The sequence below is a fragment of the Paenibacillus sp. FSL H7-0714 genome (genome assembly GCF_038003765.1).
In the GTDB taxonomy this organism is placed as follows: domain Bacteria; phylum Bacillota; class Bacilli; order Paenibacillales; family Paenibacillaceae; genus Paenibacillus_AQ.
Genome location: NZ_JBBOPT010000001.1, coordinates 230,686 through 288,356, shown reverse-complemented (window position 1 = coordinate 288,356; position 57,671 = coordinate 230,686). Strand labels below are relative to the sequence as shown.

Here is a 57,671-nt window from a genome sequence, read left to right as displayed (position 1 = left end):
CCTTAAAATACCTATTAAAGGCTTCTTCACCTATAGCTTCAATTGTCGCCCTGTACATAACAATGACCATCGCTGTCGCACATTCGAAGGCATATAAATGTCCGTTCTGAAAAATGTCTTTAATCCCCACCGAAGGCGCCACACCAGCGTTCAGCTGTAGTCCTCCAATATCTGTACGCGTCCAAAACTGCGGGTTGCAGCGCGACTCATCAAATGTTGCAAAATCCGCTCCACTGTTATTTAAAGCTTCCGCCGATTCCACGATGCTGTCTCTCATTTTCCGTTCAAAGTCAAGGGCATCGGGTGAACGAACTTCCTTCACCATGCTTAGTCCCTCCAATATTATAGGTTCTAAATATAGGTTATTGTACGTGTTCGCTGCCCAGTTGGTGCTTAATTCATTTATTCCCCTGACTCAACAAACCACTGATTGAGCTGCCTGGTCTCTTCCGTCAAAATATCCAAATATATAGAAGTGCGGTATCCCGTATCCTTTAAGCTTTTTCCCGTAATCTCTGCTATGCGATTTAATCTGTACAGCAATGTGTTGGTATGAATATGTAAAAAAGCGGCGGATTCCTTCAAGTTTCCACTGAGTGATAAATAAACGGCAATCGTTTTTAGAAAATCACTTTTATGCTCGCGATCATGCTCTTTTAGCGGATACAGTAAAGGACTTTTACGGGTCCGACTACGTTTTTGCTCTATAATAGCCGGAACATACGCCCAAAATCCAATATCCTCATACAATAGTAACTCTCGGCCATGAAAAGGCAGCAGCTTCTTGATTTCCAGAATGGAACCCGCTTCCCAGTACGCAATGGCTGCCGACATATATTCAGTGTAATCCAGGCTACAGCCTGCAGCCAGCATACAGCTCTCACTCTTACGCATATCCTCGATAATTTTGTGCATGAACGAATACAGACCACCCGTCCCTTCCATGCGAAAGCTGAATGAAAACAATATAATTAACCGATTGTGCTCAGCAGTCAGAAACAATAATTTCAGCCCCGGATAGGAGGTCATAGTTTGCCGAAACCGAAGTACGAAGTGGTCATTGATGACCTTGTCACTCTCAAACACGCTAATATAATATTTGTCAGGCAAAAGAATCGACCAAACTTCCGCGTCCTGCTTGATATTCGCTTCATTGTCATAATGGGAGGTAAGCAGCTTCCAGAAAAAATCCTCCTGCGTTTTCTCCTGCTTCGTCTTCCAACCCCGTTGCTTCAATATATAACGACCAACGATGGCCGCCGCTTTCTCTACAATATTCTCTGCGTGACCTTCAACTAGATTGCCTGCATCCACTACCCATATGTACCCGAGTATTTCCTTCTGATGTTTGATGCAAATAGCGAGTCGGGGGCCAAGACCTACCTCCATGACCGCAGGAATCCGAATCGGACGTGTAGCGCTCTCAAGCTGCTGCATAATCCCCTTCTTGCGTAAGCCAATAATCACAGCGTTAGGTACACGCTTTCCAATAATGGTCGAAATTCTCGCGGAATCACTCTCAAATTGATGGGAGCTGTATCCGATCACATGATGATTGCTGTCCTCAATCGTAACTTGGGATTGAAGAGATTCACTAATCGCATCCGCCAACGATTCCATACTATCGAAGAAACGATCAAACAATGGATCCTTTTCCGTCACTAGCCCCACCCCTGCCTGAAAAAATAGCCGAACCTTGTACTCTAGAGTGATTTTATTATAGTATGCGTGCTCCCAGCTGACTATAAGATAATGGGATGGGGGCGAGATGGTGGGACCTTGAGATCGCCGGGTGGAGGAGTTACGAGGTTATAGAGTTGCGTGGGGGCGGAGTTGCTGAGTTACGGGTTACGTTGGTTACAGGGTTGCGGGTTTGCATGGGACGGAGTTGCCGGCTACGTTGATGCGGGTTACGGCGTGACGGAGTGGCGCGACAGTACATAAACCGCTACTTGATAGAGCCCCTTTAGAGTTTTTAGGGAATTCCTCCCTAAAATTCTGTATTTTAGGCTTGGTTTACTACTAATCAGGGAAAAACTCCCTAATATTCAACCGATCAGGTTATTATTGGGCATATTCTTCGTATTTTTAGGGAGAAATTCCCTAATTATAGCGTTTCAAGCTATTTTCGCGTAATTTTTAGGGAGGATTTCCCTAAAAATCTTCTTCAACAAATCTCTCACCGTAACAAAAAACCAAATACTAACTAAATTAATCAGTAACTAGCCAAATCAAGCTGCACATAGTTGAAACTAGCTAGTTTTGATCGAATTCCAACCAACTTCTACGTTGTCTATCCACCTTTAGCACAGCGCTAGTAACATCCACTGTATCTAGGCACACCACTATACAACTCAGCTACTTTTAACACCCACCAACACACATCCACCCGATCCAACCATCTTCATAACGCAGTCCTACAGCCTTTAACACCGAACTAGTAGATTTCTGCTGGATCTAGCCACACTGAAGCCGCTCCTAGCTACCTCCTAGATAAAACTAACAGACTTCTACCGGATCTCCCCACACCGAACTGAGCCGAAATTATTACTCCCACAAACAACAAACAGCAAACTCCCATAGCGGGAATTCGCTGTCTATTGTCCCTAAATATCACCACTCATTTGGAACGCATCTATTCATCTCAATTTAGCTCTATTTAGCTCATCGTGAACGTCTGCTCCATAGCTTGTTCTACCGTAAAATGTTTCTCGCCAAGTGCTTCAGCCACGGCTTGGCAGGTGATTTTACCGTTGGCGACATTTACGCCGCTTCTTAGGCCGGCATTATCCTGAATCGCCTTAATCACGCCTTTATTGGCAATTTGCAGGGCGTATGGAACGGTGACATTGGTTAAAGCGATCGTCGAAGTTTTGGCCACAGCGCCCGGCATATTAGCAACAGAATAATGCAGCACGCCGTGCTTGATAAATACAGGATTATCATGTGTTGTCACTCTGTCGATCGTCTCTACGATACCACCTTGGTCAATGGCCACATCGACAATCACTGATCCCGGCTTCATGGTCTTGACCATTTCTTCTGTAACCAGCTTCGGTGCTTTCGCACCCGGAATCAACACCGCACCCACCAGCAGATCTGCCTCAGCTACCACTTTGGCAATATTGTAAGGGTTAGAGATCAGCGTATTGATCTGTGCCCCAAAAATATCATCTAATTGACGCAATCTTTCTGCACTGAGGTCAACAATTGTAACATCAGCACCCAAACCGATAGCCATTTTTGCAGCGTTTGTACCTACTACTCCACCGCCGATGATGCTAACTTTGCCACGACTAACCCCAGGAACACCGGAGAGAAGAATCCCTTGTCCGCCATAGTTTTTTTGCAAGAACTGAGCGCCAAGCTGAACAGACATCCGGCCCGCCACTTCACTCATCGGTGTTAATAACGGCAAGGTACGTTCATGAACAACCGTCTCATACCCGATGGCAAAAACACCCTTGTCTTTGAGCGCAGCGGCCAGAGAAGGTTCAGGCGCAAGATGCAGATACGTGAACAAAATAAGGCCTGGACGGAAATAAGGGTACTCGCTTTCCAGCGGTTCTTTCACTTTCATCACCATTTCGGCAGAGCTCCAGACCGTAGCTGCGTCCTGAATCAGCTTCGCTCCGGCAGAAGCATACTCTTCGTTCAGAAATCCACTTCCCACACCAGCCCCAGCTTCCACCAGCACTTGATGTCCTTCTTTAATAAGGCTAACTACACCCGCAGGCGTTATGGCTACACGATTCTCATTATTTTTAATTTCTTTAGGCACTCCGATAATCATCATTCATCTCTCCCGTCTAATATAGATCCCTTATGTAAAGAATGATAACATACGTTTAGTATTCCCAATTTGGTAAAAAATTAAAATATTATCTATCATCATTGTGTTTTTACACAAAGGATTCGACTTAAACCGCCCAGTAACTTTATGTCATTTGGTACCCAACACAACCCTAATCATTATCTCATAAAAAAAGACACTGCTTAAAGTGTCTTTTTGACGATTTTGTATGAAATTAAAGCACTACTTCCATAATGGAATGTTATGTTTAGTGACGCGCATTACTTTGACAGTAATAACAACACCGTTTCTAGGATTACATTTACCCCTTTTTCACAGTCTTCATAGGAGGTAAACTCCTCTTCACAATGACTTTTTCCCTTCATACTAGGTACAAACACCATCGCGGATGGCAGAAAGCTGGCTACGAACTGAGCATCATGCCCTGCGCCACTTGCGATCTTCCGTTTAGAATAACCCAAGGCTTGTGCCGCTTGCTCTACTAAATCACATATCCCCCGGTCAAACCAAACAGTCTCTCTACCCCAAAGCTTGGTCTTACTTACTCCGCAGTCCAGTAGCATCTCCGGCAAGCTATGAATAATAGCTTCCACCTCACGAACAATCTCCATATCTTTATGTCTAGCCTCAATGGTGAAGATCACTTTATTGGGAATGACGGTATGAATATTAGGAAACACATTCATTCTGCCCATGGTATACACCAGTTCAGAATCGAGCGCACTAAGCTTGTTTCTAAGCTCCGTGATCAAATCCGTGGCAGCGAACAAGGCATCCTTGCGCATTGCCATAGGCGTGGTGCCCGCATGATCCGATTCCCCCGTCACCTCAATCTCATAACAGGCCATGCCAACTACACAGTCCACCAGACCAATCGACAGTTCTTCTTGTTCTAGCACGGGACCTTGCTCGATGTGAAGCTCCAAATAAGCAGTGGCTTCGGTAATACGATTGCTCGCGTCTCCCTCATATCCACTCTCCTCCAGCGCTTCGCCAAAGGTAATGCCTTCAGGATCTTTTTTATTCAACATTTCTGCCTTGTCGAACTTACCGGCCAGCACACCAGAAGCCATCATCGAAGGCTCAAAGCGAGCCCCTTCTTCATTTGTGAAATTCATAATGGTCACCGATAGCTTCGGTTTTATCCCGTGATCCACGAGTGTGCGAACTACCTCTAGTCCAGCGATTACCCCAAGGATACCATCGAATCTGCCGCCTTTTTCCACAGTATCCATATGCGAACCAATCACAATAGGAGGCCCAGACTCTACACCCGCAAGCGTAGCGTACATCGTGCCCATATCATCCACCTTCACAGACATCCCCAATTCTTCACAACAGGATCGAAAATAATCCCGAACCTTAAGATCCTCTTCCGTCAGCGATAACCGGGTCACGCCGTTGTTATCTGTACGCCCATAATCCGCAAATGCCTCAATCGTATTCTTTAATCTCTCACCGTTCACGAATATTTTTTGCAGCTGCATCGTAGGTCCCTCCGCTTCGAGCGTTCATGATTTTATAGACTTTCTATATATGTTATACCAATCGATATGATTGTCATTTTACATACTGTAATAATTATTATTCACGTGATGTTACAACGAATTAGAGGTAGCAATAAGTAAACTAAAGTAGTATATACAATCTTTTGATACGAAGGGTAAGCTTAAGATAGCTATTTATCCAGTTCTACCAAGGAAAGGAGCCAGCACATGAATCTAAGCATTGTGGTCCCTGTATACAATATTGAACATTATATAACCCCTATGTTTGATTCACTCCTTACCCAAAGCGAACCGCATTTCGAGGTCATTATCGTGGACGACGGATCTACAGATAACACCTACAACGTGATAGCAAATATTCTCGCACTTCACCCCGATCTTTCTTGCAAAGTCATTCGAACAGAGAATCAGGGAGTTAGTGCGGCTAGAAATAGAGGCTTAACAGAAGCTACAGGGAAATATGTGCTGTTTCTGGATGGTGATGATTATATCTCTACAGACTTAGTACGAACCATTCATACCTATACTCAACCATCTGACCCCGAGATTATTTGCTGGGGATATAGCCATGTCACAGAGGATGGAGTCACTACTTTGAGCTACACCTCCGCTTATAGCAACATAACAGGCAGTGAAGCGCTGACTCATATTTTTGTGAACAAAAGCTTGCGAATATGGACAGGGAGCATAGCGTATAACCGGGAATTATTGCTCCTTCATGGGCTCCAATATACGGAACGCTGTGTGAATGGAGAAGATCAGGAATTTATCTACAAAGCCTTATCCAGAGCCGCTACAGTCATCACATTGCCGGATATATTATCGTTTTATTTACAAAGAAACACGTCGATTTCCAACAGCTATAATGTGAAAAAATTTGATGTCGTTGGTGTATTCAAACGGGTAGATGCTTATTTCGAGGCCCATCCCTTTGAGAAGCTGGATATGATATCTCCTTATATAAGAAATCGCGAATTGATCGAGAATTACTTTTTCAACCTAAAAACCTGTCTAAATGGGACAGAAGGCGTAAGCATTCATAAGTTACTTCGCGACATCGATCATACCTATCCGGAACTAAACCAAGAAATGTATGAACTCATAAGACGTTATAGAGGGAATGATCGAAGATTAGCCCTTTATATCCGAGCATTCTTAATCTCCCCGCTTCTATATCACAGATTCATTTCTGTGGAGAGAAGCTTATCCAGGTTCAAGCGAAAGGAATCTAGAATATGAAGAAGATGCTGATCTATGCCTATACCGAATTTAATTTGGGCGATGATTTATTCATAAAGGTGCTATGTGAAAGGTATCCGGATACCGAATTCAGAATCTGTGCTCCACGCCTATACAAGCTATGCTTCAAAGAGATCAGGAACCTCAAAGTGTATCCTTCCGATTCCATTTTCTTAAGAGGCATTGCCTTTATTTGCAGAAGGTTAAAGATACATAATCTGGCGCAAAAATTCATGGCAAATCGTTCCGATGGTGTTGTTCATATCGGCGGCTCGATCTTTATGCAGGCAGAGCATTGGGAGGAGCATTTTAAGAACGCAGAAGCCATCCGGAATAAGAACAAGCCCTACTATTTATTAGGATCGAATTTCGGCCCTTATACAGATAAAGAATATTATGAGGAACACAGGCGGATTTTTAAGGACTATACAGACATCTGCTTTAGAGAAAAGTACTCTTATGATTTATTTGAGGATCTGAATAATGTCCGTTTAGCACCCGATATTATTTTTCAGCTTAACCCGTCAGATCTTCAAACCGAACCAGAGGATTATATCGTCTTATCCGTCATTAAGCCTTCTGTTAAAGGTCTGAACGGTTTTGACAACCTCTATTATGAAAAAATGAAAGAACTCGCAATTTATTTCATTGAAAAAGGCTACGCTGTTCATTTTATGTCATTTTGTGAACACGAAGGCGATCAGCTGGCGATTGAGGAAATCCGGAATCTTATGGGCCACTCCTATGAGGATGCCACCCAAGTGCATTTATATAAAACGAATATGGAAGAGGTCTTGGCCGTTCTAGCCCATTCCAGCTTTATCGTAGCTTCAAGATTCCATGCGATGATCCTCGGCTGGGTTTTGGGTAAACCAGTGTTTCCCGTCGCTTACAGCAAAAAAATGATCAATGTAATGGAAGATGCCCAGTTCAAAGGGCTATATACCGATTTCACTACACTGGAGCAGCTCCAGCCTGCGCAGGTTTTTGAAAGTATGACCACTCACTATATGGATGTCACGCCGCAAGCCAAACATGCCGAAAGGCATTTCGAGCATCTGGATACGTATTTATCGCTTTACGAAAGGAGGATACGTTATGAGAGCCAAGCGGAGCATTCTTAACTTATCTTTTGGACTCGGGAGTCAGCTCATTACGATCATCCTCGGTTTTTTTATCCCCCGGCTGATTATGGTCAACTATGGCTCAGAGGCCAATGGTTTAATCGCTTCTATTGTACAAATTATTAGTTATTTGGCACTGCTGGAAGCCGGCGTAGGCGCCGCTTCGATCCAAGCCCTATATAAGCCAGTAGCTTCGGATGATAAGAACCACATCAACTCTATTTTGGCCGCCACCTCTAGCTATTATAAAAAAACAGGCATTTATTATTTCTTCGCCGTTCTTCTAATCGCCACCGTGTATCCATTAGTGATCACTTCTGACATCGATCGATTATCGGTTATGCTCATTATTTTACTTACAGGGATGGGCGGAGCGATCAATTATTATTTCCAAGGGAAATTCAAAGTGCTTCTCGCTGCAGAGGGAAAAAGCTATGTAGAGACTTCTATAGTCACCGTAGCTAATATTCTGAACAATGTAATTCGGATTCTGTTATTACTTCAAGGCGTTAACATCATTGCTGTGCAAGCTTCCTATTTCATATTGACCATACTTCAAATCGTCGTCTTCTATATTTACATCAATAAGCATTACAAATGGATCAACCTAAATCTTAAACCAGACTATGAAGCCATTGGTCAAAAAAATTCTGTCTTAGTCCATGAGATCTCCTACTTAGTGTTTAGAAATACTGACGTGCTAATCCTGACTATATTTACGAACTTAAAGATCGTCAGCATTTATGTCATGTACAACATGATTTTTACGATTGTAGATAACATCGTCCAAACCATAAACGGAAGCGTGAAGGCTGCTCTCGGTCAGAGCTTTCATGAGAGTAAAGAAGCCTTTATTAAATTTTATGATGCTTACGAAGTGTATTTTATGGGGCTCATTTTCTCGATTCTAACGGTAGCTTACATTCTAATTCTACCTTTTATGAAACTGTATACCGCTGGGGTAAATGACGTGAATTATATCGATATGTGGCTGCCGATCCTGTTCGTAGTCATCAAATTATTAACCAATGCCAGAGCTTCTTCTAATAATGTGATTACGATCGCCGGACACTTTAAGAACACACAGAACCGTTCCATACTAGAATCCACTATCAATCTAGTCGCTTCTATTGTCTTCGTTATCTTTATGGGGATTTACGGTGTATTGATGGGGACGATAGCCGCTCTCTTATACCGCTCCATAGATATCGTGATCTACGCTAGCAGACATCTGCTGAATCGGAGTCCTTGGGTCACCTTTAAAAGATGGCTAACGAATGCAGTGGTTTTTGTGGGTATTATTCTGATCTCTAGCGCTATCAATATCCCCATCCATTCCTATGCGGGAATTATGTTGTGGGGTGCACTGCTAGGACTTGTGATCTTGCCTGTCTATTTCGTAATCGCCTCCTTGATGGAACGGGAAGTATTCCTGTATACGTGGGGGCATCTCAAAATATACCGAACTAAGCTCAAAAATAAGGTTATTGCTAGACCTGAGGTAAGTAGTATATCCAAATAACACATCAGGAGGACCCCAAATGGATCATAGCGAGGTTTTGCAGCAAGCCTGTTACGTCTTTCTAAATGACCTTAATGATGAAATCAACCATTCATCTGCACTTCAATTGGATGATCAAGAGATATTCCAACGATGCCGCCTGATCATAGCTAAAGAACAAAATCCGCAAGTTAAAACCTATCTAGAAATCTTATCTGAGGTGATCCGTGCTTATCTCACAGGGAGAGCTTCAGAAGATGCATTAAGGTTCTATCTGTCAGAGCAATTCAGTATTGTGAACGAAGAAATTGACGGGTTAATCCATGGGATCGTTGCAATCAAACATCAGTCCTCCCATACGGATACTTCACACTCAGCACTCCTTTCCTTTGCCGATTATCCCAAGGTTAGTGTCATTATCACTACTTACAATAGAAAGGCATTTCTATATCAAGCGATCCAAAGCATCTTAAAGCAAGACTATCCTTATATAGAGATCACAGTTATTGATGATTGCTCTACAGATGGCACGGAAGAGTTAATGCATCAAAGCTTCGGAAGCGAGTCACGGGTAATATATATGCGGAACGAAAAAAATAGCGGCCCGGGTAATAATCGCCGTAAGGCTTTTGCTGCTCATGGTGATGGGGAGTACGTTCTTTTTCTCGATGATGATGACTATCTGATTGATATGAATTATTTAAGTAAGGCTGTGGACTTTCACAATCACCATCCCGAAATATCATTCGTGGCTGCTAATGTGTTTCTTGAATTTTCAAAGGCCAAGCAACTGAAGATCAGTAGCCTACAGCTAAGCAGGATTATTAAGAAGCAGGATTATTTCATGAATTTCGAGAAAAAAGGATATCCGAAGCCCTCCTCCACCTTAACAACTGTCTTTAAGCGTGAGGCTTTAATGGCTATGGATATCCTGAATATGAACATGGTTAACGATGCTTCTATTTATCTGCGTTCTTTGTTGGTCGGTGATGCTGGCTTCATAGATACCCTTGCCGGTGTGTACAGATTACACGGGGACAACATTACTTTTAATTTGAGTCAGCGATTCTTAATTGAGAATCTGGAGGAGAAGCTGTTAATTAAGAATATGGCCGTTCAGAAATATGGCTATCACGAGCAGGAAATGACGGAATGGTTTAACCATAATGCATATGATACGATCTCATACTATTTATTAAATTCTGCGAAAGACGCCACAGACTTTAAATTCATGTATCATTGGGCCCTTAACCATTGCCCGCCGATCTACAATCAATTAAGAAATCAATTCCGTACAAAGCTTATTAAAAAACAATTATTACGGATCTCGTTACTTCGAACGCTGCTCGGAAGATGATTCACGCATTAGCTTATCGAGCAGCAGTAAGAATCCTTTTACCTCTTCTTTAGGAATGTCGGCGTACTTGTCTCCAATACTGATCTCACAATAAGAACTATGTTCTCCCGTTGGTCTTATCGCTGCGCTTAAACCGATTCCTGTTGCCTCATATGCAGAAGACAGGATCGGTTCAATGCTCTCCCTAGACATTTGAAAATGCATATGAAACATGTTGGAGACAGGCTCAGCAGGTAACGTAGTCACCGCATGACATTGATTAACTAAAGCAGCAAGCTCTTTAGCCCCTTCATAATACTGCTGCATCTTTTCTACTCTTTGCTGGTAGTAATAATCAGAGGAAATAATGTATGGATACAGACTGATTAGGTCGCCACCATGCCGCCGTTTCCATATCTTCGATTGCTTCGTAAACTCCTCACCGCCTGCAAGAATCGCGCCAGCAATTCCTCCGATTCCTTTATACAGTGAGATATAGACACTATCAAAGAGGGCGCAGATCTCAGCAGCTGTCTTTCCATAATAGGGAAGCGTCTCAAGCAGTCTTGCCCCATCCAAATGCAGCTTAATTCCCCGAGCACGGCAATGTTTAGAAATCGCTTCAAGCTCCTGATACTTTGGTAACTGTCCGCCAATCTCACGCTGCGGCAATTCAAGCAGCAGACAAGCAATATCATCTTTCATTTGTAATACATCATCCAAGGTAATTAGTCGATTCTTATCCGCAAGTAGGACAGGCTCGATATGATGCAATTCCTTCAACCCATCCTGCTCATGGATCTCTAAATGACATAAAGGGTGATAGGCGACGCTCTTGAGTCCTTTTTCATCACACCATATTCTTAAAGCGATTTGCTGTGCCATCGTTCCACTCGGAAAGAAGACTGCTGTTTCTTTTCCCAAAAGCTTCGCCATTTCCGACTGGAAATCCTCAATCACCTTTCCCGATCCATAAATATCAGATGGTGTACTATTCTCTACAGCTTCAAAGGCTTCCTTCAAGACTTGAACATCTCGATCCCCATGTCCTACGATTCGATAAGTCGTTTCATTAAACGCCTCTTGCACTGATTTTTTTCCGTTCATTGGTAGAATTGCCCCTTCCGTGTTTGCCTTGTCCCTAATATAGACGAATTTCAAAAAATCCCATCTTAATTTTACCCGATCTAAGGTGAAAAAACATGAGCGCTGTGCTACAATATTGGAATTGCAACGGCAATCTTAGGGAGGGTTATTGAATCACATGCTCATCATTGGTATCGCCGGCGGTACCGGCTCGGGAAAAACAACCGTAGCCCGCTCCGTCATTGACCGTCTTGGAACGGGAAAGGTAACTTTCATATCTCAAGATAACTACTATAAAGATCATTCACACCTCAGCTTCGCTGAACGTGAATCCATCAATTACGATCATCCTTTCGCTTTCGATAACGAGCTGCTTATTGAGCATCTTAAATGTCTGCGAGAAGATAGGGCCGCATATGCACCGGTGTATGACTTCACAGTTCATGCCCGCTCCACTACGGAGACTGTAGAACTGAAACCAAACAATATTGTAATCATCGAGGGACTCCATGTTCTATCCGACGAGAACCTCCGCGATATGCTTGATATCAAAGTCTTTGTTGATGCTGATCCTGATGTACGCATCCTCCGCCGGGTACTCCGCGATATCGAGGAACGCGGTCGGAGCATTCAATCGATCCATCACCAATATTTGAGCACGGTTAAACCAATGCACGAAGCTTTTATTGAGCCATCCAAAAAATACGCCGATTTGATCATCCCTGAAGGTGGCCATAATGAGGTCGGTATCCAGTTGTTGTCCATCCTAACTGAGAAACATTTATATAACGACTGGACGTCCTAAAGTTCTTAAATACCTAGTTCTAGCCCTAGCTGTCGAGATTCTCTCGACGGCTTTTTTTTTGCATGCTCATCCCCAAATCTGCAGTTGATTATTCAAAGAATAATCCCACCGCATTTTGGTAATAGCTAATTTCACAGCAGCTTGCGGAAGAGGGATAACAACTATGGGATTTCTAAACAGAACCATAACAAAAATATTCAAAAACCCTACATTAGGGCACCCCAACCCCACTAGAGAATTACCTAAAGAACCTCTCAAAGAAAACCTTCAAGATAATATTGAACATATAAAAAAGGCGCTCGGCAATAGCACAGACCTTGTGATCAGAGATTTCTTCATTGGCTCCAAGCAACAAATGAAAGCCGCTATTTTCTATACAGATGGACTTGCTGACAGTAAAGCTATTCAAGATTTCATTCTGGAGTCCCTTGTCTTAGAAATTCCAGATTTGAGCTTAGAACCTGAGAAAGACAACTATTCCTTATTAAAAAATCACATGCTTACCGTAGGTGATATCAAAGATGCGACGGAGTTCCATTCTTTGTTAACCTCCTTATTGTCCGGAGATGTGATCCTCTTACTAGATGGATACGCTAAGGGTTTCACGATTGGCATGCGTGGTTGGAAAGACCGTGGTGTCACGGAAAGTGCTACAGAAACGGTGATCCGTGGACCTAAGGAAGCCTTCACAGAAAGCTTGCGTACCAACACTGCATTAATCCGGCGGAAAATAAAAGATCCAAATCTGTGGTTAGAAACACAACAAATCGGACGTATGACCCAAACCGATGTATCCATTATGTATATCAAAGGAATTGTAGATGATGGGATTGTACAAGAAGTACATACACGTTTAGATCGAATCGACATCGATGGCATCTTGGAGAGCGGTTATATCGAGGAATTAATCGAGGATGAAACCTATACTCCATTTCCAACGATCCATCATACCGAACGACCTGATGTTATTGCAGCTGCGCTAATGGAAGGAAAAGTAGCTATTTTAGTAGATGGAACGCCTATAGTCATGACGGTTCCTACTACATTCGTTTCCTTCATGCAGACCGCTGAGGATTACTACCAACGTGCAGATGTTGGTACCTTAGTTCGGATGCTCCGTTATTTCTGTATATTCATTTCATTATTAGCCCCATCTTTATATGTAGCTATTACTACCTTCCATCAAGAGATGTTGCCCACAACGCTACTCATTAGTTTAGCTGCTCAACGGGAAGGCGTGCCGCTTCCAGCGTTTATTGAAGCCCTCTTAATGGAGCTTGCTTTTGAGATTCTAAGAGAAGCCAGTGTGCGTATGCCTCAAACCATAGCCCAATCTGTCTCTATAGTAGGAACGCTAGTCATTGGAACGGCTGCAGTAGATGCTGGCATTGTTTCTGCCGCCATGCTCATTGTCGTAGCTGTCACGGCAATCTCCAGCTTTGTACTACCAGCCTTTGATCTCGCCTTGACGGTCAGAATGCTTCGTTTCCCAATGATGTTTCTAGCCGCTTCCTTCGGATTGTTCGGGATCATTATCGGAATTATTGCGATTGTTTTGCACATGTGCAGTTTACGCTCCTTTGGAGTTCCTTATATGAGCCCGCTAGCTCCGTTTAATCTTGTTGATCAAAAGGACACCTTTTTCCGAATGCCTCGTTGGGCTATGTTTACCCGTCCTAAGCTAATTAATCAAAAAAATCTCGTTCGGGAAAAGAGTACACCACCGGAAAAACCAGGAGATCTGACGGAGGAATAAATCTTGAAACGAAAATCTTTGTAAAATTCGCTTGTTGGGGAAAGTAACTAACTCTTTCTTGGAAGAAATGAAGTAATCATTAGGAGTGAACGAAACCATGTTAGAAAAGGGAAAAATAAGTGCCCGTCAGCTAACCATTCTTGTCATGCTCCTTACTATTGGCGATTCTATCCTTATAATTCCCTCTTCCACTACAGAATACGCCAGACAAAATGCCTGGATTTCCACTTTAATTGGGATGGTAGCAGGTTTATTAGCAGTCTATATGTACAGCAAGTTCGCAAAGTCATATCCCAATTTAACGCTTATTCAAGTGATTCAAAAGGCTTTTGGAAAATGGATAGGAACTATTATATCCCTTACATTTTTAATCTATTTTCTTATGGTTTCCGTTGGAAGTATGCGAGAAATCGGTGATTTTGTGACCTCGGAAATGTTACCTGGAACCCCTATTCCGGCCACTCTAATCTTGTTTATACTGATTATGATTATGGCAATACGACTCGGTATTGAGGTTATAGGGCGAGCTAGCGAGCTCTTCATTCCTATGTTCATTGTCTTATTCCTAATCCAGACGATTGCTATTATTCCCCAGATGGAAATTGTCAGAATACTGCCCGTATTGGAGGACGGAATAAAGCCTGTTCTAAGAGGGGCTATCTCCATCACTACTTACACCTTTTTAGAAACAGTTGTCTTTCTCATGATACTTCCTTATGTAAATCAACAAAAAATGATAACAAAGAGTTTCTTACTGGGTACGCTTCTAGGCGGTATTGTAATTTTTATTACGCTCACCGTCTCCATCCTGGTGTTAGGTCCGGATCTGACGACTAGAGATATCTATCCCAGTTATAACATCGCAAGGCGTATATCAGTTGGCGGATTCTTCGAACGGGTTGAAGCCATGATAGCTCTACAATGGATGTTAACTTTGTTTATAAAAGTAACTTTGTACTTCTATGCTTTCGTTCTGGGGTTGTCCCAATTATTAAAATTAAAAGATTATCGCGTGTTATCCTTACCCACAGGGATGATTTTAGTGGCACTCGCTCCAATCATTGCTCCGAATTTCACTTATTATAACGCTATTTTTGATAATTATTGGGTGTACTATGTTATAACCTTCGGTATTTTTGTACCGTTTGTGTTATTAAGTATGGGCATATTTCGTAGAGCACTCAGCAAAGACTTAACATCTCGGAACTAAAGATTGTTTGGGAGGTTGTGAACATTGGGTATAGTAGTGATCCTCATCATTGTAGCCGTTATTATAGCCATCGAAGTGCCTCTTATGCTGAGGAAAAATTTAATCAAGGAATTTTGGGTTTTTTTATTTCTTCTGTTGCTGGGAACTTTTTTTAGTCTGATTTACGTCATGAATATCTCGATCTCAGACCCGTTAGCCTGGATGGTGTTCATCTATAAACCTGTAGCCGACATGGTAAATGCCTGGTTATCTTAAAAATAATGGGACTAAACCCGAGAGATCTAACGGAGGAGTACACCATGAAACGAAGATCACTTCTACTTTGTCTTCTTGTTCTCATACAAATTGGGTTAACTGGTTGCTGGAGTCGACAGGAAATGAATGATCTCGCGATTGCCGTAGGGATCGGCATCGATAAGATCGGAGATCAATATCAAGTTTCTGCACAAGTGGTTTTACCCAGTCAAATCGCTGGCTCAAAAGGGGGAAGTCCTCAATCACCCGTTAACCTTTACAAAGAGACAGGAAATACTGTATATGAAGCGCTTAGGAAGATCACAACCATTAGTCCACGTAAAATTTACATCTCTCATCTGCGGATCTTAGTCCTTAGCGAGGCTCTGGCTAAAGAGGGAATCAATGACGTTCTTGATTTCATGTCAAGAGATACCGAAGCGCGAAATGATTACTTTATTGTGGTGGCAAAGGATGCACGGGCAGAAGATACTTTGAAAATATTAACTAGCCTCGAAAAGATTCCTGCTGTGCGATTGTTTTCCAGCCTGGAAACATCGGAGAAAAAATGGGCACCTACATCTACTGTGACATTAGGAACACTGATTACAGAACTTGTAAGTAGGGGTAAGAATCCAGTCTTAACAGGGGTTGTCATCAATGGAAATGTAGATGCAGGAGAAACTCCGAAGAATGTAGAAACCGTAGATTCTCCAACAGAATTGAAATACTCTGGATTGGCCGTATTCAAAGAGGACAAATTGATCGGTTGGCTAAACCAAGAGGAATCAAAAGTGTATAACTATTTAACGAATAAGGTAAAGAGTACGATTTCCTTCATTAATTGTCCCCAAGATAAAGATAAAAAGATATCTCTTGATATATTTAAGGCCGAATCAAAAGTAAAAGGCAGCATGAATGGCAACAACCCAGAAATCAGTATCGAGCAACATATAGAAACAGATTTAGGAGAAGTTCAATGTAGAAATCTAGACCTCACCAATCCAAAGACCATCACCGAATTAGAACAAATCGCTAACGTGAAAGTAGAGCATTTATTCCAGACTACGATTAAAAAAGTACAACAAGAATACAAATCCGATATTTTTGGATTTGGCGAGGTCATCCATCGCTCTAACCCACAGGCGTGGAAAAAACTGAAGGATAATTGGGATCAAACCTTTGTTAACTTACCAGTAAACGTAAAGATGAACATAGAGATTCGCCAGTTAGGGAAAGTAACTAACTCTTTCTTGGAAGAGACGAAGTGATAAATTGGAGGGAACAAAGCCATGCTCGAAAAGGGTAAAATAAGTATTCGTCAACTTACCATTCTTGTTATGCTTCTTACCATTGGGGATTCCATTCTTGTAATCCCCCCTTCAACTACACACTACGCCAAACAAAATGCCTGGATTTCCTCCTTAATTGGAATGATCGTAGGTTTACTAGCCATTTTTTTGTACAGCAAATTCGCAAAGTTATACCCCAACCTAACGCTTATCCAAGTGATTCAAAAGGTTTTTGGAAAATGGATAGGGACTATTATATCTCTTTTGACCTTAATGTATTTTCTCATCGTTACCGTAGGAAGTATGCGGGAAGTCGCTGATTTCGTGACCTCGGAAATGTTACCCGGAACCCCCATTCCGGCCATTCTAATCTTATTTATACTGATTGTCATTATGGCAACACGACTCGGTATTGAGGTTATCGGACGAACGGGTGAGATCTTTACTCCCATGGTTATAATCCTATTTCTAATCCTAACGGTCGCCATTATTCCTCAGATGGAAATAGTCAGAATGCTGCCCATATTGGAGGACGGAATAAAGCCAGTGCTAAGAGGGTCCATCTCCATTTCGGCTTACACCTTCTTAGAACCCGTTGTCTTTCTAATGTTCCTCCCTTATGTAAATCAACAAAAAAAAATAACAAAAGCCTTATTACAGGGCTGTTTCCTAGGTGGGATTATCATCTTCCTGACAGTCACTGTTTCCGTATTAGTACTAGGTCCGGATTTAACGACCAGAGATATATATCCCAGTTATAACATAGCAAGACGCATATCGGTTGGTGGGATCTTTGAGCGGGTTGAAGCCATGATAGCTCTAATGTGGATGTTAACCTTGTTTATAGAAGTAACATTATACTTCTATGCTTTCGTCCTAGGGTTATCCCAATTATTAAACTTAAAAGAGTTTCGGGTGCTAACTCTGCCTACTGGGATGATCCTAATCGCACTAGCACCTCTCATTGCTCCGAATTACACCTATTACAATGCGGTGTTTGATAATTATTGGGTGTACTACATTATAACCTTCGGGTTATTTCTACCCTTGGTATTGTTAAGTGTGGGGATGTTTCGAAGTGCACTGAGCAAAGACTTGAAATTTCGGAATTAAATAGGAGCGGCCTTTTCTACCTAATAACAATCCGAATCCGAGTAGGGTCACCGAATGCGGTGAGAAACCGTGTGATGCTGCTGATATCATTAAGTTTAATCTCTTGCGGTTCTATCTCCCCACCCCGATTCGTAAATAAGCTTAAACATATGAACTTTTTGAAACTACAAAATAGACCTCGTAGATTCTCTAACGATTAATTCTGCAGGGAAAATCTGATGCGCATGATTGACCTTCTTATTAATGAGATCAAACAAAATCTTAATCGACGCTTCCGCAATTTCTACCACTGGCTGTTTGATGGTAGTGATAGAAGGATTATAATAGAAGGAAATATCCAGTCCGTCATAACCTGCCACAGAGTAATCTTCAGGAACTCGCTTGCCTGCTTCAAATATGGCTTTACAAGCGCCGATGGCCATACTATCTGATAAGGTGAAAATAGCGGTAAACTCTTCCCCTGACTCCAGCAGTTCTTTTGTAACCGCATACCCATTTTCCATACTATAGCTATCAATATCTTCTTTCATCCGCCGTACTAGCCGTTCATTATAAGCTATTCCATGATCAGAAAGAGCCTTTTTATATCCTTCATATCTTAATTTACCGATACTCACATCATCTTCAGGCGCGGTAATAACTGCGATTTTCTCATGTCCCAGATTACATAAATAGTCTACAATTTTGTAGCTCTCATTAAAGTCATCTACAGATACAGAAGAATAGTTACTTAGATCAAACTCTTCCGTCATCCCAATCGTGCTGAGGACAAATGGAACCGTCAATTGCTGTAATTTTTCTTGAGAGTGTGAGAATAATCCCCCCAGGAACACAATTCCCTTCAGGCGCTTTTCTTTCTCCAGCTCAATTGCCACTTCGATCTCATCTTGATTCTCATCGACTCGTTGTAGGATAAAGGAGTACTTCTTTCGCTGGATCTCTTTTTCAAATACTTTAATCATCGGGCTGAAAAATGGATTTGATATCCCTTTGATCAATACTGCAATCGTTTTCGAATCGGAACGTTTTAAATTTCTGGCACTGTTATTCGGTACATAATGGTTTTCTTTGATGACCTTCATAACCATCGCTTTTGTTTCTTCATTAATATCCGGATGATTATTTATAGCTCTAGATACTGTAGTCACGCCAACCCCACATAATTTGGCGATATCTATGATAGTCAATCTCTCCATTTCTACCTTTCCTTTACACGTTAAATAAGAAAGTAGGGGATTCTCGAAGAGAAGACTCAACAAGAAAAGCACCCTACTCGCTTCTACATACATATTCTATTTAACCCTTAACGGCTCCTGCAACGACACCTTCGATAATATATTTTTGGCAGGTGAGGTAGAAAATGATGATGGGTACAATAGCTAGAACTAGCATCGCCATCATCGCTCCCATATCAATCGATCCGTATCCACCTTTTAGGTACTGTATCGCAATAGGAATGGTTTTGTATTCAGTACCGATCAACAGGTCAGGCAACAGGAAGTCATTCCATACCCACATTACATTAAGAATCGCTACGGTTACAGCAATAGGCTTAAGGATGGGCAATACCACTTTAAAGAACGCCTGCGGTGGATTGCATCCATCAATCATAACCGCCTCTTCAACCTCCAGTGGGATGGACTTCACAAATCCACTAAACATAAATACCGATAGCCCTGAACCAAATCCCAGATAGATCAAGATAATCCCAATCGGATTGTCGAGATGCAGTACATTGGCTGTCTTAGTCATTGTGAACATTACCATTTGGAAGGGTACGATCATCGAGAACACAAATGCGTAATACATCAAGTTCGTGAATTTTGATTTCACCCGAGTAATATACCATGCAGTCATGGAAGTGAATAACACGATTACAGCAACCGAACACACCGTGATAAACAAGGACATTCCAAAAGCACTGAAGAAATCAATCTTCGCTATACCGCTAGTATAGTTCTTCAAACCAACAAAAGTAGTTCCATTAGGGAATAAGAAAGGTGTATCACTAATGTAGAACTTACCTTTAAAGGAGTTCATCAGAACAATAAAGATCGGAGATAAGAACGCAATGGCCAAGACCAACAAAATGGTGAATATAGAATAGTCTTTTGCTCTAGTCTGTTGCATTAGTTCTCAACCTCCTTTCTTCTAGTAATGACAAGTTGTACTAAGGCGATTAAGGCTACCAGTGCAAAAAATACGACGGCTTTCGCTTGACCGACACCTTCCCATCCTGTTTTTCCGTAGAAGGTATTGTAGATATCCAGTGCTAACATCGAGGTCTGCTTAGAAGGAGCACCAGCAGTCAACGCTAAGTTCTGGTCAAACAATTTGAATGAATTCGATAACGTTAAGAATAAACAAATGGTAATGGATGGCATTACGAGTGGAATCGTCACATTACGTAAAATCTTTGAACGTGAAGCTCCATCAATTCTTGCGGCTTCTACTATATCCTTAGGCACATTTTGAATACCTGCAACATAGATAATCATCATGTAACCTATCAATTGCCAATTCATAAGGATGATTAATCCCCAAAATCCATAAGTTGCGTCAGAGGTCAAAGTAACTCCAAACTTATACAGAATTCCATTAAAGATCAGCTGCCAGATGTACCCTAATACGATACCGCCTATCAAGTTAGGCATGAAAAAAATAGTTCTAAATACATTAGTCCCTTTTAGCTTTCTAGTTAACAACATCGCCAGTATGAAGGCGAATACATTAATCGTAAGAACAGATAGAACTGTAAACTTAACAGTAAAGCCTAGTGCATTTAGAAATTCTTGATTTGAAAATGCTTTAATGTAATTTCCAAAACCTATCCATTTTGCATCATTGACGGTAGTAAACTCTGTAAAGGATAAATATATACCTAGCAGAAAAGGTACAACAAATGCGATCCCAAAGGCTATTATGGTCGGTAATGCAAAAAGAGCAAAATATTTTCTTATCGATTTTTCCATGGAGTCTTCTCCTATCTCAGTATGGAAAATGATGAAACAGATGAATTCACTCGAATTGTTGCTTAGTGCCACTGAAATTCCAAAGGGAATCCAGTGGCACTAAGCTTTTATCTTTATAACAACTGAGAGTTATTCAATCATTTTTCCATGCATTTATTATTTTGCCTTTTCAGCCTTCCAAGTGTCCTTAAAGATGGTTACAACTTCATCCCAGGTTTTATTGCCTTGAGCGTATTGCAAGAGCGCATCACCAAAGACATTTTTGAACTCTTCACTTGGGAATGCCGCAAATGTCCAAGCTACAGAAGTCAGATCTTTTTCCATCCAAGCGGATACTTCTTTAGCAAGTGGATCTGCTGGTTTTTCGCTGTCTTCAAACGTATTGAATGGAGCGATGAAACCTAAGTCGTTCGTTACATAAGCTTTACCTTTTTCACTGGAGAACAACCATTCCAAAAATGCGATAGAAGCTTGTTGGTTCTCAGCAGAGGCTTTGCTGTTGATTGCCAAATAGTTTTCTGTACCTACAGCCAGACCTTGTTTTTCTTCGCCTTCCATACCTGTGTAGATAGGCAAGAATTTGATGTCCTCAGCTTTAACTACGTTACCATCTACATCATTGATTTGTGACCAAGCCCAGTTACCGTTTTGAACCATCGCTGCGTTACCCAGTGCGAATTCAGCCATGGAGTCCGCTACAGATTTACTACCCAGAAGGGATTCTTTAGTCACAGAGTTTTTGATATAAAGATCAAAGATGTTTTTGAATTTATCGTTATATTTGAATTCAACTTCCTTAGAAGCCAGACCGGCAAGAACTGTGTTATCAAACTCAGTGTTGTCTTTGAATTCATAGTACAGTGGCAAGTTAGCCAAATGAGTCTGCCATCTCCATTGTTCACCAGCAGCGAGGGAAGTCGAGGCGAATACACCTTTGATACCCAGTTGATCTTTTTTAGCGGTCATATCTTCTACTACTGCTTTCAAAGTCTCGAAATTATTGATTTCAGTTGTGGAAGAGATCGAAACAGCTTTGTCAGCTAAAGCAAAGTATTTCTTCATAATGGCGTCGTTGTAGATAATACCGTAGCCTTCAACTACGTAAGGGATACCATACACGCCTTCGCCTTCAGTTACAGCCAAGCTTTTGTCGGACAAGTAGCTGTATAGCTTAGTATCTTTCAAATCCAAGGTGTAATCTTTCCAAGCTTGGAAACCAACAGGTCCATTAATTTGGAAGATCGTAGGTGCATCGGACTTAGAAATTTCGGATTTCAATTTGGTTTCGTAAGTACCTGCTGCAGCTGTTACGACTTTTACTTTAACGCCTGTCTCCGCTTCGTAATCCTTAGCGATTTTTTCATATATCTCTGCAATTTCAGGCTTGAAGTTTAAAAAGTAAACCGATCCATTTTTACCAGATGAAGCGTTTCCACCATTGGTTGCTGTATTGTTCTCTTTATTCCCACACCCTGCTGCCAAGACTACAACCATAGACATTACCAACATGAGCCCTAGATATTTTTTAATATTCTTCATTTTTCTTCCCCCTCGAACTTTTTATTAAATTACCTCTCTTAAAGACGTCTCCGAGCTTGCTCACCGAGAATAATGTCAGCGTTTTCATTTCACTTAAATATTCTCCGCTTTTTTTCCGGTATCCTTATCGGTAACGTTTTCAATTGAAATATTAGCACACCGTTTGGAACATTTCAATAACCATTTTATTGCAGAAACTCGCCATTACAAATCTTCAAACGTTATAATAGACAAGTATAAACGCCTTCGACTTTCTTATATTTTTTTAAATAACTATGAATAGGTGATTGCATATCTTATCTCTGATCGAAAAGTATGAGTTACAATTCTCTAATAATAATTATTTTGGCGATATCGGGGTAGAGCCCTCTTACTCCATTGTAAAAGGTACTCTTCCTGTCCTAGTGTCTGCTCCGCATACCATTAACCACTATAGAGAACACTCTGTAAAACCTGCGGACATGTATACAGGTTCTCTTGCGCTGCTGTTACAAAAGCTCACCAATTGTCACTGTATCTATTCCAATAGCTTCTCCAAAGAAGACCCCAATTACATCCTTGGCGGAGAATATAAGACTGCACTTGGAACAATTGTCAAAGAACATCAAATTAACTTTGTTATAGACTTGCATGGTGCCTCTAAGGATAGGGAATTTGATATTGATTTAGGTACATTACACGGAACTTCCATACAAGAAAATAATATAAATGAAGTCGTACGTATTTTTTTCAATAATGGTATTACCAATGTTCATCAAAACCATACATTTTCTGCATCTCATCTGGGAACGGTCACATCGTATTCCGCCAAAGAGCTGTTAGTTCAAAGTATTCAAATTGAAATTAATCGAAATTATCGTAACCCGAAATCATTTGATTTATTCCAAAAAACCATTCATTCCCTCGAACAAATCATCAATCAATTGGGAGGTGCCTAACATAAATATCGAGCAGACCTTCACCCTATTGGACAAACAAAGCTATACTGCCCGGGAAGAACTCACGATGAACCCCGATGAGCTGGATGAATTAGGCTTAGTCCACCATATCTTTGTCGAGCTTAAAGCAGAGAATGATGCTCAGGTTAGCTGTTTGCTTTTATCTAAAAGTGATATCCCTAGAGGCAGTATTCAATTATCTAAAAGAGCAAAGGACAAGCTAGGAGATTGCCCCATAACAGGATTAACCATTACTAAACCTGAGTACAACACGATTCTTCGGGGAATTCCTAAAGTGGACGAGATTGCCAAACCTTATGTCAAAGCTTGTCCAACGCTCGTCCGCAAGTATTCGAACCATGTAGAGCTGATTAATCCTAAGAATGGCTTTCGGGTAAACTTAACGTTAAAAGAGGATGACACTGCCAAGCCGAACGCACTATATTTCAACAGATATATCATGTTGTTACTTGAGACTCATGCCACTGAGGATGATCAACTAATTATTACCCGTGCAAGAACAAGTCCTCAGTCCAAGCCAGGCATACATAAACTTATACATCTGGGAATCAAACGGACCTTAACCGCATTAGGAAATCTTTTTATTGGCAAAAGAGAGCTTACACTAAGAGTAGGGCATCCCTACCCTTTTGATGAGCACCAAAATCTATGCCGAATTCACCCCAATGTTAGAAAGCTGCTGGGTATGGAAGAGACCGACAAAATCGTCATCACCTATAACAACAAAGAAATCACCGTCCCCATCTTAGATATAGACACTGAGCATATTGCCCAGTTGATCAAGCTAAATGAGGAGGATGATCAGCTCAAATTTATCGACAGCCACTTATTTATCGGAATCACCGCTTTGTCACGAAATGAACTAGAAATCCCCAGTATCGGCACATCGGTTACCGTAAAGAGAAGCATGAACTCCCTATTCTTAAAACACTTAAATAAGCTGGTCTTGCCTGTAATTGCTCTATTATTTACAGTAGTACAGCTGTATAAGGATTTGAACTGGAGCATCGCTCTGACCGTTGCTATTTCTCTGATACTACTTCCGATAATCATCTACACGACACTATCTGAAGAACGAGCAAAAATTAACTAAATGGAGCGATGATCGTGGAATTCACTTCACAAGCCCAGGTAGAAGATATGATCTACAGCTCTTATCTAAGAGCCATTAACAACATCACAGAAACTTTGGATGGACAAGTTAGACGACCGGAATTAACCAGAGAATTGCTGGAACTAGTCGGAAATCCGGATCGAGATCAACAATACATACTAGTCACAGGCAGTAAAGGTAAGGGCTCCACCTCAAGGTTTATCTCTTCTTTGTTAAGTCACCTAGGCTATAAAGTGGGCTTGTTTACCTCCCCTCATCTGGTGGATTTCAACGAAAGAATACGGATTGACGGGCGGGCCATATCCGCAGAGGATTTTGTACGATTAGGAAATGTGGTTCGCGAGGGATTTCAAACGATTGAAGATCAGCTTGCCGCTGATGAGTATCAAGGTCCTGTTGGGGTGGGTCTGGCGATTGCGACGTTGTACTTCAAGGAGAATCATACCGATTTCAATGTAATTGAATGTGGAAGAGGCGGAAGGTTTGATGACACGAATGTCCTGAAGAATGATTGGGCTGTCATTACTCCGATTATGGAGGAACATGTAGCTAATTTGGGACCTGACCTGAACAGCATTACACTACATAAACTGGGCATCGTCAAAAACAAGGCTACTAACGTCTATATCAGCAAACAGAAATCGAGCGTACTTGCGACTATAAAAGCGAACCTCACTTCCAATACTGTCCAGTATTATGAGGAGCAGTTCTGGGCTGACTCTATTGCAATAACACCCGTTGGAACTACTTTTAATGTTCAGACAAATCAAGCGGGTTACCCGTCCTTAACGATTCCGTTATTGGGGCAATTTCAAGCTCTAAATGCAGCCACTGCAGTCGCACTATGTGAGGATATTACAAGTGGTCCTCTGAATAGGGAACTCGTTCTCAAATGCTTTGCACAATTGCAATGGCCGGGTCGCTGTGAAGTGATCTGCCATGATCCATTAACGATAATTGACGGAGCAATTCATAAAGAGTCGGCAGGCTATTTGGCTGAGCTTATTCAACTTGTGAATCCTGACCGCAGCCGAGCTGTAACTTCAATTATCGGTGTCCCTAAAGATAAAGATTACCCAGGAGTTATCGAAGTGATGAGTTCGGTCTCGGATCAATTAATCATCACAAAGCCCGATATTAGTCATCTTTCTTTTCCTACAGATGCACTCCATGTTGCCAACCGATTTATCGAACAAAGTTACGAGTTCCCCTATTTAGAGGACGCTCTAACGCATATACAAACTGGCTCGTCTTCCGAGATTATTGTAATTGTCGGCACGCAAACCTTTATCGGAAATGCCAAAAGATTATTCGGGCAATCGCTGCTCGATATCGGCTTATAGCTTCTCAAAGCGCTGGAGAATGACTTCCTGATAAAGATCAGATAGAGCTGGCACTTCACTTGGATTCTGCTTACAATACTCATCTAGCATAACCTTATGATTCACTTCGATCACCCTGAGGCCTTGATCTGTCTCCAAAATATCCACGGAGCAGAAATCAAGGCCCATCGCTTTAGAGGTCTCGGAAGCAAGCGCCGCAAGCGCCGCTCGTTTGGCCTGATCGCTAACCTCAATAGCAATAGCCCCGTTAATCAAATTGTGCTTCCAAGAGCGAACTCTTTTTTTGCCAAGGAATACACGCGCCTGGTGATTAAAAGTTACGATTCTATACTCAATCTCCGCTTCATAATAGGGACCTATTACCCCATTAAGCTGTAAAGAAAATAATAAATCCAGCTTTTCGTGCAGATCGGCTATCTCATTAATTTTGTACACATGATTTCCCTGTGCCCCGTTATCCTGCTTCATAACTACTTCTCCATTGAACGCTTGGAAATAACGTTCAGCCAATGAATAAGGATTCAAGTTGTTAAATTTGGAGTCAGGATGTGGCAAATAAATATGTTCTACCGCGGGGATATTCGCCTTATGCAAAACGTCATAAGTTAGAGATTTACTCATAGCAATGATCGTAGAAGCACTGTTGTTTAGTCCGATCTCAGCGTCTACCATCACAAATGATTTCAATCCATCCGTAGCTCTATATACGAAATTCGGTGTAACTTCCTCAAAGGTAATCCCTGAGGTTGTAACAGAATGCTGGATCATTTTTAAGTAAGGTCTAGTCGTCATTCAGTTTCCTCATTTCTAACAAAATATGACCAAACCTAATCATAGCATGAGAAATATCAATCGAAAATAACATTCATACGTTATAATTACTATCATCAAAACCTTAGAAATCTTTTTCGAGGGACTTTCCAAAAAAAATAACAAGGTTAATGTTATGTTTAATGACTGATAGCGCTCTTATAGTTAAAAATAAGTATTGATTATTTAGTGATCATCCTCTATGATAAGCTTATCAAGCGAACCAAAAAGTTAAAGCGGTTAAACTTTAATACCAAGGTATCTATTATTATTGCTACTTAATAGTATTAGCACGACCAAAAGTTAAAGCGCTTATACTTTAAAATGAGAGGTTGGTGTGTCATGATCAATCGCGAGAACAGGCGGCAGACTTTCTACATGTATCTGTTCATTTCTCCTTGGATTATCGGCTTCCTAGTATTCGCCCTTTATCCTATCTTATCATCGCTTTACTTCAGCTTTACTGATTATGACATCATACACCCGCCTAAGTTTATCGGGCTCGCTAACTACACAGAGATGTTTCACAATGACCTATTCTGGAAATCGGTGGTTGTCACACTGAGATATACCTTCATCGGTGTACCTATCCAGCTTGTTCTCGGTCTTGGATTTGCGCTATTGCTTCACCAGACCATTCCCCTGCGCGGCTTTTTCCGAACGGCCATGTATTTTCCAAGCATGGTATCCGGCGTGGCCATGTCCCTCCTATGGTACTGGATCTTCAACCCGCAGATCGGGCTCTTCAATTACATCCTTTCCTGGTTCGGTATTCATGGACCGGCTTGGCTGATGAACCCGGACACTGCACTATATGCCTTGATCATCATGACGTTCTGGACAGCAGGCTCAGGAATGATTTTATTCCTCGCAGGTCTGCAAGGCGTACCGGCTAGCTTGATCGAAGCCGCTAACCTTGACGGTGCCGGACGCTTCAGAATTTTCTTGAACATTACCTTACCGATGATCTCTCCCGTGCTGCTTTTTCAACTAATTATGGGACTGATCGATTCCTTCCAAGTCTTTACCCAAGCTTTTGTCATGACTCAAGGAGGTCCGAATTACTCTACCTGGTTCTATGTCTATAATCTCTACACCAGTGCTTTCAAAGAATATCGTGCCGGTTATTCCTCAGCCTTGGCATGGGTGCTCCTCATTGTAGTTATGCTGTGCACCGCACTAATTATGAAATTGTCTAACCGTTATGTTCACTACGAAGGAGGCGGACGCAAATGAGTACAGTCAGAGCGCTAAGCCCCCAGACTAAAGGAACCAAACGCCGCCGGAAAGTGGAGCCTGTTAAGATTTTTAGCTTTATTACTTTAGTAGTTACAACATTTCTGATGCTGCTTCCTTTGTTCTTCATGGTCTCCACTTCACTTAAGTCCAAACGTGAGATGCTGAAGTTCCCACCCACCTTTCTTCCAGAGAGCTGGCAGTGGAGCAATTACACAGAAATATTTGATACCCTGCAGTTCGGTACGCTTTACAAAAATAGTTTAATTATTGCCGGCATCAGCGTTGTAGGCACCTTGATTTCTTCAGCACTGGTCGCCTATGGATTCGCCAGATTCAGAGGTAGAGGGAATCAGATATGGTTCATCCTATTGTTGAGCACAATGATGTTGCCTTATCCAGCCATTATGATTCCGCAATTCGTACTCTTTTCACAAATGAACTGGATCGACACCTTCCTACCCTTGATTGTGCCTGCTTTTTTCGGCTCAGCTTATAACATTTTCCTGCTGCGCCAATTCTTCTCTACGTTGCCTGAAGAGCTGTTTGATGCCGGACGCATTGATGGATGCGGCGAAATACGGATGTGGGCTACTATAGCACTCCCGCTCTCCAAACCCGCACTTGCAACTGTAGCTATCTTTGCTTTTATCTACAACTGGAACGATCTGCTTACACCGGTGCTTTACCTAAGCTCGTCAGAGAAGTTCACGCTACCCGTCGGGATGGCTTCTCTCACCTCATCGAGATTCCGCATTCCACCTTGGCATTTGCTGATGGTCGCTTCGGTTCTAGCTATGGTTCCTATCGTTACGCTGTTTGCTGTAGCACAGAAACAGTTCGTCGAAGGGATTGTACTTACAGGGATTAAGTAATAATCCGCCATCCGGGCGGCCAAATATACTTGAAATCATGGAGGGTTTAGCTAATGAACAAGAACAGGAAAAGTAGTGCGCTTTTACTTGCAACAACCATGCTTGTTGTTCTGGCATTGTCAGGCTGTAGCGGCGGCAAATCGGCGGGTAACACTCTATCTGAAGGAACTGGTGGCTCGACTAATTCAGGAGGCAAAGCAGAAACGGTAACCATCACCCATTACACAATAGATTCAGAAGACCGGACTTTTGTTGAGAAATTAATTCCTGATTTCGAAAAGCAGCACCCGAACATTAAAGTAAAAGTGGAAAAAGCACCTTATGAGCAGTTCGACAGCAAGCTGCAAACGCTAATTGCCGGTGGCAAATCACCCGATGTGACAAGTCACTGGGGTTATGGAGGTTTCGCAGAATACTACAACAAAGATATGCTGCTCGATTTAACCGACCTTTTAAAAGAGGATGGTTTCAAGGCAGCCGATTACAACATCCCAGAGAACCTGATGAACATTTATAAGGTTAAAGATCACACATATGGTATCCCAGTTAATATGTATGTCACCTTGATGCTCTATAACAAAGACATGTTTGATGCTGCCAAACTGACTTACCCAACAAGCGATTATGAAGATAAGAGCTGGACGTTTGAAAAGATGGTCGACCAGGCTAAACAAATGACTCTCGTCTCCGATGATATTGCCAAAACACAATATGGCGTAGACTTCACCTGGTCTGAACGCGATATGCGGCCATTATATTTTGGAGCGCAGCCTTATTCAGAGGATACATGGACGAATGGCGGCGTGCCTTCCGAGACTTATTTTGATTCCCCTGAAGTGATTGCTGCCTACAACAAACTCTTTGATCTCGTCTTCAAAGATAAAGTCTCTCCTTCCTCCGAGTGGAGCAAAAGCGTAGCTGGACAGAACGGTGATCCCTTTGTTGCAGGCAAAATCGGGATGTCTATCGGTGGCTCATGGAACCTTGCAGGTGCGAATGACTTTCCCTTCAAAATCGGTGTAGCCGCTGTACCATGGGGAGGCAACGATAAGGTACGCAGCACACTTTACGTCGATCCGCTGCTGATCTTGAAGGACTCCAAACATCCGAAGGAAGCTTTGGAATGGATCAAATATTTGATCACTACCGAAGTGCAGGAGAAATCCATTGAGCTTAGTGGCGGTAACCCGCCAGTCAACACCGAAGCTGCTGAAGCATACTATAAACATTTTGACGGCATCGATCCACAAGATATCAAAAATGTCTACGAGGGTGCTGTGAACTATGGCTTCGAATCCTACAACCATTTGATCACCAACTACTCGCAAATTAATGACATGTTCATTAATGAATTGCAGCCAGTAGAAACTGGACATAAGACGGTGGAAGAGGTGATGACGACGATTCAGAAAAAAGTTACGGAGATCATTCATCGTTAATATTTGGCAGATATGCCGTCCCTTTAGGGACGGTATACCTGTTTGAAATCATACGTTTAGCGGACAGTCTGCCAACCCTGTATACTAAAGGTAGAAAACAGGATCGGAAAATCTGCCGCGAGGAGAACTAGAGATGAAAGTGAGTATTTTTGATGTAGCCAAAAAATCAGGATTATCGGTTGTAACCGTATCCCGGGTCTTAAATGGGGCCGAATCGGTACGCGAGAATAATCGCCAGAAGGTGCTGGAGGCCATTAAAGAGCTGGATTATCGCCCTAATGCAGCGGCACGCAGTCTGGCAAGCGGTAAGACGGGAATTATCGGGATTATTGTCACGACCCTGCAGGATTCTTTTTTTGACGCAGTGGTCAAAGAGCTGAATGAAGTCTTAGCGATGCATGGTTATTTTTTGGCCATCTCCATCTCAGCAGGCATCGAATCGGATGATAGCCATTATTTAATCCAGGAGGATCGTGTAGACGGTTTGTTTCTACTCTCTCCGATGGAAGAGGATAATTATATTGTGGAATTAAAACGGCGCGGCATCCCCTATGTGCTGATTGATAACCAAAAGCCCGAGAATGACACCTACTCTATCACGATTGATAACTTCAAAGGTGGCTACATGGCTACCAGTCATCTGTTAGCGCTCGGTCATACGTCAATTGCTCATCTATGTGGACAGGAGATGTTCCGTAGTACGCGGGAGCGGCGTGCCGGATTCCTACAAGCGCTTGAGGAAAAAGGTCTTACTCCATTTGAGATTGTACATGGTGATTTCGAAATTGGAATGGGATACGAAACCTGCAAGCGTTGGCTGAACGAAGGACAATTACCTACTGCGGTATTCGCTGGCGATGACAATATCGCCCTTGGCGTCATCAACGCGTTAATGGAAGCTGGCATTCGGGTACCCGAACAAGTAGCTGTGATTGGTTATGATGATCATTATATTGCTTCACAGCTTCATCCATATTTAACAACGATCCGTCAGCCTTCGGACAAAATTGGATTAGCAGCTGCCGAAATGCTCTTAAAGCGTATCTCTGGAAAGATGAAGCGCGGAGCTGGAGTAAAGATTGACCCAGAGTTAATTGTACGGGAATCTACTACTTCCAATTAATTAAATCATATAAACAAGGAGTGACAACCATTGACTTACTACTTGGGGATCGATGGTGGAGGCACCAAAACCTATGCTCTGCTATGCAATGAACATGGCAATGTTCTCGGTAAGGGCAGGAGCGGTAACGGCAACCACCAGACAGGCGCACTTGAGGCAGCCAACAGCATTCGAGAGGCCACATTCGGGGCACTAGATGAGGCTGGACTCCGATTGGAGGACATCCAACATACCTATCTTGGGCTTGCCGGTGCTGACCGAGAGGCCGATTATCTCATTCTCCATCCAATGATTCGCGAGATCGGATTTATCAATTACACCATTAACTGTGACACCATGATCGGATTACGTGCAGGGACGACTCGCCCTTATGGAGTTGCACTAATCTGCGGCACAGGCACCAATTCGGCAGGCAGAAACACGCAAGGAGAGCACTATCAGTGTGGTGGCTTTGACTACATGTACGGTGACTTCGGCGGTGGCGGTGCACTCAACATTGAAGTCTTTCGTTCTGTCATAAGAGCTTGGGATGGACGGGAGCAACCTACCCTCTTGACCGGACTTCTACTCAACTTGCTAGGTTATGAGGAAGTTGCAGATATGTTTAATGATTTCCTCAATCATTGGAAAAGGGTCCCTGTTCATGCTGCTCGTTTGCTTTTCGAAGCAGCAGCTGAAGGAGATGCTGTAGCCTTAGAGATTCTAAATCGGCAAGGCGTTGAGTTAGGGAAGTCCGCTGCGGCAGTCATCCACAAGCTTGGGATGGAGCAGGACACCTTCGATGTGGTTCTGGCGGGAAGTCTGCTAACCCGTGGGGATCGCGGCTGGATTCGCGGACCTATTGAGAAAGCTGTACAAGCCGCAGCTCCACAAGCAACTGTGGTGACTCTTGCCACAGAGCCTGTAGTAGGTGCCGTATGGTCCGCGATGGATCAAGATGGTTTGACCCTTAGTAATGAAGCGTATGAGACCATGCGGCAATTTCAAGATTATGAATCGATCCAACAAACAAAAAAGACAGGAGTGGTTGATCTTGGCAACTAATCAAGGATTAAAGATCGCAGTTATCGGTGGGGGTTCTTCGTATACACCCGAATTGGTAGAGGGATTTATTCTTCATTACAAGGAGCTTCCTGTTCGTGAACTATGGCTCGTAGACATCGAACCTGGACTTCGCAAGCTGAATATCGTTGGAAATCTCGCTAAACGCATGGTTGAGAAATCCGGGCTTCCGATTGAAGTTCATCTTACAACAGACCGCCGGAAGGCTATCGAAGGTGCAGACTTCGTCAGCACTCAGATGCGTGTCGGTATGCTTGATGCCCGCGCACGTGATGAATCGATTCCTCTTAAATATGGTGTCATTGGTCAAGAAACGACAGGTCCTGGCGGAATGATGAAAGCACTGCGTACGATCCCTGTCATTCTGGATGTATGCCGGGATATCGAAGAGCTGGCTCCTAACGCATGGCTGCTCAATTTCACCAATCCTGCAGGAATGGTCACTGAGGCTGTTCTGAAATACTCCAAAGTAAAGAGTATCGGTCTCTGTAATGCACCTATCGGTCTGATCAAACAAGTATCCGCCAAATATAACGTAGCTGCTGACCGTGTTTATGCCGAATTCGTTGGTCTGAATCACTTACACTGGATTACTCGAATCGACGTTGAAGGTGAAGATAAGCTGGATGATATGCTCACAGAGGGCTACAGTGCCAAGAACGTGCCAGCCCGAGAGTGGAATCCAGAATTCCTAAAATCTCTTCGCGCCGTGCCTTCCTACTATTTGAAATATTTCTATATGACGGATGCCATGCTCGAAGAGCAGATGGAATCGTTTAAGCAAGGTATCAACCGTGCTGAAGTCGTCAAACGCGTAGAAGAAGAGCTATTTGAGTTATACGCCAACTTAGAGCTGAGCGAGAAACCGAAACAGCTAGAACAACGCGGTGGTGCTTTCTATTCAGAAGCAGCAGTTAATCTCATGAGATCGCTCTATAACGGTTCAAACGACATCCAGACCTTGAATGTTGCTAACCGTGGCATACTGGACTTTTTGCCAGATGATGCAAGCATTGAAGTGAACTGTGTTGTCACCAAGAACGGACCACTACCTCTACCACTGACTAAGATTCCACCGATGGCCAAAGGGCTTATTCATGCTGTCAAAACCTACGAGCAGCTAGCCATTGATGCCGCTGTGACCGGTGATCGTGCGCTTGCCCTTCAGGCAATGGTGCATCATCCACTCGTTCCATCTGTAGATGTGGCGGTTCGTATGCTGGATGAAATGCTGGAAGCCAATAAAGAGTTCTTGCCGAACTTTTTTACTAAATAACCATAGAGATGAGGCGTCAATATGTCAGCTAAAGCGGTTTGGAAAGGCGATGTGAACCAAGCCATCTGCGCGTTTACATTTGATGATGGGCCTTCCCAGCTTCCCGTTGAATTATGGCTTGATGTTTTGGAGGAGGAAGGTGCTGTCGGCACCTTTTTCTTCACTGGGGAATGGATGGATCGCTATCCAGAGAAGGCGAGATTGATCCTGTCCCGTGGTCATGTGCTTGCTCCGCATACGTACCATCATCGGCGAATGGCCCAAGTGCCAAAGGCGGTATTCTTAGAGCAATTGAAGCTGACTGAGCTGGCCTATCAGGACGCAACGGGTCTCCCTTCTCCCAATTTCATGCGTTTTCCATATTGCTCATTCCGGGAAGAAAATCTCGAGTGGCTGACAGAATGGGGCGATTATCTAGATATTGAAGGCGTTGACTGCGGAGATTGGTCTGGTATTTCTGCTGAAGAGATCGTTGCCAGAGTTGAACCTACGCTTGAGAATGGAACCATTGTAGTCATGCATAGTAATGATGTTGCAAAAGGTTCACCGGATGCACTGAGAGCACTTATTCGGATCGCCAAGCAAAGAGGCTTGGAAAGTGTCGGCGTACCTGAGATCCTTGGGTCCATTGGCGTAGAAGTAAACCACAGACCCTGGAAAATAGTCGTAGACGTTCCCGCAGAGTTAGATCATCCCTTGGAAAATTGGATCCCTTTAGAAAATAGTAAGCAGCTTGCCGACCTCGCGACCCAGACAACTGAGTGGAACATTCCGCAATATACACTGCATTTCACTTCTGAAAAGGAGTGGCTGGAGCATTTGGAGAGTCCACTAGAAGAGGTTGGAGTGACAGAGGATCGCGAGTTGTTTACCATACGGCAATTTGATGGCAGCTATTGGGGATATGTACGCGCCGGTGTCGTAGACAATACCCTTGTATTATTAGATTATGCGGCTAAAGAAGCGCAGGCTGATACCTTGGTGTACTTACTTCGCTGGGCTGCGGATACTTCGATCAGATTGGGACTAACCAAGATTGAAGCCAGACTCAATATTCGTAAAATGAGCGAGATGTGCAGACAGTTAGGCTGGCAGTCAGAGATAGTAGAAGATCAATAAGAGACATCATCTATACTGATAAATAGTTGCGGTAAAAAACAGCGCTCCCCCGTTATTGGTGGATCGCTGTTTTGCGTTATGAGAATGGTAAACATCCCAGCAGTAAACGCCGTAATCCCAGTTTGCTCTACTATCATCCAAATGCAAGCTCTAATTGAAAGCTGTTGTTCCTTTCGGTACAATCAATTGCAACATCGTATTATTCCATCAGAAGGGGTGATTTCTTGCGTAAAGATACCAAAACCATCGGCGAGGTGGCTAAGCTGCTGGGCACAACCATTAAAACCATCCGTTATTATGACGACATTGATCTTTTGAAACCATCGAGTCACAGCGAAGGTGGACACCGGTTATATACTCCCGAAGATATTTCCCGCCTGCGGCTGATCACAACACTGCGTTATTTGGACTTTGGCATTGACGAGATCCGCCAAGTCATCGCTGGAGAGATTCAGCTCAATACAGCACTCAACTGGCAAATCGAAGCACTGGAGACGCAGGTTAATACGCTGACTAATATGATTTCGATTCTGCGCCAAGCCCAAGCGCATGATTCATCAGGCAATTCCATGGATTACATGAATGAGCTGGCTGACTCCTTGTCCATGAATACCGCTAAACGAAACGAGTTCATCTCCAGCAAAATAGAAGAAATACAACCGTTCAGTCAATTGCCATCCGAATGGCAGAATACTTTTTTATATTTGTTCAATAAATATATTATCAATGAAGTCAAAGTGACAGCTGGGCAAACCGTAGCTTGGAATGAGCTACAAGCGCTAATGAATGATGCGCAGTACATGGAGGAGCTTGTCCGATTCGAACTGCCCTTCCTCAATATGGTCAGACACCCTCGTGTTCCCGCTGCGTCCTGGATCAGAACGCTGGAGAGTATCCGAGTCCGGGTGGAAGCAGCCCTGCAACACAAATTATCAGCAGACAGCGCTGTTGTACAGGCTATTGTTGAAGATTTTGTGATGCTGTATGCAGATCCAGAGCAGTTCCGCGATAAAGCTGCCTTTTTCCGTCAATATGCTCAATGCATGCACACTGCTCCTACCGAACGGATAGAACGCTTTAATAAACTGTGCTTGCTTCTCAATCCCAAATGGGATGTTATTGTAGAAGGAAATACCTTGCTGATGCAAGGATTACAATGGAAACTCGGGCAGGAGAACTCTCACTCTGCGCCTTGTTGAAGTGTGAACTTCGGATGGTCTCCCAGGTTGATGTTCAAATATTGCAAGGGCTGCCCTTTTAAATAATGGTCAAAAAAATCAAGCGTGTACTCATTAATCAGCTCATGCGTTCCGCTCACATCCACACCCTCCATCCATTTAAACAACGGGGTGAGCAGATATAGATCGGAGAAGCTCATATGAGTGCTTTTTTTGAATGTCATCCAATAGTTTCCACCTGCGGTTACCGGCTCATAACGGGCAAACAGCTCATTATAGTAGGCTGTAATTTCTTCTCTGTTCGTCCCAAGCGCGTTGATTTCTGCATCAGTGGTTTGGTCTACTCCTTTTAATGTGTCATCGGCACTCATGAGCAGAAAAGGCTTCTTTAGGCCGTCTGTAGGAATCCGCTTTTCACCGTAAAGTACCCCATCCATATCGATGCCTGCTTGTATTCTCTGATCATCCAGCAGCATTTGCACCGTCGTGGCTCCCCCAAAGGAATGCCCGAACATGCCCATATGTTCAAGATCGATCCGGTCAGTAAACAGACCACTAGGGTCGTTCGCAGACAAGGCCTCCATTCGATCAAGCACAAACTTCGCATCTTCTACCCAAACTTCATTACGCCGATCCATAAAAGAATACTTCATTTGCTCATAGCCCATTTTTCCTTCTGAATCAAACTTCACCACAGGCTTATCTGGAAATACCGAAGCCACGCTGCTATAAGCATGTTCAATCCCTACGACAATATAGCCGTGACTTGCCAATTGCTCGACTTGAAACATGTTCTGATTCTTGTAGCCCATAAATCCATGCGAAAATAGAAGCACAGGATATTTAGATTCTGTATCCGCTAATCCGGCATTCGCAATAGCATGGGTGTTGACCAGCTTAAACCCTGAGAATAAAAACTCCGGCAGGTGCAAAAATTCATGCAATCCCTCTATATAGGGAGCAGGATCAGATAAATAGGGCGCCTTTTTTCCAGTAGCCTCCGAACTTGCCGGATACCAGATTTGCACCGCTAATTCGCGGGAATCACCGGATGCTTTCGTAAATCTTTCTTCTCTTGCAGAATCGGTCCAATGGTAGGTAATGGTTCCTATCTTGTAAGGACCTGTGGGCTCCGCAAAAGAAAATACAGGGAATAGGAGCGGCAGCGCAATGGACACAGCAGCATAAACCACTCCAACTCCTCCAATAATTAGTGTCTTCCAGCGCTGTCGCGACTTTCCTTCTATCCTTGCTGTGGGTCGTAAGAAAGGTCTTACCCCTCCTACAATCGCCCATAGTGTGACCAGATACATTGGGATCATCGGCCACCGCAATCCTTCCACGAAAGCGTGGACAAGCAGTAAAACAGCAGAAATTCCGCCGCCTATCAGCCACCCGCGTTGTGATTTAGGGCGTCCTAGCATTAACCCACCCAACATCCATACATTAAATAAGACAAGCATGATCTCAATCCATCTCATAATCTATAATCCTCCTTGGATTTCTCTTCTGGCCGCCGACCTGAACCAAGTATAAAACCTCCTGTTAGAGGAGAATCAAACACCTATTTCATTCACTGAATGGAGGATAGAGAAAAACTATGGGTTACGAGAAATGAGGATTGGGGCATAATTGAGGGGAAGATAACAGCTTGGAGGTCGCCTCTCAACTGATGGATCTTATTAAGATAGAACATTCATAAGATGCTACTTCAGCGTATTTCTCGAATCACCTGTGCAATGCCAGAAGAAATATCAGGCTCTTTTACACTAGATACATTGAGCTTTAGAATTCTCTCTTTTTTCGCAAAATAGGGAAGGTAACCGCTATCCGCCATCTCCACTCGAATGAACTTTTTTTGCAGCCTTTTGATCATCTGCTCTGCTCTAAAGTTATCCTCCAATTTCAGATACGTATGCACGCCTAGCTGACTGGCAGGAACATAGGAATAATGCTGTTCAGACGCTGCATTTGCCTCCCTCATAAGCGAATCATGGAGGAGCATGGATCTTTTTCCGTAGCAGGAACGCATCTTTTTTCGGTGGCGCTCGAACATTCTACTTTTTAAATACAACTCCAAGGCAGCTTGAGACAGCATAGAGCTATCTATATCCATCAGTCTTTTGAATCGGTTAAAGGACTCACAGAGCACCTCAGGAAGTACAGCCACACCAACGCGCAGACCTGGGAATATAATCTTGGAGAAGCTTTTTAAATAGATAACGTGTGATGCATTGTCATAGGCATAAATCGGATCTTGCTTCGTGTCCTGCTCCAGATCTGCCATGTAGTCATCCTCAACGATATACACATCGTATTTAGCTGCAAGCTGGGCAATCGCCTTCTTCTGGTTGCGGGTATAGGAAACGCCAAGCGGATTATGAAACCGTGGTACGGTATAGAAGAACTTGAACTCGCCCGTCTTAAATAACCGCTCTAATTCATTCAAATCCACCCCGTCATCCGAACGCTGTATCCCCTCTGTCTCGATGTCGTACGTCTTCAAATACTCCATAAACAGTGGGTAACTCGGCTGTTCAATCAACACACGCTCCCTGCCATTTGGAAAAGGAATACGGGTTAAGAGTCCAAGTGCTTGCTGCACACCAGAGGTGATAAAAATCTGTTTGGAATCAGCAAATACCTGATAAGAGGCCAGTTGCCGCTGCATTTCACGGATCAGAGACGGCAGCCCTTGCGGCGTTCCATAGATAAACAAATCCTTACGGTACATATCGATCGCCTTATTAATACAATGTTGAAAATCTAGATACGGAAAAATATCCGGGTCCGGTGCAGATGCTGTAAAATCAATCCAGTGCGCCCCCTCTTCTTTTCGCTCCCCACTGCGTTTCATGACATAATATCCACTCTTTGACGCGGCATAGATTAGATGTTTGTCCTGAAGGTCTTGGAGTGCTCGAATAACCGTGCTCTTATTGCAGTCATAACGTAGCGCTAGCTCTCGAATAGAAGGTAACTTGTCGCCCTCACGATATGTATCTTCAGCGATTTGTAATTCCAGATCGTTGATTAACTCCGAATACTTATATATGCCCTTCACCTACCTCCGAGTCTATTTTGTACCGGTACAGATGAACAATAATTACATTGTAGCACAGCTGTTCTAGCGTTAGAATAAAGAGCATAACAGGACCGGTCCTAAATGCGCGCAACACTTTGGAGGTCTTATAGATGAATACATCTTCTACTCAAAAAGCGATAGTAGCTGCTATCTTGAATGCTATTATTGTCGGGTTTTCTTTTATATTTGTAAAAATGGCTTTAACCGTCTCGGACCCATTCGATACGTTAGCTCACCGCTTCACGTTATCTTTCCTTGCCGCTTCATTATTTACTTTTCCAGGATGGGGGCGGGTGAAGTTTGGTATTTCCAAGGCAGCAGTGGTAATCCCACTTGCTCTACTATACCCATCGTTGTACTTTACACTTCAAGCCTTTGGACTTCTGCATACAACATCTGCTGTAGCGGGCATTATTCAGGCGACCATGCCCATCTTCACCATCATTTTAGCAGCGATGTTCTTGAAAGAAACTACGAGCGGTTTCCAGAAGATCTCCACCTTAATCTCGGTTGCAGGCATCATTCTTATCTTTGCCATTCCGGGCGTGAGTATTTCTTCCTCCAGTCTGTGGGGCGTCTTACTCATCCTAATCTCAGCGCTATCCCTTGCCGGCTATAATGTTGCGGCCCGAAAGCTGACACGAACTTGGAGTCCTAAAGAGCTCACTTATATGATTACTTTATTTGGATTTATATTTTTTAATGGATTGTCGGTCATTAAACATGGTTCGGCAGGAACCTTGAATCAATATTTCACACCTTTTCAGGAGCCAAAATTCATATTCTCCATGATTTATCTCGGTGTGCTATCTTCCCTCGTGACCTCCTTCCTCTCCAACTATGCTTTATCCCGAATGGAGGCTTCACGCGTGAGTATCTTTGGCAGTCTTTCGACAGTTGTCTCTATTCTTGGTGGTGTACTCCTGCTGAATGAACAGCTGGAATGGTATCATTGGACCGGTACGGTGATGATCATTGCCGGGGTGATCGGAGTGAATTGGCGGAAAAGAGCAAGGATTCAAGCAAAAAGCGAGATTGGGTTGGACTAGATACATTTACGTAACAAAAAGACACCCCTCGAGGTGTCTTTTTGCTTTTACCTTTTCATTCTCTCTATTCTGTATCAAGCTGCGGTTATCACTGTTACTTCGACGTTTCTAACGCCTTGATCTTCTCTTTATAATGATCCAATAGTTTAGTTAAGGCTTCCTTAATCACAGTGGAATCTTTGGTTTTAGCCGCGCTATTCAGATCCTCTTGGGCTTTGAAGAAGGCTTTATCCGCCTCACTAAGTTCTTGAATTGAAATCGTAGCTTCAGTCGATTCTACTGCCGCAATTGCAGCTACACCTTTAATTGAAGTAGAGGCAAAACTCTCCATCTTCTTATCATTAGGTAATACCTCAACATTGCGACCCGCTTCAATGTAACTCACGGGCAAAGCTTCAGCTGATCCAATCTCTTTCGATAATAGAACTCCCTCCGCCTGCTCAGAAACTGCGGTAATGCTAAATCCAGCAGCCTTATAATATTGATCCAAGGTCTTCTTCCAGTCTTCCAGGGTATTAGGTGCGTATGTTTTAGCCAGTTCCAGGGGATCTACCCAATCAAAGCTTATTAAGCTTGCAGAAAGTGATCCACTATTTGCTGGAGTAACCACGGCTGCTACTGTTGTCTTCGCACTTTGATCGTTAGCTCCACTTGCTGCGTTCACTGCAGTCGGTGCGGCAACTGCGGACACTAGTAGGGCGGACAACGCTAACTTTTTAAATATCATCTGTTGATTCATAAATACAACACTCCTCGTCGATTTGAATGATCTTACAAGTCCAAGCTTACAAAATGGGTGTGGCATAACATTGGTTAATTTGTGGAAAAACGATGGCAGACCCCTATACCCACCTATGGATTGATATAATTGCAGAAGAATACTCTGGAGGTAACGAAATGAATACCAACTATCTCATTGCCGTAGTAGACGATGATCAGCATATACGTAATCTTGTAGAAGCCTATTTACAAAAAGAAAATTACCGCACGATCGGCCTTGGCAGCGCTGAGGAAGCATGGACCTTATGGCAGACAAGCCCACCGGATATGTGGGTGCTCGACGTAATGTTGCCTGGCATGGACGGGTACGAGTTTTGTCGGCGGATTCGCAATGAAGCCGAGGTACCGATTATTATGATCTCCGCAAGAGATAATGAAGTGGATAAAATATTAGGCTTAGAGCTTGGCAGTGATGATTATCTGGTCAAGCCATTTAGCCCCCGGGAGCTAGTTGCTCGCATTAAACGCCAGTTACAACGCTGGTATAAAATGAGTAATCCCGTGGAACCCGCAATTAGTAGCCCACACCTATCGACGCAAATTGAGGTTAGCCACCTACAGTTATTATTGGAGGAAAGACGTGTGTTCTGGCACGGTAATGAGATTGAACTCACCAGCAAAGAATTCACCCTTCTAAAAGTTTTTGCAGCTTCTCCAAACCGCGCATTTACAAGAGATGAGCTGTTAACCTATGTTTGGGGAGATGACTATTTTGGGAGCGACCGCGCCGTGGACCATTTAATTAAACGAATGCGAAAAAAACTAGACCTGCTGCCGATTGAAGCCGTTTGGGGACATGGTTATCGTATGCGTATTGAGGAGGGAATGGAGATCAATGAAGCTAGCACATCAGATTAATATAGCTTTTAGCATCGTATTGGTACTGCTCCTGTCTATTACCGCTGTCGTGATCCACTTTGTACTGCTCAATCATTTTGTAGGAACACAAAAGGCGGAATTACGGACCATCGGCTCTGCCATGTCTGCTACTATGGTTCAGGGAGCCGCATACAAGGGAAACATCGAAACTGAGGTCCATGCGCTGCCTGCGATCATCCCCTCCACTGTAGGTACTGCAAGCGTCGAGGCCATTCTTAGCGATGAGGAAGGCAGAGTATTGTCCACCTCATCAAACATGAGTTCAATCGCAGTAAACTCCAATACGCAATTTGTAGCAGGCCAAACCTCTGACCTCCAGAACATTTGGAATGGAACAGATGCAAGATATATAACGGAAGTGAAGTCCACCCCGATAGGCACGCTAACTCTGCTTACACCTATGAGCGCAGTTACAACAATTGAACAAGCTCTGCTCAAAAGACTTCTAATCGTTTTCGGTGCAGCAGGGGCATTCATGCTCCTATTTGGCCTGTTTATCACGAAAAAGCTAATCCAACCTCTAATGAAGCTGCAGCAAGAGCTGAAAAAGGTAAAGGAACGCCACTTTTCAGCCGTTAAGCTAATCAAAGCTGGCGGAGAGATTGGCGCTGTCGCTAAGTCGGTATATGACATGGCTGGCGAATTGAATCGTTTTAACCACGTACAGAAGCAATTTTTCCAGAATGCCTCACACGAATTAAAGACCCCACTAATGTCTATCTCTGGGTATGCTGAAGGGATTAAGGATGGTATCTTCGAGGGGGAAGGGATCGATAAAGGTCTGGATATTATTATGAGTGAGAGTAGTCGTCTGAAGAAACTCGTTACTGAAATGACCCTGCTTGCGAAGCTGGATAGTGAGGAGGATATATTTAGAACTAGCGAGCTTTCTCTGGACGATTTAGTCGTAGAAACAATTGAACGCATGAACCCCCTTTTGATGAAAAAGGGACTGACCCTACATGTATCCTACGATGACTGTGAGCCACTTACGATCCGGGCCGATAGAGATAAGCTATTGCAGGCGCTGCTTAATGTAGTTTCCAATGCAACTCGTTATGCCAACCAGCATATCTACATTCATGCTTCGGTTAAAGATGATCAGGTTCTGCTCTCCGTTAGTGATGATGGCCCTGGCATATCAGAAGACCTGCTTCCATACCTGTTCCACCGATTTGTAAAAGGAAAAGATGGCGAATCAGGGCTAGGACTAGCCATATCCCGCGCGATCGTTGAGCGCTCCGGAGGTCTGATTTCGGCAGGGAACCGTAAGGATGGCGGTGCAGTGATCACCATGGGATTCCCTACACTCTCCCCTACCTAGACAGTTTTATGTCGAGCGAACACCAAAAATCGATCCTCCTAAGCACCTCTAACTGAGTTCTTTCATTGTTAAAGAAGGCGACAAGGTAGCTATGTTGACCATCAAGAGATTTCCTTTAGAGGAGATCTCTTTTTCGTCTTCAAATCTCTTTATCGTTCGTTTAATGGCCTTCGGATTTAGGGTAATAATAAAGCAACATGCTATTTAATGCATAATTTAAAACATCCTGTGTGACCCGGAGGTATTAAAATGAACAAGTTCGACGCTATTATTATTGGTTTCGGTAAAGGCGGAAAGACCCTTGCCACAGAACTAGCTAATCGAAAATGGAAAGTAGCCGTGATTGAACGCTCTAAGAAAATGTACGGTGGAACTTGCATTAACATCGCCTGTATCCCTACGAAATCCTTAGCTTATCAAGCCCATCAAGGGGAAGATTATATAGAAGCGGTCCATAATAAGGATCAGCTTATTTCAAGTCTACGCCAAAAAAATTACGATAATCTAAATCAGAACGAGAATATAGAAGTTATCAATGGTGAAGCTTCCTTCTTATCGGATCACGAAGTCCAAGTAAAGGATGCCGGTGAGACGAAAATCTTAACCGCCGATAAAATCTTCATTAATACGGGCGCTGAAACCATCATTCCTACTATTGATGGGATACAAAATAGTAAGTTCGTATATACCAGCACATCCATTATGGATCTTAAGGAGCTCCCAACTAAACTAGCCATCATTGGTGGTGGTTATATTGGATTGGAATTCGCGTCGATCTACAGTCAATTCGGCTCACAGGTTACGGTGCTGGAGAGTTCCTCGAAATTCATTCCTAAAGAAGACCGCGATGTCGCGGACGCCGTCCTCCAAACCTTTACCAAGAAGAACATTGAGGTCAAACTGAATGCAAAGGTTATAGGACTGAAGGATGTTAAAGATGGAACAGTTATCTCCTTTTCGATAGATGGTGCTATTCAAGAATTGAAAGTCGATGCTGTTCTGGTTGCGACAGGTAGAAAACCAAACATTGAGGGATTAAATTTAGAAGCAGCCGGTGTAGAAGTTACAGATCGGGGTGCTATTAAGGTGAGCCCTTCCCTAAAAACCACCGTTCCCCATATATGGGCCCTCGGAGATGTCAAAGGCGGATTACAGTTTACCTACATCTCATTAGATGATTATAGAATTGTAAGAAATGATCTCTTCGGCGATCATTCCCATACCACAAATGACCGTGACGTTGTTCCATACAGTGTATTTATTGATCCCCCACTATCCAGAGTAGGAATAAGTGAAGAAGCAGCCGTCGAACAAGGACTTGAAATTAAAGTCGCTAAGTTGCCTGCAGCAGCTATTCCACGTGCTCGCTTAATTAACGAAACCGAGGGCTTCCTAAAAGCAATAGTGGATGCAAAAACCAATAAAATCCTAGGAGCTACATTGTTCTGTGCGGAATCTAGCGAAGTGATTAATATCGTGAGCATGGCAATACAAACAGGGCAAGATTTTACCTTTTTGAGAGATCATATCTTTACTCACCCTACAATGAGTGAAGCTTATAATGATTTGTTCTCACAGATCAAAGAATAATTCTACATGCATGGCAAACAAAAAGACACCCACACGGGGTGTCTTTTACTTTTACTATATAACACGATGCTGAACCCACTTCTTACCCATGAAGCGCCGTAGAAATATGAATCCTCTAATTCCCCACTCACAGTTCATAGCTAACCAAACCCCAAGAAGACCGAAATCCAGAACAATACCTAAGATATACCCAAGTACTACGCGGAACAACCACATACTCAGCATAGACACCATAGATGTGAACTTGGAATCTCCTGCTGCTCTAAGCGCTGACGGTGTTATGAAGCTAATAGACCACAGCGGTATTTGTACGATTGTATTGATAAGTACAATTATGAAGATATCCCTCACAATCTCCGCAGGTGGATGGAACATCGACACTAGCGGATGGAAGAAAGGCATAACTAACAATCCCATCACCACAAAAGAAAGGGAAGATGCTACGAGAAACGATTTTATAAATTTCCGGGCATCCTTAACATTATTGCTTCCCATACATTGTCCAACTACTGTAATAATCGTCAAAGACAGCGCATTGCCCGGAATTTGCATAATCCCCGCAAAGGAAGAGGCGATAGCATTTGTAGCAAGCGCGTAAGTACCGAGACTGACGATAAAGACTTGCGTCAGAATCTTACCACCATTAAAGAACATCTGCTCCGCCGCAAACGGCATACCGATGAACATTATTTTTTTGAGCATGGAGAATTGAACTACCAATAAGTCACGAATTCGAATATGCAGTTCATTGTCCATCCGGAACAGATAATATAGAGCGCATATCGCGCCCAAATATCGAGCTATATTTATAGAAATGGTCATCCCTAGAACGCCCATATGCAAAAGGTTAATAAATACGAGATTCAAGAGGACGTAAACTAAATTCATAATAAGCGATAGCGCAAGCGAGGCTCTCGTCCTTCCGATTCCCCGAAGAGCACCACACACTGCCTCTACCACAGCTATTCCAAGATAGGAGATACAGCTCCCAATCAAATAGATTCGGGCGTTGTGCATTACCTCGGGTGAAGCTGCTCCAAATAGTAAGTTCAACAGCGGATTATGAAAAAGAATACCAAACATACCAATAATAAAAGCCATAAGGGAAACCGACGAAGTCGCGCCTGCGGTAGCCTTTGACACCATAAGACTATTGCCGCTTCCTTTGTACTGCGCTACGACAACCGTACCACCTGTTGATACCGCGATAAACACACTAATGAGAAAAAGATTAAGGGAATCAATCATGTTCACCGCACTGATAGCCGCCACACCGGACGAACTGATCATAGCCGTATTCACTAGATTTAGCCCCACTATAAAGGCTTGATCTACCAGAATAGGGATAAATAAAGCAATCATATGGCGATAATCTAACGAGTCTCCTGAAAAATATTTCTCAAGAAACCGCACACTTCGCTTCGTACTGACATTTACGTTAGGTTCCATCTTCGCTTCACTTCTTTTACATTAGAGTTATCCCAATTGGAAATATCCTTATAAATAGAAAAAGGCTCTTCAGGTTGAAGAGCAATTCAAAAGTACAGCAATTTATATGCACTTAGGTATGCGGTCGAGAGGACTCGAACCTCCACGGGGATTAACCCACACGGACCTGAACCGTGCGCGTCTGCCAATTCCGCCACGACCGCACAAAAATATAAAAAAGAAACATTCAGTGCAGAACTAAATTATCATATATTAGCGCAAAGGGCAATACCTAATGCAAAAAGAAAAAGTGTACCGAGTCCCTATTAGGGATCATCGATACACTTTTTAGAAGAACTATCGGATTATGAAGCTTGTTCAAGCATACGGTAGATAATGACTGCCGCTTGAGCGCGGTTAGCTATGCCCTTAGGTGCAAATTTACCACCCTCAACACCGTTAACAATTCCCAATTGGGTCAGTTGTGCTATAGCGTCCTGTGCGTAAGGAGCAATACTGGACTTGTCTGCAAACTTGTCCAGCGCTGCATTCTTATCAATCGGCTGTAGTTTATCTTTCAATGCATTAGCAATCATAATAGCCATTTCTTCACGAGTCACTTCACGACCCGGTTCAAATTTACCATTTCCAGAGCCTTTTACAAGTCCGGCCTTGACCGCAAGGGCGATAGAATCCGTGTACCAAACTCCTTGCTTAACATCGCTGAATGAACCGGTTGTTGCTGAACCCGTCAGATTCAGTGCGCGTACCAGCATTGTAATAAATTCTGCACGTGTCACTGTTTTGGTTGGTGCAAAAGTATTAGCATCCAATCCTTTTATAATACCCTTGGCAGCCAAAGCTTGAATAGCCTCTTGCGCCCAAGCTACCTTACCCAGATCTTTGAAGTTTGCTGCTGGAGCAGTAGTTGGCGCTGGTGTTGCTGTTGGTGCTGGTGATGCTGTTGGTTTCACGGTTGGAATAGGTGTTGGAGTTACAACATTTGGACCTCCATCGCCACTGCCCGATCCCGTATCAGCCTTCTCTTTGTTCGTAATACGACCTTCAATGGCTGCCTTGATCTCTTTGCGATCAAACGTCTTCACAATGTAATCGTAGAATACATCCAAATCAATCGGACCAGCCAATGAATTCTTACCTTCAGTCAGAACCTTGTAGTTATCCCCACCAGCAGCCATAAAGTTATTGACTACTGCCGTATATTTCTGCGTAGGATTAATTGGTGTTCCATTATTTAACGTAAGACTCGTAATACGATCTGCCACTGGCAGATTCATAATCGCTGTATATTTCAGTCCAGAAATTTGTAACGTCTTGATATCTGGTTTTCCGTCAGCTGTCACATTCCATTGCTGCTGAAGTAATGTTTTGATCTGTGCTCCAGTTAGCGTCAGCTTCACTAGTGTATTACCGAATGGCTGGATTTTAGCGAGATCGCCAAAGGTTACAGGGCCTTTCGGAAGATCTGCACGGATACCACCTGGATTCATAAAGGCAAAATCAGCAGCACCTGCTTTGTCATCGAAGTCAGCAGTACGCATAGCGTCAGCGATCAAATTACCAAGTGCGCTTTCTTTGGTGTAAGCATCGGTACGAGTGATAGTTCCGTCTGTTGTACCCACTGGTTGGGTAAGTTCAGGATGCTTCTCAAGGTAAGCATTTACCAGTGCCACACTTTCCGGATCTGGTGTTACACCATCGTGATTGGTGTACGTTACTACAGCAGACTTGTCCTTCACATCACCCGTTTTAGGATCAATGGTCAGCTTAATATCTTCAAATGCCATACCGTAAGAATACGCTTGTACAATCAGCTTACCGTTTACAGTTCCGTTTGCCAGACCATGGTTGTCACCAGCAACGATAACATCAACCGGAGAATCAGCAGGAAGTGCTCTGGCCAGATCAGCAGCTTCACCTGTAGTAACTCCATTTTTAGTAGTGGCAGGATCATGTGCAAGCACAACAATCGTCTCTACGCCCTCAGATTGGAGCTCCTTCGCATATTTTTCAACAGCCGCTACTTCCTCATCAGGTGTGAGGAAATATACACCTTCTGTGCCGGAAGGTGAAACTTTGCTTGGTGTAGCCTTCGTCACAAGTCCAATAAAGCCGATCTTTACACCACCTACTTCTTTGATTACATAAGGTGCAATAATAGGTTCGCGGGTTTCCGCTTTCACCGCATTTGCATTTACATAATCAAAATTCGTACCTTTATGGGTAACGTTCTCGTTCTTAGGGTCCACACCGCCTTTCAATTGTGTCATTAATGCATCGACACCTTGGTCAAATTCATGGTTCCCCAATGATCCAACATCAAATCTCATCATGTTCATCCACTCAATCGTTGGCTCATCGCGCTCAAGTGAAGATACTGGAGCTGACGCACCAACAGAATCCCCATTATGAAAGAGCAAGGAGTTGTCATATTTAGCCTGTGCTTCATTCAGATAAGTTGCAAGAATTGCAGCTGTTCCCACATTTTTGTCATTCACAACAGAAACTGTATCCAGTTGTCCGTGGAAATCATTGATTCCGAGTAGGTGAACTTCAACATCCTTAGCTGGGAGAGCAAGCTTATAAATACTAAACCCCTTAATATCTTTTTCGCCAGTGTCTTCAATGTTGGCTGGCATAGTAACTTTTGCCGCTTCTGGTGATGAAGTAAAGGTGATATTCACATCTTTTAAAATAGGTGCCAATGACCAGTTACCATCCGCAGAAGGATCAATGGTACCTACTTCTCTGATGTAGTCCATAAGGATCTGACGATTCTCATCCTGAGAATCGACTAGAATCTCTGAACCTTTCACACCCGGAAAGTTCCCTCCACCACTTGCGCGGTAGTTGTTAGTCACAACTATGAAATCTTGGTTCGGATCCAAAGTTTTACCTTTATAAGTAATTTGCTTCACACGACTCGATAAGGCATCATTAATCTCACCAGAAGGAGTGTATTTTGCAGCTTTGGTTACATCAATTGTGTACTTAATGCCATCAATAACATCGAAGTTATATACAGCAAATTTGTCATTAAGCAGGCTTTGTGGTGCTGCACTCTCCACTTTGATGGTATTAAACGCACCCGCACTCATCTCAACCCATTCCTTAACAACAGAGCCTTTAACTTTAATAGCTTTCAGCGTGTTGTCATACAGATACAAGTCACTTGCACTGCGAATCGTCAGTGGACCTTTCTCAATACTCGTGTACTCCGAAGGACCGTTACGTCCAGCCTTGAAAGGAGCACCTACGCTAAGAATCGGAAGATTTTTATACTGTGGAAGGTTAGTGTTAATATACTTCTCCACATACCACTTTTGGGCATTGGTAACGATTTGCACTGTAGGATCGTCCTGAACCATTGCAAAATAACTATTCATCGAAGCAGTAGTAACGCCTAGCTCTTGACCTGTGTAGTCAATAGTTGCCTGGTGGTCTGCTGCAACAGCAGCATCTATAGCAGGATCTGGTTTTGTATCGGCTATGGAACGGGTCGAGGCTTTAGAGTTTTCTTTGTCGACTTTCCATTTGCCGTTCTCCTTCACTAGGTTAAGATCAATCAGCCCCAGATAACCTCCACCATAACCTGCTTGCACAGCTGGAGTACTATTAATGTGGCCGTAGACATTATCAACAACAGATTGAGCGCTATTATACGGCAGTCCCGTTAGTGGGTCCTTGAAAGAAGCATCGAGGGATTTATTATCACTTGTCGGGAACACTTTGTGGGTGTGTGAGAAGGTAATCGCATCGATGCCGTCAACTTTACTTAAAAGATTAATAGCATTTTCTGCATCAGTACCTGCAACTGCAGTTGCATCGAAGCCGGTATGTGCCATTGCTACGATTACATCGACATTCTCACTCTTCAGGATAGGAACAAATTTCGCTGCAGTTTCTGCAATGTCCTTGACGATGACATGACCTTCCAGATTAACCTTGTCCCATTCCATAATCTGAGGGGTTACAAGGCCAAGCACGCCGACCCTAATTTTCTGAGGTTGGTTATCGCTATCCATAATAGTCTTGTCGATAATGACATAAGGTTCAAAAGCATTTACGTCATTGTCTGGGTTACCATCTTTATCATCAATATATATATTGGCATTTACATAGGGGAAGTCGGCACCACTCAATGGATTATTAGCACTGCCCTTAATAGTACGTTTCAAGAAATCCAGCCCATAGTTGAATTCATGATTACCAAAAGTCGCAACATCATATTCCATAATATTCATAGCCGCAATCATAGGGTGTAGCTTGGTCTTTGATTCCATAAGGTTACTTTCGTTCGCAATGTAAGTCCCCAATGGTGTACCTTGAATCAGATCCCCGTTGTCGAGCAGAAGATTATTAAGAGGATATTCGCTTCTAGCATAAGTAACCAACGTAGCTGTCCGATCGAGTCCTACAGTTGTAGAGGCTGCATTCTTAAAATAGTCCCAGCCGTAGACATTGGTGTGTACGTCCGTGGTGCTCATCAACCGGAGTTTGGCTGTGGCATCGGATGCGGCTTCGGCTTTATCCGGACTCCAAACCGTACCCAAAACGACTCCACCTAGTACCTGTGCTGAAAGCACTGCAGTTGCTAGTACAGAAGCGAGAGGCTTGTTCCATCGTGTCTTCCATCCCATAAAGATTTATTCCCCCTAGTAGTTTTTACATAATTTCGGTGATATTATATCACACAAACATGACGAAAACGTATATGATTGTAAAATTAATATAATTTCGTGTTAAATATATTAACATGTGAAGAAAGACCTAGGTCACATTTTTATTTTATTAGATCAAGAGTCTCTAGACATACAAAAAAACACACCTTATAGAGATGTGTCCTAGGAAAGCGCATACATAAAATCAAAACACGTCGAATCTTTATCTGATAATAACTCTCTCAAGACCCACTCATGATGGCAGTAAACCCAAAACAAATTGCCGTGATTAAAGACAAAGGTGTCATCACAAGTCTTTCTTTTTTACTCTTCGATAATATGTTCATTACGGTATTGAGAATTAGATAGACTGTAAAAAAGTAACATACGCCTCTATCAAAAGGTAATCCAATAGAAATCACGTTGCCTGCCTGCAACAAGTACAAGATTGCAATCAGTTGTATAACAACTGAGATCGCACACGCAATCCTCATCTGTAAGGGCATGATTCTATGTTTGCCACCCATTGCAAATTCACCATAAGGTAATCCTAAAGACAGTAATATGTAAAGAATCGCCGCTCCCGCAAAAGTAATACTCCCAATCCATGCAGATAACATCCTACCACCCCCTTCACTAATTGTTATTCGAATCTTATAAGCGGAAGAACACCTTTATAAATGCAATGGGCTTTCACGAGAGATACTTGGAAATCGATATTTATGTATAACGTCGTTTTCTCATCCATTTTTTGGACTTTCTTTTCATATTAATGATGAACCAGCACAAGCAACACCAGAATATCTGAGTAATATAGAATTAAATAGACCAATGAGGTGATCCACAAATGTCAAACAGAGCAAAAATTCGCAAGCGAGCTGAACAGCTCAAGGGTAGACCTGTATGCGTTACGCTTCATGATGGACGTACGTATGTAGGATGGATAACTGGCCTCGATAAGGATGGATTGACCCTCTCCAAACCACGTAAAAATAAAAATAAAAACAAAAAATCAAAAAAACACTCTTCTTCCCGCTCCCGGAAAGCGAACGTATCAGGACTCATGCCATTATTCGGCTCACTTTTCGGAATGGGAGGAGGGGCTGCTGGCGCTACCGAGGCTGCAAGTTCAGGCGCTTCAGGATTCGGTAGAATTATGGGCTTCGTAGGGATGATCCAAAGAACAATGCCGGTTGTGAAAATGGGCTACAATATGATTAAATCTATTTCCCCATTCTTGAATGGACTAAAGGGTTTAATGGGATAGTCAAAAGACACCCCTCAAGGTGTCTTTTATTTTCTCTCATGAACTTATCAGTTTCTTCAAAAGTCTCCCCGCAGATTTTACTCGTGGGCGCTTTAAATGCTCCTGTACATAGCGATAGTCCGTCAATTCAACACTAGCATCACGAATCGCATAGGTAAAATCATCATCAAAGGGTAGACGGTATTCCCAGACTCGCTTCTCCCAATGTGGTATATTTGCAAGCATCCACGGATCGTCGATTCCGGGATGAATATAGGTTTCACTAACACCATCAGGTAGCGAATACATCTTGGCGATAATGGATTGTTTGAAACGATCGTACGTCTCACCCTCTTCCACACCAAAAGGATGCGACAACAAGTAATCAGGAATCGGGACTCCAAGTGTATCGGCCAGCCCGGATCCAAGTGCAACTGGACGTTCAATATTTTTCAGCGATCCCAGAAGAGGATCTTCTGGATGGATGTATCGGAAAAATCGTGACGGCAATCCCCAGCGCGAAATTCTCCACAACGTCTGCGGAAGCAAGCTGCGTCCCGTTTCCATACCATATAAACTTCCCATATGGTTGTCTACATGACTAATCACTATTCCGAATTGTTTCACTCTCTCATACTGCGCAACAATCTCCTTCAGCACAGCTTTTGTCTGTGCCCCCTGCTCAAACTCTTTTACCGTCTTATATTGATGCCCGCCATCATCATGTAGTGAAGAGTCCCCCGTCAGGCTGCTCCAGCGTAAAGCCTCAAACTCACTAGTCATCGTCAAATGAAGGCCCACATTTCGTTGCTGCCTACGGCTACACCATCTAGCCGCCTCCTCGAATCCAGGGGCCACCGCCATTATCGTCGCTGAAGATACTTTTCCCTCTTCTAATAGATGCATTATCGCCTGATTCATGGCAGGGCTTTGCCCAAAATCATCACAATTGATGATTAATTTTCTGATCATAGTCAGCATCACCTCTCAATTGCCCCGTAAATGTAAATTTAATAGTAAAAGATATGACAACAGATATGGCTAGCAGACATAACGGCACCACGCTTATTAAATACCGGAACGTTGCTTCTGGATCAGACCCTGGATCATCGCCACCCTTGTAACCAAAGATCATCCCTACAATGAAAAAAGCCAGCGCCGAGATTAATCCGCTTGAACGAGTGATGAATCCGCTTACCGCAGTATAGATACCTTCTCTTCTCAGACCGGTCTTCTCTGCATCCTCATCGATAATTTTGCCACCTACGATTGCCGGGGTTACTAGAAATCCTGCTAGTCCAAAACCAACAACAATGCCAGCGGCCACACCACTTACAAGATCATAACCGAACCATAGCGGAATGACAGATAAAGCATATAGGATAAGCGATAGCCGCCATGCCTTGACCCCATCCATCTTACGAATAATCCAATACCACACGAACACTAATGGAATGACCGAGACAAAGACAGCCGCGAGCATAATAGATACCTGTGCTTCTGAAATATGTAGAACATATTTTGCATAAAAGGGAATCATCGAGCTTACAAGTCCATTAACCGTTTGGGCAAAAGAGTTCGAAATATTAAACACCCAGAACTTCTTATTCCGAATCGTTTCCCGAAAAGCCGGGATGAGCTTCAACGGTTCAGTCTTAGTGGTCTCTTTCTTCTCTTGGACATTCATCATACATAAAAACATAAACACGCCGAAGACACAGGCATACACAATAGCCATATTAGAGAAGTTAATTGCTGCGAAAAGTTTTGGCGTTAGAGCCGTACCGATTAACAGAGCAACCACTTGATACCCTTGCTGAATCACCGAGGCTTTTGCCCGAATACGATCTCCACGGAAGAGCTCCGGAAGCAGTGCGCCATAGTTCACCCACAAGACCGTAGCGACAGCCTCATAGAAAATAAGTGTCACTAGAAACCAAGTGAAGAGTCCATTTTCAGATAATCCGCCGGGTGGAGAGAACACCAGCACAAACGCCAGCATAAATAGCGGAATCGAGCCGAACACCCAGGGTCTACGCCGACCATAGCGGGTATTTGTGCGGTCTGACCAGTATCCAAACAACGGATTATTCACCGCATCCCAGATCAGAAAGATTGTTCTGGCCAGTGTAGCAAGTCCTATGCCCAAGCCCAATTTCTCCACATAAAAATAACTATAAAAAGAACTAAAAGCCTGACTGGGAACCATCATCGCAAACATCCCTAAAGCAAAGGTGTACGGCGAGTTCATCCATTTATGCTTCACTCACATACCTCCCATATGGTAATCGTCTAATTGTAATATATTACCACAATCTCTGGGAGTGTAGGGATAAAAAGTCTAAGAAATAGCGAAAGGGGATGTCCTAATAGCCATGAACATTGGCTATGGAACATCCCCTTCTGAATACTTAATGGAGCCAGAACAGCAGCTATGCTACGCCGGATATCCTAGTTATAAAAATACGATCATGGACAGGATGAACATAAAGACTACACCCACAAGCATTGGCACAGATGTGCGTTTTACAATCTCAATCGGATTCTTCTTAACGGAGCCAGCTACAATAAGAACAACGGCCGCGACTGGAGAAACTGCTCTAAACAGGTTACCTGCAAGACCCATTGGCACTGTAACTGCAATTGGGTTAATACCCGCAGCGTTAGCAAGAGGAACCAATAAAGGAATCATCGAATAGAAGAGCGCCGTACCGCTACCGCTCAAAATAACGATTAGAGCAGTCAAGGCAACGAGAATGAGTGGAAGAATAAATCCAAGGCTGGAACCGTGAATACCAGTCATCGCTGTTTCCAAGGATTCAATAAGTCCAATTGATTTCAATCCAGTAACGAATACAGAAGCCGCAACCAGCAGAACAACAATTGGAACCGCGCTGCCCATGCCTTTAAAGAAATGCTCTGTACCATCTAACACTTGCTTTGCATTCCTTTTACGGATTAATTCACAAACAATCGCAATAGCGAAAGATAATAAGGCAACTACCTCAACGCTTATATTAATAGTCATACTAGATGCAGATTGAAGTATAAATACTACGATCAAGAACAGGATAGGAAGCACTGGCAACAAAGCGTAGACCGTTGTAAACAGCTTTCCACCTTCCACTAGCTTAACATCCTTTAGTTCAACTTCTGCGTGTTCTGTGTCGACGCCCATCTTTTTATCCATACGTTTTTGCCAGAAATAATGTACAACAGCCATTACTAATAATGTAGGGATGGAGACTAACGCGTGGTAACGGAATACATAATCTGTTACGGTCAAACCTGCATACTCAGCATATTGTGCTAATTCAGTTGCAATTGCCACGTTATCCCCACCCATTGGCGTTGGTACGATGGTCGCAGATGTAGCAATAATCGCAGCTGCGGATAACGTTGACATTCCAGCTTTTTTCAACACAGGGAATAATGTTGCAAGTAAGATTATAGCCAGGTTTGAGGCACTAGGTATTACAAGAGACAACAAATTTCCTAGCAAAAAGACTACTGGCACAAGAATATATACCGATTTAATTTTACCTAGTGGTTTCGTTAATACATTGACGGTCACATCATTCGCATTAATATAGGACATGTATGCTGTATATCCACCAAGAATAAGAATGATAAAACCAGCAGATGTGAGTGACGATTTAAACTGGTCCGCTATGGCTACCAATGGATCTAACCATACAGCACCCGAAGATTCAAACCCTTTAGCACTTATTCCATTACCCATTAGTATTCCAATGAACATTAGAACAATACCAATGAAGAATAGTGTAATCTTAATATCCATCTGCTTTATTAACATATATACAATAATAACAATCGCCAGAATCGCAGAGCCGTACATGATTATGTCCATCGCGCTGTCCCCCATTTAGTTGGTGTTAGTTCGTTAGTTGCACTTTCTCAAGCTATCTAATAGCCATTCTCGAAATAATTGCTGATCGATATCAAGACACACTTTGGCATTATTAGGTCTACCTAAATATCCTTTCAAATCAACGATTGTAGTTCCTGCTGTCATACTGCCGTTCAGTTCGATATCCACGTGAGTCTCAACCGTTTCAAACATTTCTGGTTTTAACAAATAGGCAATGGCACAGCTATCATACATTTTTAACCCGGTCTTCATGCTGCCGCCACGGTACCGCTGAAAGAGGCTGTGAATCATTTTCCCAACATCGTTCATGTTTTCTAATTGGGCAGAGTCTTCTGGTAATACAAGCGCTTTCCATCCAACGTCTAAACCAGCCATAACAATCGGAAGTCCACTATCAAACACAATTTTTGCAGCTTCCGGATCCACATGAATATTAAATTCAGACATTACCCCCATATTTCCTCTGGAGGCTGATCCCCCCATTAGAACGATATCTTGAATGTTATTTTTTACCTCGGGATAAATTTTCAACAATAATGCAATATTCGTAAGCGGTCCAATCGGAACAAGCGTAATCGGGGTTGTACTTTCTTTAATCACCTTATACATGGCATTAACTGCATTCTCTTCAAGCAAAAGATCATTTGTAGGTTCTTCAAAATCAAAACCTTCCATTCCGCTAACACCATGCACATTACTCGCATCTTGAGGTGTTCTAATCAGCGGGGCAGCCGCACCCATGGCAACGGGAACTTCCTTTTTAAAATATTTCAGCAGCTTTAATGCATTGTTTGTTACTTTGTCTACGCCCACATTCCCTGCTACAGTTGTGATTAGCTTGACATCAAGTTCTTCACTATACAAAGCAATAGCTATAGCTACTGCGTCATCAATCCCAGGATCTGTATCAATTATAATTGGTCTTTTTAACATATTATTTATCCTCCATCGGGTTATCAATTTTATATGATTTATCTACAAATTTAACCATTCCGTGGCCAAAATCCTGATTAGGACGTTGAATAAATCCGAATTTCTCGTAGAATTTCTCTGTATTCGGCGTAGCCATTAAACCTATATATGCGTTCTCGCACGCTTTTTCCTGAATGTAATTCATTAAGGAATGCATAATAGTATATCCAATTGATTGCTTCTGGTATTCAGGATCAACTACTACATCCTTAATGAAGAACACAATTCTATCGTCACCGACAATTCGACCAATACCAATTGGTTTATGATCATCGAATATAACAACTGAAAATAGCGTCTTCTCTAAGGCCTGTGCGACATCTTCTAATGAATATTCTTGAAAATCCACTTTTCGGCGAAGCTCAGCATACATCTGTGGTGTTAATGCGTTTGGTTCTTTTCTTAGCATTAAAGAATCGCCTCCTAGTATACCCTCAGCCCATGAATTGTTTCAGCTCTTTTAATAAAGGCATCCCTCCTTGAGCACCGACCCTGCACCCATGGTATCTACTGTTTGAACCTCTGGCGCTTTGATGAAAATATTTTCTCCATTTTTGTAATAAATAATTCCATCTTTTCCGTTTGTGACAATTAGCTTTTCTTTGTACTTTTCGCGAAAACCAAGGGACTTCATAAGCATTTCTGCTTCTTGCTCGTTTGGAGAAATAATGACGGATGAGA

The 57,671-nt window shown here is 42.9% G+C and carries 48 protein-coding genes and 1 tRNA gene (2 of these 49 only partly in view); 26 read left to right on the top strand and 23 right to left on the bottom strand.

What is annotated here, in order from left to right; all coding sequences use genetic code 11:
- The 4 genes from NST34_RS01340 to NST34_RS01325 form a co-directional block, all read right to left on the bottom strand.
- Positions 1-325: the start of a protein-glutamine gamma-glutamyltransferase gene (locus NST34_RS01340; protein WP_076286645.1), read on the bottom strand. Its footprint begins 404 nt before the window's first position; the window shows 325 of its 729 coding nt (coding positions 1-325); the start codon lies at positions 323-325; its stop codon lies beyond the left edge, outside the window.
- Between the two features lie 77 nt (positions 326-402).
- Positions 403-1,662, bottom strand: coding sequence for a PucR family transcriptional regulator (locus tag NST34_RS01335; RefSeq protein ID WP_081382945.1), 1,260 nt, complete (start codon positions 1,660-1,662; stop codon positions 403-405).
- Positions 1,663-2,659: 997 nt separating this feature from the next.
- Entirely contained in the window at positions 2,660-3,793 is a 1,134-nt protein-coding gene (gene ald / locus NST34_RS01330; protein WP_341129494.1) for an alanine dehydrogenase, read from the bottom strand.
- A 281-nt stretch (positions 3,794-4,074) separates the two neighbouring features.
- Positions 4,075-5,301, bottom strand: coding sequence for a Zn-dependent hydrolase (locus tag NST34_RS01325; protein ID WP_341126976.1), 1,227 nt, complete (start codon positions 5,299-5,301; stop codon positions 4,075-4,077).
- A gap of 228 nt (positions 5,302-5,529) precedes the next feature.
- On the opposite strand from NST34_RS01325, the gene NST34_RS01320 reads away from it, so the two are divergent.
- Genes NST34_RS01320 through NST34_RS01305 form a run of 4 tightly spaced genes read left to right on the top strand, consistent with a single transcriptional unit; the run spans position 5,530 to position 10,543 of the window.
- Positions 5,530-6,561, top strand: a complete 1,032-nt coding sequence (locus NST34_RS01320) for a glycosyltransferase family 2 protein (protein ID WP_341126975.1) — start codon at positions 5,530-5,532, stop codon at positions 6,559-6,561.
- Complete coding sequence (locus NST34_RS01315; RefSeq protein ID WP_076299939.1) at positions 6,558-7,685, top strand: polysaccharide pyruvyl transferase family protein; 1,128 nt, start codon at positions 6,558-6,560, stop codon at positions 7,683-7,685. The genes NST34_RS01320 and NST34_RS01315 overlap by 4 nt, the downstream gene beginning before the upstream one ends.
- Positions 7,660-9,207, top strand: a complete 1,548-nt coding sequence (locus tag NST34_RS01310; RefSeq protein WP_076299940.1) for a sugar isomerase — start codon at positions 7,660-7,662, stop codon at positions 9,205-9,207. The genes NST34_RS01315 and NST34_RS01310 overlap by 26 nt, the downstream gene beginning before the upstream one ends.
- Positions 9,208-9,226: 19 nt before the next feature.
- Positions 9,227-10,543, top strand: coding sequence for a glycosyltransferase family A protein (locus tag NST34_RS01305; protein WP_076286650.1), 1,317 nt, complete (start codon positions 9,227-9,229; stop codon positions 10,541-10,543).
- Here the strand turns inward: NST34_RS01305 and NST34_RS01300 are convergent.
- Positions 10,517-11,629 carry a threonine aldolase family protein gene (locus tag NST34_RS01300; RefSeq protein ID WP_341126974.1) on the bottom strand — a complete coding sequence of 371 codons (1,113 nt, stop codon included), beginning with the start codon at positions 11,627-11,629 and terminating at the stop codon, positions 10,517-10,519. The genes NST34_RS01305 and NST34_RS01300 overlap by 27 nt on opposite strands.
- Positions 11,630-11,786: 157 nt before the next feature.
- Between NST34_RS01300 and udk the strand changes: the two genes are divergently transcribed.
- The 6 genes from udk to NST34_RS01270 all read left to right on the top strand — a co-directional run bounded on the left by udk (position 11,787) and on the right by NST34_RS01270 (position 18,018).
- A complete protein-coding gene (gene udk / locus NST34_RS01295) occupies positions 11,787-12,413 on the top strand; it encodes a uridine kinase (RefSeq protein ID WP_042123429.1) in 627 nt (208 codons plus the stop codon).
- A 163-nt stretch (positions 12,414-12,576) separates the two neighbouring features.
- Positions 12,577-14,169 carry a spore germination protein gene (locus NST34_RS01290; RefSeq protein WP_076286652.1) on the top strand — a complete coding sequence of 531 codons (1,593 nt, stop codon included), beginning with the start codon at positions 12,577-12,579 and terminating at the stop codon, positions 14,167-14,169.
- 97 nt (positions 14,170-14,266) lie between these two features.
- Positions 14,267-15,379 (top strand): GerAB/ArcD/ProY family transporter, encoded by a 1,113-nt coding sequence (locus NST34_RS01285; protein ID WP_076286653.1) that lies wholly within the window; start codon positions 14,267-14,269, stop codon positions 15,377-15,379.
- 24 nt (positions 15,380-15,403) lie between these two features.
- Positions 15,404-15,634: a hypothetical protein gene (locus NST34_RS01280; protein ID WP_076286654.1), complete on the top strand. Its 231-nt coding sequence runs from the start codon at positions 15,404-15,406 to the stop codon at positions 15,632-15,634.
- Positions 15,635-15,678: 44 nt separating this feature from the next.
- Positions 15,679-16,884: a Ger(x)C family spore germination protein gene (locus NST34_RS01275; protein WP_341059028.1), complete on the top strand. Its 1,206-nt coding sequence runs from the start codon at positions 15,679-15,681 to the stop codon at positions 16,882-16,884.
- Between the two features lie 21 nt (positions 16,885-16,905).
- Complete coding sequence (locus NST34_RS01270) at positions 16,906-18,018, top strand: GerAB/ArcD/ProY family transporter (RefSeq protein ID WP_076286656.1); 1,113 nt, start codon at positions 16,906-16,908, stop codon at positions 18,016-18,018.
- Positions 18,019-18,182: 164 nt separating this feature from the next.
- On the opposite strand, the gene NST34_RS01265 is transcribed toward NST34_RS01270, so the two are convergent.
- The 4 genes from NST34_RS01265 to NST34_RS01250 all read right to left on the bottom strand — a co-directional run bounded on the left by NST34_RS01265 (position 18,183) and on the right by NST34_RS01250 (position 22,529).
- Positions 18,183-19,214, bottom strand: a complete 1,032-nt coding sequence (locus NST34_RS01265; RefSeq protein WP_076286657.1) for a LacI family DNA-binding transcriptional regulator — start codon at positions 19,212-19,214, stop codon at positions 18,183-18,185.
- Between the two features lie 100 nt (positions 19,215-19,314).
- Entirely contained in the window at positions 19,315-20,148 is an 834-nt protein-coding gene (locus tag NST34_RS01260; RefSeq protein ID WP_042184128.1) for a carbohydrate ABC transporter permease, read from the bottom strand.
- Complete coding sequence (locus tag NST34_RS01255; protein ID WP_042184126.1) at positions 20,148-20,990, bottom strand: carbohydrate ABC transporter permease; 843 nt, start codon at positions 20,988-20,990, stop codon at positions 20,148-20,150. The genes NST34_RS01260 and NST34_RS01255 overlap by 1 nt, the downstream gene beginning before the upstream one ends.
- Positions 20,991-21,146: 156 nt before the next feature.
- Positions 21,147-22,529: an ABC transporter substrate-binding protein gene (locus NST34_RS01250; protein WP_076286658.1), complete on the bottom strand. Its 1,383-nt coding sequence runs from the start codon at positions 22,527-22,529 to the stop codon at positions 21,147-21,149.
- Between the two features lie 287 nt (positions 22,530-22,816).
- Between NST34_RS01250 and NST34_RS01245 the strand changes: the two genes are divergently transcribed.
- From NST34_RS01245 to NST34_RS01235, 3 genes are read left to right on the top strand one after another with little or no spacing between them, the layout of a single operon-like run.
- Positions 22,817-23,467, top strand: a complete 651-nt coding sequence (locus tag NST34_RS01245) for a hypothetical protein (RefSeq protein ID WP_341059029.1) — start codon at positions 22,817-22,819, stop codon at positions 23,465-23,467.
- Positions 23,468-23,495: 28 nt separating this feature from the next.
- Positions 23,496-24,581, top strand: a complete 1,086-nt coding sequence (locus NST34_RS01240; protein WP_341126973.1) for a hypothetical protein — start codon at positions 23,496-23,498, stop codon at positions 24,579-24,581.
- Positions 24,582-24,589: 8 nt separating this feature from the next.
- A complete protein-coding gene (locus NST34_RS01235) occupies positions 24,590-25,945 on the top strand; it encodes a bifunctional folylpolyglutamate synthase/dihydrofolate synthase (protein WP_341126972.1) in 1,356 nt (451 codons plus the stop codon).
- Here the strand turns inward: NST34_RS01235 and NST34_RS01230 are convergent.
- A complete protein-coding gene (locus NST34_RS01230; RefSeq protein ID WP_341126971.1) occupies positions 25,940-26,737 on the bottom strand; it encodes an ATP-grasp domain-containing protein in 798 nt (265 codons plus the stop codon). The genes NST34_RS01235 and NST34_RS01230 overlap by 6 nt on opposite strands.
- A gap of 360 nt (positions 26,738-27,097) precedes the next feature.
- Between NST34_RS01230 and NST34_RS01225 the strand changes: the two genes are divergently transcribed.
- The 8 genes from NST34_RS01225 (at position 27,098) to NST34_RS01190 (ending at position 36,084) form a co-directional block, all read left to right on the top strand.
- Complete coding sequence (locus NST34_RS01225) at positions 27,098-27,991, top strand: carbohydrate ABC transporter permease (RefSeq protein ID WP_042184117.1); 894 nt, start codon at positions 27,098-27,100, stop codon at positions 27,989-27,991.
- A complete protein-coding gene (locus tag NST34_RS01220; protein ID WP_341126970.1) occupies positions 27,988-28,866 on the top strand; it encodes a carbohydrate ABC transporter permease in 879 nt (292 codons plus the stop codon). The genes NST34_RS01225 and NST34_RS01220 overlap by 4 nt, the downstream gene beginning before the upstream one ends.
- A 53-nt stretch (positions 28,867-28,919) precedes the next feature.
- Entirely contained in the window at positions 28,920-30,305 is a 1,386-nt protein-coding gene (locus NST34_RS01215) for an ABC transporter substrate-binding protein (protein WP_339799748.1), read from the top strand.
- Positions 30,306-30,438: 133 nt separating this feature from the next.
- Entirely contained in the window at positions 30,439-31,428 is a 990-nt protein-coding gene (locus tag NST34_RS01210) for a LacI family DNA-binding transcriptional regulator (protein WP_042184112.1), read from the top strand.
- Positions 31,429-31,458: 30 nt separating this feature from the next.
- A complete protein-coding gene (locus tag NST34_RS01205) occupies positions 31,459-32,472 on the top strand; it encodes an N-acetylglucosamine kinase (protein ID WP_042184110.1) in 1,014 nt (337 codons plus the stop codon).
- The gene (locus NST34_RS01200) at positions 32,420-33,766 is read left to right on the top strand and encodes a 6-phospho-beta-glucosidase (protein ID WP_042184108.1); all 1,347 of its coding nucleotides are present in this window, start codon (positions 32,420-32,422) and stop codon (positions 33,764-33,766) included. The genes NST34_RS01205 and NST34_RS01200 overlap by 53 nt, the downstream gene beginning before the upstream one ends.
- Before the next feature lie 21 nt (positions 33,767-33,787).
- Positions 33,788-34,885 (top strand): polysaccharide deacetylase family protein, encoded by a 1,098-nt coding sequence (locus NST34_RS01195; RefSeq protein WP_341059035.1) that lies wholly within the window; start codon positions 33,788-33,790, stop codon positions 34,883-34,885.
- A gap of 224 nt (positions 34,886-35,109) precedes the next feature.
- On the top strand, positions 35,110-36,084 hold the full coding sequence (locus NST34_RS01190; RefSeq protein WP_256716338.1) for a MerR family transcriptional regulator: 975 nt from the start codon (positions 35,110-35,112) through the stop codon (positions 36,082-36,084).
- Here NST34_RS01190 and NST34_RS01185 read toward each other — a convergent pair.
- On the bottom strand, positions 36,066-37,544 hold the full coding sequence (locus NST34_RS01185) for an alpha/beta hydrolase family protein (protein WP_341126969.1): 1,479 nt from the start codon (positions 37,542-37,544) through the stop codon (positions 36,066-36,068). The genes NST34_RS01190 and NST34_RS01185 overlap by 19 nt on opposite strands.
- A gap of 230 nt (positions 37,545-37,774) precedes the next feature.
- A complete protein-coding gene (locus NST34_RS01180; protein ID WP_341129493.1) occupies positions 37,775-39,118 on the bottom strand; it encodes an aminotransferase-like domain-containing protein in 1,344 nt (447 codons plus the stop codon).
- Between the two features lie 140 nt (positions 39,119-39,258).
- Here NST34_RS01180 and NST34_RS01175 point away from each other — a divergent pair, with 140 nt between their 5' ends.
- Entirely contained in the window at positions 39,259-40,197 is a 939-nt protein-coding gene (locus NST34_RS01175) for a DMT family transporter (RefSeq protein WP_341126968.1), read from the top strand.
- 94 nt (positions 40,198-40,291) lie between these two features.
- On the opposite strand, the gene NST34_RS01170 is transcribed toward NST34_RS01175, so the two are convergent.
- Positions 40,292-40,936 (bottom strand): hypothetical protein, encoded by a 645-nt coding sequence (locus NST34_RS01170; RefSeq protein WP_341126967.1) that lies wholly within the window; start codon positions 40,934-40,936, stop codon positions 40,292-40,294.
- Positions 40,937-41,094: 158 nt separating this feature from the next.
- On the opposite strand from NST34_RS01170, the gene NST34_RS01165 reads away from it, so the two are divergent.
- From NST34_RS01165 to NST34_RS01155, 3 genes are all read left to right on the top strand, one after another.
- Positions 41,095-41,835, top strand: a complete 741-nt coding sequence (locus NST34_RS01165) for a response regulator transcription factor (protein WP_341126462.1) — start codon at positions 41,095-41,097, stop codon at positions 41,833-41,835.
- Positions 41,813-43,180, top strand: a complete 1,368-nt coding sequence (locus NST34_RS01160; protein ID WP_341126966.1) for a sensor histidine kinase — start codon at positions 41,813-41,815, stop codon at positions 43,178-43,180. The genes NST34_RS01165 and NST34_RS01160 overlap by 23 nt, the downstream gene beginning before the upstream one ends.
- A 249-nt stretch (positions 43,181-43,429) precedes the next feature.
- The gene (locus NST34_RS01155; RefSeq protein WP_341126965.1) at positions 43,430-44,770 is read left to right on the top strand and encodes an FAD-dependent oxidoreductase; all 1,341 of its coding nucleotides are present in this window, start codon (positions 43,430-43,432) and stop codon (positions 44,768-44,770) included.
- Positions 44,771-44,824: 54 nt separating this feature from the next.
- Here the strand turns inward: NST34_RS01155 and NST34_RS01150 are convergent, their stop codons facing one another.
- The 4 genes from NST34_RS01150 to NST34_RS01135 form a co-directional block, all read right to left on the bottom strand.
- On the bottom strand, positions 44,825-46,219 hold the full coding sequence (locus tag NST34_RS01150; protein ID WP_341126964.1) for an MATE family efflux transporter: 1,395 nt from the start codon (positions 46,217-46,219) through the stop codon (positions 44,825-44,827).
- Between the two features lie 119 nt (positions 46,220-46,338).
- Positions 46,339-46,422, bottom strand: a tRNA-Leu gene (locus NST34_RS01145).
- Positions 46,423-46,563: 141 nt separating this feature from the next.
- Positions 46,564-50,859 carry a bifunctional 2',3'-cyclic-nucleotide 2'-phosphodiesterase/3'-nucleotidase gene (locus NST34_RS01140; RefSeq protein ID WP_341126963.1) on the bottom strand — a complete coding sequence of 1,432 codons (4,296 nt, stop codon included), beginning with the start codon at positions 50,857-50,859 and terminating at the stop codon, positions 46,564-46,566.
- 263 nt (positions 50,860-51,122) lie between these two features.
- Positions 51,123-51,500 carry a hypothetical protein gene (locus NST34_RS01135; protein WP_339244305.1) on the bottom strand — a complete coding sequence of 126 codons (378 nt, stop codon included), beginning with the start codon at positions 51,498-51,500 and terminating at the stop codon, positions 51,123-51,125.
- Positions 51,501-51,727: 227 nt separating this feature from the next.
- Between NST34_RS01135 and NST34_RS01130 the strand changes: the two genes are divergently transcribed.
- Positions 51,728-52,147, top strand: coding sequence for a hypothetical protein (locus NST34_RS01130; RefSeq protein ID WP_076286675.1), 420 nt, complete (start codon positions 51,728-51,730; stop codon positions 52,145-52,147).
- Positions 52,148-52,183: 36 nt separating this feature from the next.
- On the opposite strand, the gene NST34_RS01125 is transcribed toward NST34_RS01130, so the two are convergent.
- The 6 genes from NST34_RS01125 to NST34_RS01100 all read right to left on the bottom strand — a co-directional run.
- Positions 52,184-53,098 carry a polysaccharide deacetylase family protein gene (locus NST34_RS01125; protein ID WP_341126962.1) on the bottom strand — a complete coding sequence of 305 codons (915 nt, stop codon included), beginning with the start codon at positions 53,096-53,098 and terminating at the stop codon, positions 52,184-52,186.
- A complete protein-coding gene (locus tag NST34_RS01120) occupies positions 53,070-54,392 on the bottom strand; it encodes an MFS transporter (RefSeq protein WP_341126961.1) in 1,323 nt (440 codons plus the stop codon). Before NST34_RS01120 ends, NST34_RS01125 begins: the two co-directional genes overlap by 29 nt.
- A gap of 189 nt (positions 54,393-54,581) precedes the next feature.
- Positions 54,582-55,997, bottom strand: a complete 1,416-nt coding sequence (gene dcuC, locus NST34_RS01115; protein WP_076286678.1) for a C4-dicarboxylate transporter DcuC — start codon at positions 55,995-55,997, stop codon at positions 54,582-54,584.
- Positions 55,998-56,030: 33 nt separating this feature from the next.
- A complete protein-coding gene (gene rihC, locus NST34_RS01110; RefSeq protein ID WP_076299953.1) occupies positions 56,031-56,951 on the bottom strand; it encodes a ribonucleoside hydrolase RihC in 921 nt (306 codons plus the stop codon).
- A 1-nt stretch (position 56,952) separates the two neighbouring features.
- Complete coding sequence (locus NST34_RS01105; RefSeq protein WP_076286680.1) at positions 56,953-57,399, bottom strand: GNAT family N-acetyltransferase; 447 nt, start codon at positions 57,397-57,399, stop codon at positions 56,953-56,955.
- Positions 57,400-57,450: 51 nt separating this feature from the next.
- Positions 57,451-57,671 carry the 3' portion of a PfkB family carbohydrate kinase gene (locus NST34_RS01100; protein ID WP_341126960.1) on the bottom strand. It continues 31 nt past the right edge of the window, so 221 of the gene's 252 nt are visible here — the last part of the coding sequence; its start codon lies off the right edge, out of view; its stop codon occupies positions 57,451-57,453.

Bases quoted from the DNA above. Each gene is read 5' to 3' on its own strand.
- NST34_RS01225 (WP_042184117.1), top strand. From the start codon at position 27,098: ATGATCAATCGCGAGAACAGGCGGCAGACTTTCTACATGTATCTGTTC.
- NST34_RS01170 (WP_341126967.1), bottom strand. From the start codon at position 40,936: ATGAATCAACAGATGATATTTAAAAAGTTAGCGTTGTCCGCCCTACTA.
- NST34_RS01220 (WP_341126970.1), top strand. From the start codon at position 27,988: ATGAGTACAGTCAGAGCGCTAAGCCCCCAGACTAAAGGAACCAAACGC.
- NST34_RS01150 (WP_341126964.1), bottom strand. From the start codon at position 46,219: ATGGAACCTAACGTAAATGTCAGTACGAAGCGAAGTGTGCGGTTTCTT.
- NST34_RS01325 (WP_341126976.1), bottom strand. From the start codon at position 5,301: ATGCAGCTGCAAAAAATATTCGTGAACGGTGAGAGATTAAAGAATACG.
- NST34_RS01305 (WP_076286650.1), top strand. From the start codon at position 9,227: ATGGATCATAGCGAGGTTTTGCAGCAAGCCTGTTACGTCTTTCTAAAT.
- NST34_RS01235 (WP_341126972.1), top strand. From the start codon at position 24,590: ATGATCGTGGAATTCACTTCACAAGCCCAGGTAGAAGATATGATCTAC.
- NST34_RS01155 (WP_341126965.1), top strand. From the start codon at position 43,430: ATGAACAAGTTCGACGCTATTATTATTGGTTTCGGTAAAGGCGGAAAG.
- NST34_RS01135 (WP_339244305.1), bottom strand. From the start codon at position 51,500: ATGTTATCTGCATGGATTGGGAGTATTACTTTTGCGGGAGCGGCGATT.
- NST34_RS01250 (WP_076286658.1), bottom strand. From the start codon at position 22,529: ATGAAGAATATTAAAAAATATCTAGGGCTCATGTTGGTAATGTCTATG.
- rihC (WP_076299953.1), bottom strand. From the start codon at position 56,951: ATGTTAAAAAGACCAATTATAATTGATACAGATCCTGGGATTGATGAC.
- NST34_RS01275 (WP_341059028.1), top strand. From the start codon at position 15,679: ATGAAACGAAGATCACTTCTACTTTGTCTTCTTGTTCTCATACAAATT.
- NST34_RS01255 (WP_042184126.1), bottom strand. From the start codon at position 20,990: ATGGAAAAATCGATAAGAAAATATTTTGCTCTTTTTGCATTACCGACC.
- NST34_RS01200 (WP_042184108.1), top strand. From the start codon at position 32,420: ATGAATCGATCCAACAAACAAAAAAGACAGGAGTGGTTGATCTTGGCA.
- NST34_RS01230 (WP_341126971.1), bottom strand. From the start codon at position 26,737: ATGACGACTAGACCTTACTTAAAAATGATCCAGCATTCTGTTACAACC.
- NST34_RS01165 (WP_341126462.1), top strand. From the start codon at position 41,095: ATGAATACCAACTATCTCATTGCCGTAGTAGACGATGATCAGCATATA.
- NST34_RS01290 (WP_076286652.1), top strand. From the start codon at position 12,577: ATGGGATTTCTAAACAGAACCATAACAAAAATATTCAAAAACCCTACA.
- NST34_RS01215 (WP_339799748.1), top strand. From the start codon at position 28,920: ATGAACAAGAACAGGAAAAGTAGTGCGCTTTTACTTGCAACAACCATG.
- NST34_RS01105 (WP_076286680.1), bottom strand. From the start codon at position 57,399: ATGCTAAGAAAAGAACCAAACGCATTAACACCACAGATGTATGCTGAG.
- NST34_RS01265 (WP_076286657.1), bottom strand. From the start codon at position 19,214: ATGGAGAGATTGACTATCATAGATATCGCCAAATTATGTGGGGTTGGC.
- NST34_RS01185 (WP_341126969.1), bottom strand. From the start codon at position 37,544: ATGAGATGGATTGAGATCATGCTTGTCTTATTTAATGTATGGATGTTG.
- NST34_RS01260 (WP_042184128.1), bottom strand. From the start codon at position 20,148: ATGCAACAGACTAGAGCAAAAGACTATTCTATATTCACCATTTTGTTG.
- NST34_RS01270 (WP_076286656.1), top strand. From the start codon at position 16,906: ATGCTCGAAAAGGGTAAAATAAGTATTCGTCAACTTACCATTCTTGTT.
- NST34_RS01195 (WP_341059035.1), top strand. From the start codon at position 33,788: ATGTCAGCTAAAGCGGTTTGGAAAGGCGATGTGAACCAAGCCATCTGC.
- NST34_RS01130 (WP_076286675.1), top strand. From the start codon at position 51,728: ATGTCAAACAGAGCAAAAATTCGCAAGCGAGCTGAACAGCTCAAGGGT.
- NST34_RS01125 (WP_341126962.1), bottom strand. From the start codon at position 53,098: ATGATCAGAAAATTAATCATCAATTGTGATGATTTTGGGCAAAGCCCT.
- NST34_RS01315 (WP_076299939.1), top strand. From the start codon at position 6,558: ATGAAGAAGATGCTGATCTATGCCTATACCGAATTTAATTTGGGCGAT.
- NST34_RS01320 (WP_341126975.1), top strand. From the start codon at position 5,530: ATGAATCTAAGCATTGTGGTCCCTGTATACAATATTGAACATTATATA.
- NST34_RS01300 (WP_341126974.1), bottom strand. From the start codon at position 11,629: ATGAACGGAAAAAAATCAGTGCAAGAGGCGTTTAATGAAACGACTTAT.
- dcuC (WP_076286678.1), bottom strand. From the start codon at position 55,997: ATGGACATAATCATGTACGGCTCTGCGATTCTGGCGATTGTTATTATT.
- ald (WP_341129494.1), bottom strand. From the start codon at position 3,793: ATGATTATCGGAGTGCCTAAAGAAATTAAAAATAATGAGAATCGTGTA.
- NST34_RS01310 (WP_076299940.1), top strand. From the start codon at position 7,660: ATGAGAGCCAAGCGGAGCATTCTTAACTTATCTTTTGGACTCGGGAGT.
- udk (WP_042123429.1), top strand. From the start codon at position 11,787: ATGCTCATCATTGGTATCGCCGGCGGTACCGGCTCGGGAAAAACAACC.
- NST34_RS01210 (WP_042184112.1), top strand. From the start codon at position 30,439: ATGAAAGTGAGTATTTTTGATGTAGCCAAAAAATCAGGATTATCGGTT.
- NST34_RS01160 (WP_341126966.1), top strand. From the start codon at position 41,813: ATGAAGCTAGCACATCAGATTAATATAGCTTTTAGCATCGTATTGGTA.
- NST34_RS01175 (WP_341126968.1), top strand. From the start codon at position 39,259: ATGAATACATCTTCTACTCAAAAAGCGATAGTAGCTGCTATCTTGAAT.
- NST34_RS01140 (WP_341126963.1), bottom strand. From the start codon at position 50,859: ATGGGATGGAAGACACGATGGAACAAGCCTCTCGCTTCTGTACTAGCA.
- NST34_RS01285 (WP_076286653.1), top strand. From the start codon at position 14,267: ATGTTAGAAAAGGGAAAAATAAGTGCCCGTCAGCTAACCATTCTTGTC.